This window comes from Rhodanobacter sp. FW510-R10 (assembly GCF_058781105.1).
The window spans coordinates 1891139-1948809 of the sequence record NZ_JBYSWL010000001.1 but is presented as its reverse complement, the minus strand read 5'-3'; the positions used below and the strand labels follow the sequence as shown (position 1 = coordinate 1948809).

Annotated in this window: 42 protein-coding genes and 2 tRNA genes (2 of these 44 running past the window's edge); 28 read left to right on the top strand and 16 right to left on the bottom strand. The window is 64.2% G+C overall.

Annotated features, from left to right (window positions below; genetic code table 11):
• The 8 genes from AC3WJB_RS08480 to AC3WJB_RS08445 form a co-directional block, all read left to right on the top strand.
• A protein-coding gene (locus AC3WJB_RS08480; protein ID WP_492680564.1) for an aldehyde dehydrogenase family protein crosses the window boundary here: on the top strand, positions 1-1125 show its 3' portion. The gene continues 282 nt to the left of window position 1, outside the view; only the last 1125 of its 1407 coding nucleotides appear in the window; the start codon falls outside the window, past its left edge; its stop codon occupies positions 1123-1125.
• A 2-nt stretch (positions 1126-1127) separates the two neighbouring features.
• Positions 1128-2897: a thiamine pyrophosphate-binding protein gene (locus tag AC3WJB_RS08475; RefSeq protein WP_492680562.1), complete on the top strand. Its 1770-nt coding sequence runs from the start codon at positions 1128-1130 to the stop codon at positions 2895-2897.
• 67 nt (positions 2898-2964) lie between these two features.
• The gene (locus tag AC3WJB_RS08470) at positions 2965-3861 is read left to right on the top strand and encodes a shikimate dehydrogenase (protein WP_492680560.1); all 897 of its coding nucleotides are present in this window, start codon (positions 2965-2967) and stop codon (positions 3859-3861) included.
• Positions 3862-3863: 2 nt separating this feature from the next.
• The gene (locus tag AC3WJB_RS08465; protein WP_492680558.1) at positions 3864-5168 is read left to right on the top strand and encodes an MFS transporter; all 1305 of its coding nucleotides are present in this window, start codon (positions 3864-3866) and stop codon (positions 5166-5168) included.
• 48 nt (positions 5169-5216) lie between these two features.
• Positions 5217-8282 carry a TonB-dependent receptor domain-containing protein gene (locus AC3WJB_RS08460; RefSeq protein ID WP_492680556.1) on the top strand — a complete coding sequence of 1022 codons (3066 nt, stop codon included), beginning with the start codon at positions 5217-5219 and terminating at the stop codon, positions 8280-8282.
• 301 nt (positions 8283-8583) lie between these two features.
• Positions 8584-9699 (top strand): alpha/beta hydrolase fold domain-containing protein, encoded by a 1116-nt coding sequence (locus AC3WJB_RS08455; protein WP_492680554.1) that lies wholly within the window; start codon positions 8584-8586, stop codon positions 9697-9699.
• Between the two features lie 176 nt (positions 9700-9875).
• The gene (locus tag AC3WJB_RS08450; RefSeq protein WP_492680552.1) at positions 9876-12848 is read left to right on the top strand and encodes a TonB-dependent receptor domain-containing protein; all 2973 of its coding nucleotides are present in this window, start codon (positions 9876-9878) and stop codon (positions 12846-12848) included.
• 224 nt (positions 12849-13072) lie between these two features.
• Positions 13073-14044 carry a hypothetical protein gene (locus AC3WJB_RS08445; RefSeq protein ID WP_492680550.1) on the top strand — a complete coding sequence of 324 codons (972 nt, stop codon included), beginning with the start codon at positions 13073-13075 and terminating at the stop codon, positions 14042-14044.
• A 93-nt stretch (positions 14045-14137) separates the two neighbouring features.
• Here AC3WJB_RS08445 and AC3WJB_RS08440 read toward each other — a convergent pair whose 3' ends face one another.
• Both AC3WJB_RS08440 and AC3WJB_RS08435 read right to left on the bottom strand, forming a co-directional pair.
• Positions 14138-15253 (bottom strand): alpha/beta hydrolase fold domain-containing protein, encoded by a 1116-nt coding sequence (locus AC3WJB_RS08440; RefSeq protein WP_492680548.1) that lies wholly within the window; start codon positions 15251-15253, stop codon positions 14138-14140.
• Between the two features lie 114 nt (positions 15254-15367).
• A complete protein-coding gene (locus tag AC3WJB_RS08435) occupies positions 15368-17152 on the bottom strand; it encodes a carboxylesterase/lipase family protein (protein ID WP_492680546.1) in 1785 nt (594 codons plus the stop codon).
• A 498-nt stretch (positions 17153-17650) separates the two neighbouring features.
• Here AC3WJB_RS08435 and AC3WJB_RS08430 point away from each other — a divergent pair, with 498 nt between their 5' ends.
• Together AC3WJB_RS08430 and AC3WJB_RS08425 are read left to right on the top strand one after the other, a co-directional pair.
• On the top strand, positions 17651-18838 hold the full coding sequence (locus AC3WJB_RS08430) for an efflux RND transporter periplasmic adaptor subunit (RefSeq protein WP_492680544.1): 1188 nt from the start codon (positions 17651-17653) through the stop codon (positions 18836-18838).
• Between the two features lie 12 nt (positions 18839-18850).
• Entirely contained in the window at positions 18851-22030 is a 3180-nt protein-coding gene (locus tag AC3WJB_RS08425; RefSeq protein ID WP_492680542.1) for a multidrug efflux RND transporter permease subunit, read from the top strand.
• Between the two features lie 136 nt (positions 22031-22166).
• On the opposite strand, the gene AC3WJB_RS08420 is transcribed toward AC3WJB_RS08425, so the two are convergent.
• From AC3WJB_RS08420 to AC3WJB_RS08410, 3 genes are all read right to left on the bottom strand, one after another.
• Positions 22167-23327, bottom strand: a complete 1161-nt coding sequence (locus AC3WJB_RS08420) for an acyl-CoA dehydrogenase family protein (RefSeq protein ID WP_492680540.1) — start codon at positions 23325-23327, stop codon at positions 22167-22169.
• Between the two features lie 167 nt (positions 23328-23494).
• Entirely contained in the window at positions 23495-23746 is a 252-nt protein-coding gene (locus AC3WJB_RS08415) for an oxidoreductase-like domain-containing protein (RefSeq protein ID WP_492680538.1), read from the bottom strand.
• 95 nt (positions 23747-23841) lie between these two features.
• On the bottom strand, positions 23842-24624 hold the full coding sequence (locus AC3WJB_RS08410) for a class I SAM-dependent methyltransferase (protein ID WP_492680536.1): 783 nt from the start codon (positions 24622-24624) through the stop codon (positions 23842-23844).
• A 213-nt stretch (positions 24625-24837) separates the two neighbouring features.
• Here AC3WJB_RS08410 and AC3WJB_RS08405 point away from each other — a divergent pair, with 213 nt between their 5' ends.
• From AC3WJB_RS08405 to AC3WJB_RS08390, 4 genes are all read left to right on the top strand, one after another.
• Positions 24838-26340 carry a hypothetical protein gene (locus AC3WJB_RS08405; RefSeq protein WP_492680534.1) on the top strand — a complete coding sequence of 501 codons (1503 nt, stop codon included), beginning with the start codon at positions 24838-24840 and terminating at the stop codon, positions 26338-26340.
• A 272-nt stretch (positions 26341-26612) separates the two neighbouring features.
• On the top strand, positions 26613-26783 hold the full coding sequence (locus AC3WJB_RS08400) for a hypothetical protein (RefSeq protein ID WP_492680532.1): 171 nt from the start codon (positions 26613-26615) through the stop codon (positions 26781-26783).
• 114 nt (positions 26784-26897) lie between these two features.
• Positions 26898-29795, top strand: coding sequence for a TonB-dependent receptor plug domain-containing protein (locus AC3WJB_RS08395; RefSeq protein ID WP_492680530.1), 2898 nt, complete (start codon positions 26898-26900; stop codon positions 29793-29795).
• A 211-nt stretch (positions 29796-30006) separates the two neighbouring features.
• Positions 30007-32796 carry a M14 family zinc carboxypeptidase gene (locus tag AC3WJB_RS08390; protein WP_492680528.1) on the top strand — a complete coding sequence of 930 codons (2790 nt, stop codon included), beginning with the start codon at positions 30007-30009 and terminating at the stop codon, positions 32794-32796.
• Between the two features lie 145 nt (positions 32797-32941).
• Here AC3WJB_RS08390 and AC3WJB_RS08385 read toward each other — a convergent pair whose 3' ends face one another.
• From AC3WJB_RS08385 to AC3WJB_RS08375, 3 genes are all read right to left on the bottom strand, one after another.
• Positions 32942-33730, bottom strand: coding sequence for a slipin family protein (locus tag AC3WJB_RS08385; RefSeq protein ID WP_492680526.1), 789 nt, complete (start codon positions 33728-33730; stop codon positions 32942-32944).
• Between the two features lie 21 nt (positions 33731-33751).
• A complete protein-coding gene (locus AC3WJB_RS08380) occupies positions 33752-35176 on the bottom strand; it encodes an NfeD family protein (RefSeq protein ID WP_492680524.1) in 1425 nt (474 codons plus the stop codon).
• A gap of 73 nt (positions 35177-35249) precedes the next feature.
• Positions 35250-35591 carry a lipid-A-disaccharide synthase N-terminal domain-containing protein gene (locus AC3WJB_RS08375; protein ID WP_492680522.1) on the bottom strand — a complete coding sequence of 114 codons (342 nt, stop codon included), beginning with the start codon at positions 35589-35591 and terminating at the stop codon, positions 35250-35252.
• A 168-nt stretch (positions 35592-35759) separates the two neighbouring features.
• On the opposite strand from AC3WJB_RS08375, the gene AC3WJB_RS08370 reads away from it, so the two are divergent.
• The 6 genes from AC3WJB_RS08370 (at position 35760) to AC3WJB_RS08345 (ending at position 40325) form a co-directional block, all read left to right on the top strand.
• Positions 35760-35834 (top strand) — tRNA-Val (locus AC3WJB_RS08370).
• Between the two features lie 294 nt (positions 35835-36128).
• Positions 36129-36365, top strand: coding sequence for a hypothetical protein (locus tag AC3WJB_RS08365; RefSeq protein WP_492680520.1), 237 nt, complete (start codon positions 36129-36131; stop codon positions 36363-36365).
• Positions 36366-36638: 273 nt separating this feature from the next.
• Positions 36639-37619, top strand: a complete 981-nt coding sequence (hemH, locus tag AC3WJB_RS08360) for a ferrochelatase (RefSeq protein WP_492683138.1) — start codon at positions 36639-36641, stop codon at positions 37617-37619.
• Positions 37616-39043, top strand: a complete 1428-nt coding sequence (gene hemG, locus AC3WJB_RS08355) for a protoporphyrinogen oxidase (RefSeq protein ID WP_492680518.1) — start codon at positions 37616-37618, stop codon at positions 39041-39043. The genes hemH and hemG overlap by 4 nt, the downstream gene beginning before the upstream one ends.
• A gap of 97 nt (positions 39044-39140) precedes the next feature.
• A complete protein-coding gene (locus AC3WJB_RS08350) occupies positions 39141-39623 on the top strand; it encodes a DinB family protein (RefSeq protein ID WP_492680516.1) in 483 nt (160 codons plus the stop codon).
• Between the two features lie 33 nt (positions 39624-39656).
• Positions 39657-40325: a chlorite dismutase family protein gene (locus tag AC3WJB_RS08345; protein WP_492680514.1), complete on the top strand. Its 669-nt coding sequence runs from the start codon at positions 39657-39659 to the stop codon at positions 40323-40325.
• 28 nt (positions 40326-40353) lie between these two features.
• Here the strand turns inward: AC3WJB_RS08345 and AC3WJB_RS08340 are convergent.
• From AC3WJB_RS08340 to murJ, 6 genes are all read right to left on the bottom strand, one after another.
• Positions 40354-40429: transfer RNA gene (locus AC3WJB_RS08340), tRNA-Thr, on the bottom strand.
• A 102-nt stretch (positions 40430-40531) separates the two neighbouring features.
• Positions 40532-41473, bottom strand: coding sequence for a 4-hydroxy-3-methylbut-2-enyl diphosphate reductase (gene ispH / locus AC3WJB_RS08335; protein WP_492683136.1), 942 nt, complete (start codon positions 41471-41473; stop codon positions 40532-40534).
• A gap of 79 nt (positions 41474-41552) precedes the next feature.
• Positions 41553-42053, bottom strand: coding sequence for a signal peptidase II (lspA, locus tag AC3WJB_RS08330; RefSeq protein ID WP_492680512.1), 501 nt, complete (start codon positions 42051-42053; stop codon positions 41553-41555).
• Between the two features lie 21 nt (positions 42054-42074).
• On the bottom strand, positions 42075-45089 hold the full coding sequence (locus AC3WJB_RS08325) for an isoleucine--tRNA ligase (RefSeq protein ID WP_492680510.1): 3015 nt from the start codon (positions 45087-45089) through the stop codon (positions 42075-42077).
• Between the two features lie 85 nt (positions 45090-45174).
• Positions 45175-46128 (bottom strand): bifunctional riboflavin kinase/FAD synthetase, encoded by a 954-nt coding sequence (locus tag AC3WJB_RS08320; protein WP_492680508.1) that lies wholly within the window; start codon positions 46126-46128, stop codon positions 45175-45177.
• A 30-nt stretch (positions 46129-46158) separates the two neighbouring features.
• On the bottom strand, positions 46159-47796 hold the full coding sequence (gene murJ, locus AC3WJB_RS08315) for a murein biosynthesis integral membrane protein MurJ (protein ID WP_492680506.1): 1638 nt from the start codon (positions 47794-47796) through the stop codon (positions 46159-46161).
• 275 nt (positions 47797-48071) lie between these two features.
• Between murJ and rpsT the strand changes: the two genes are divergently transcribed.
• From rpsT to AC3WJB_RS08295, 4 genes are all read left to right on the top strand, one after another.
• Positions 48072-48335 (top strand): 30S ribosomal protein S20, encoded by a 264-nt coding sequence (rpsT, locus tag AC3WJB_RS08310; protein WP_492680504.1) that lies wholly within the window; start codon positions 48072-48074, stop codon positions 48333-48335.
• Between the two features lie 155 nt (positions 48336-48490).
• On the top strand, positions 48491-49285 hold the full coding sequence (locus tag AC3WJB_RS08305) for an enoyl-CoA hydratase-related protein (RefSeq protein ID WP_492680502.1): 795 nt from the start codon (positions 48491-48493) through the stop codon (positions 49283-49285).
• Between the two features lie 82 nt (positions 49286-49367).
• Positions 49368-51356, top strand: a complete 1989-nt coding sequence (locus tag AC3WJB_RS08300) for an acetyl/propionyl/methylcrotonyl-CoA carboxylase subunit alpha (protein WP_492680500.1) — start codon at positions 49368-49370, stop codon at positions 51354-51356.
• A gap of 235 nt (positions 51357-51591) precedes the next feature.
• Positions 51592-52515 carry a hydroxymethylglutaryl-CoA lyase gene (locus AC3WJB_RS08295; protein ID WP_492680498.1) on the top strand — a complete coding sequence of 308 codons (924 nt, stop codon included), beginning with the start codon at positions 51592-51594 and terminating at the stop codon, positions 52513-52515.
• A gap of 21 nt (positions 52516-52536) precedes the next feature.
• Here the strand turns inward: AC3WJB_RS08295 and AC3WJB_RS08290 are convergent, their stop codons facing one another.
• Complete coding sequence (locus AC3WJB_RS08290; protein WP_492680496.1) at positions 52537-53172, bottom strand: glutathione S-transferase family protein; 636 nt, start codon at positions 53170-53172, stop codon at positions 52537-52539.
• A gap of 64 nt (positions 53173-53236) precedes the next feature.
• Here AC3WJB_RS08290 and AC3WJB_RS08285 point away from each other — a divergent pair, with 64 nt between their 5' ends.
• Entirely contained in the window at positions 53237-53725 is a 489-nt protein-coding gene (locus tag AC3WJB_RS08285) for a GNAT family N-acetyltransferase (RefSeq protein ID WP_492680494.1), read from the top strand.
• A 63-nt stretch (positions 53726-53788) separates the two neighbouring features.
• On the opposite strand, the gene AC3WJB_RS08280 is transcribed toward AC3WJB_RS08285, so the two are convergent.
• Positions 53789-54235 carry an RcnB family protein gene (locus AC3WJB_RS08280; RefSeq protein WP_492680492.1) on the bottom strand — a complete coding sequence of 149 codons (447 nt, stop codon included), beginning with the start codon at positions 54233-54235 and terminating at the stop codon, positions 53789-53791.
• Positions 54236-54421: 186 nt separating this feature from the next.
• On the opposite strand from AC3WJB_RS08280, the gene AC3WJB_RS08275 reads away from it, so the two are divergent.
• The 3 genes from AC3WJB_RS08275 to ppk1 all read left to right on the top strand — a co-directional run.
• On the top strand, positions 54422-55189 hold the full coding sequence (locus AC3WJB_RS08275) for an SDR family NAD(P)-dependent oxidoreductase (protein ID WP_492680490.1): 768 nt from the start codon (positions 54422-54424) through the stop codon (positions 55187-55189).
• A gap of 62 nt (positions 55190-55251) precedes the next feature.
• Positions 55252-55815: an elongation factor P-like protein EfpL gene (efpL, locus tag AC3WJB_RS08270; RefSeq protein ID WP_492680488.1), complete on the top strand. Its 564-nt coding sequence runs from the start codon at positions 55252-55254 to the stop codon at positions 55813-55815.
• Positions 55816-55942: 127 nt separating this feature from the next.
• Positions 55943-57671 carry the 5' portion of a polyphosphate kinase 1 gene (ppk1, locus tag AC3WJB_RS08265; protein ID WP_492680486.1) on the top strand. Its footprint extends 365 nt past the window's final position, so the window shows 1729 of its 2094 coding nt (coding positions 1-1729); it begins with the start codon at positions 55943-55945; its stop codon lies off the right edge, out of view.

Sequence of the window (57671 nt, the reverse complement as noted above, 5' to 3'; positions counted from 1 at the left end):
GAGGAAATCCCTGAAAAGGGCATCGTCAAATATGCCAAGCCAGCCGGCGTGATTGCCTCGCTGGTACCAACCACCAATCCTGGCCTCACTCCGGCCTATACCGGGATCTATGCGCTGAAAGCACTGGATGCCGTGATCTTTTCACCGCATCCACGGGCCAAGGCCACCACGCTGGAAATGGTCCGCGTGATGCGCGAGGCACTCAAGCGGCAGGGCGCACCGGCGGACCTGTTCCAATGCATCGAGGCCCCGACCATACCGGCCACCCAGTACCTGATGGCCAACTGCGACCTGACCTTGGCCACCGGCGGCCAGCCCATGGTGCGTGCCGCCTACGGCTCCGGCAAACCCGCGTACGGCGTCGGTGCAGGCAACTCCACGATGGTCATCGATGAGACCGCGGACGTCGACGTCGCGGCACACAATACGCGTTTGTCAAAAACTTCCGACTTCGGTTCTGGTTGCTCGGCCGACGGCAACATCCTTGTCGACGACCGGCTGTACGACGCCATGCTGCAGGCGCTGATCGCCGAGGGCGGCTTCAAGGTCGACCCCGCCCAAGCCGCCGCCATCGAGAAAGTGATGTGGGACGCCGAGGGCCACCGCCTGCCGAACACGGTTGCCTGCCCGCCACAGGCAATTGCCCAGGCGGCTGGCTTTGCAATCCCAGCGGACCGCAAGTTCATCATCGTGGAAAACGACAAGATCGGCCCACAGCACAACTGGTCGCACGAAAAACTCACCACCGTGCTGGCGATCTACCGCTACCGCGGTTTCGACCAGGCCTTGCAGATGATCGAGCAGATCTACGAGGTCGGCGGCAAGGGCCATTCCTGTGGCATTTATTCGCACGACGACAGCCATATCGACCGCCTTGCGCGCATCGCGCCAGTCAGCCGCATGATGGTGCGCCAACCGCAATCCAAGGCGAACGCCGGCTCGTTCACCAACGGCATGCCGATGACCTCAAGTCTGGGCTGCGGTATCTGGGGCGGCAATATCACCAACGAGAACATCCATCTCAAGCACTTCCTGCAAACCACCTGGGTCAGCCGTCCCATTGCCGAAGACCGGCCGTCCGAACAGGAGCTGTTCGGGGAATTCTTCAACTCGGAGACGTTCTGACCATGGCCAACACCGCCGCTGAACTACTGGTCCAATACCTGGAGAAGCGCGGCGTTCGGCACGTGTTCGGACTCTGTGGACATACGAATATCGCTGTCCTGGCCGCGTTGTCGAAAAGCTCGATCCGCTTCATCGAGGTACGCCACGAGCAGATTGCCGCCCACGCCGCCGATGGCTATGCGCGCGTCACTGGCAAGGCATCGGTGCTGCTCACGCATTTGAGCCCAGGCCTGACCAACGCGTCCACCGGGGTGGCGAATGCGGCGCTCGATTGCATCCCCATGGTGGTGATCTCCGGCGATGTACCGTCCCACTATTTCGGCAAACATCCACATCAGGAAGTGAACCTGCACGCCGATGGCGCGCAGTTCGAGATCTACCGGCCGTTCGTCAAACGCGCGTGGCGCGTGGACCATGCTCCGCTGCTCCCGGAAATCCTGGAAAAGGCCTTCCAGCTTGCCGAAAGCGGTCAACCCGGCCCCGTACTCGTCGACGTGCCGATGGATGTGTTTTCCAAGGAATTGGATCCTGCATCGTTCGAAAAGCAACTGCTCAACACGAAGCAGCTGCGGCGTCCCTCCATGAATCGGGCCGACGCGATTGAAATCGTACGTGCGCTGGGCGAAGCCAAGCACCCGGTCATCTACGCCGGCGGCGGCGTGATTGGCGCGCGCGCCAGCGCCGAGCTCGGTGCGTTCGTCCAGCACATGTCCATTCCCGTGGCCCACAGCCTGATGGGCAAGGGCGTGTTGCCCGACGACAATCCTTTCGTGCTCGGCATGACCGGGTTCTGGGGTACGCACCTGGCGAACGGGAGCTGTCTCGAAGCCGACCAGTTGCTGGCCATCGGCACGCGCTTCAAGGAGGCCGACTCCAGTTCCTGGTACCGCGGCTACACATTCGATATTCCACCCACCAGGTTGATGCAGATCGACATCGAACCGAGCGAAATCGGGCGCAACTTCCCGGTCGCGCTCGGCGTGGTGGCCGACGCCAAGCAGGCCCTGAGCGTCCTTCTGGACGTGGCCAAGGAACTCTATCCTGCCGGCCGGCAGGACGAAGCCACGAAGCAGCACATCGCCACGCAACGTGCCGCATTCGCGGCCAGCAACGCGGCGATGCAAAAGAGCGACGCATTCCCGATGATGCCTGAGCGCATCCTGGCCGAAGTGCGCGAGGTGATGCCGCGTGACGTGATCATCACTACCGACGTGGGCTGGAACAAGAACGGCGTCGGCCAGCAGTTCCCCGCCTACACGCCAGGCAGCATCCTCACCCCCGGCGGCTACGCGACCATGGGCTTTGGCCCGCCGGCAGCCGTGGGAGCCAAGCTCGCGGCACCCGAGCGCACTGTGCTGTCCCTGGTCGGCGATGGTGGGTTTGGCCAAAACCCCTCGGTGCTGGCCACGGCGGCAGCCGAGCAACTGCCGATTATCTGGCTGGTAATGAACAACAACGCGTTCGGGACCATTGCCGGCCTGGAGCAGGCGCACTACGGCACCAGCTATGGCTGCGTCTTTCCGGAGGCGGAAAACGGCGTGCAGGACCTCAAGCCCGACTATGCCGCCATCGCACGCGCGTACGGTTGCGAAGGAATACGCATCGGCGCGGCAAGTGAGTTGAAGCCCGCCCTGGAGCGCGCCCTGCAGTCAAAACGGCCGTTCGTCATCGACGTCATGATGAAAAACAACCCTACCCCGACCACTGGCTTCTGGAACATCCTGGACATCTATTCGCCAGGCAAGCACATATCGCACGTGGCTACCGATTGAGCGGCTCGCGCATGCAGGCTGCAACAGCCCGGCACCACGCGTCTGGAAGCACAAGGATCCATGCATCATGATTGAAAAGAAGCCGTCCTGTCTGGTGGGCTTGATTGGCGCCGGAATCCAGGCGTCGCTGACGCCAGCCATGCATGAGGGTGAGGGCGACCGTCGTGGCTTGCGCTACATGTATCGCTTGATGGACCTTGACTTGCTCCGTCTTGGCGAAGACCCGTTGCCCCAACTTCTCAATGCCGCACAACTTGCGGGATTCCGCGGGCTCAATATCACCCATCCATGCAAGCAGTCGGTGATCCCACTGCTTGACGAACTTTCGGAAAACGCCGCTGCCATCGGCGCGGTGAACACGGTGGTGTTCCGCGATGGCCGCCGCATCGGCCACAATACCGATTGCTGGGGATTCGAGCAGAACATGCGGGAGAACCTGCCGTCGGCGCGCAAACACGATGTCGTGCTGCTCGGTGCCGGCGGGGCCGGCGCCGCCGTGGCGCACGCACTCATGCACCTCGGCACCGGCCACGTGCACATCCATGACCTGGACGCCATACGCGCGGACAATCTCGTGGCCGCGTTGTCGCACCGCTTCGGCGCCGGCCGTGCCTCGGTGGTGACCGATCTCGGATCGGCCATCGCGCAAGCCGACGGCATCGTCCATGCCACCCCTACCGGCATGGCCCACTACCCCGGCCTGCCGCTGCCGGCCGACATGTTGAAGCCCAGACACTGGCTGGCAGAGATCGTGTATTTCCCGCTGGAAACCGAATTGCTCGCCCTGGCGCGCCGGCTCGGCTGTCAGACTGTCGATGGCCGCGGCATGGCGGTACACCAGGCTGCCCGTGCGTTCCGGTTGTTCACGGGCATCGAGGCCAACGCAACCAATATGCTGCATGACTTCGATGCGCTCGTCGCGTTGCAAGGGGAGCATCCAGTTTCTGTCGCGGCCGCAGGCTGAACATGATGGGGGCAACGGCGCCGACCACGCACCCCGAACCTGCGCGCCGCAGTCGCGCACGGATGCTCATCCTGCTGCTGATCAGCATCGGCACCATGATCAACTACCTGGACCGCACGGTGATCAGCGTGGCGGCCCCGGCCATGTCCAAAGACCTGGGTCTCAACGACGTCTGGATGGGTGTGGTCTTTTCCATTTTCTCCTGGACCTACGTTGCCGCGCAGATTCCCGGCGGCGCGTTCATCGACCGCATCGGCGTGCGCCTGGCCTATTTCTGGTCGATGGCGGTGTGGTCGCTGTTCACCCTGCTGCAAGGCCTCTCCACCGGTTTGTACTCGTTGCTGGCCTACCGCTTGGGCCTCGGCATCGCCGAAGCGCCCTGCTTCCCCGCCAACAGCCGGATCCTGAGCACCTGGTTCCCGCAGCATGAGCGGGCGCGGGCGACCAGTGCGTTCACGGTGGGCGAGTACTTCGGGCTGGCATTTTTCAGTCCCCTGTTGTTCTGGATCGTGGTGACCCTGGGCTGGCGCAGCCTGTTCATCATCACCGGACTCATCGGCCTCTCGTTCGCCGTGGTGTGGATACGCAGCTATCGAGATCCACACCAGTCCCGACGCGTCAACCAGGCGGAGCTGGACTATATCGCAGCAGGCGGCGGCCTCGGTCACGAAAATGAAGCTGTACGCTTCGACTGGCGCAACGTCGGACGCCTGCTGCGCAAGCGCCAGATCCTTGGCGCGGCGATTGGTCAGTTCGGCGGCAATTCGACCTTGGTGTTCTTCCTTACCTGGTTCCCCACCTACCTCATCACCCAGCGACACATGGAGTGGCTGAACGCTGGATTTTTCGTGGTAATGCCCTTCATCGCTGCGTCCATTGGCCTGATTGCCGGTGGCTGGCTCTCTGACCGCATCATCGCGCGCACGGGCAACGCCAGCCTGGGACGAAAATTGCCGATCCTGACCGGCCTGGTACTCGCCGCCACCATCGTCTCGGCCAATTACGTCGTCAGCAACACCGTGGTTATCTTCATCATGTCCGTGGCATTTTTCGGCCAGGGCATGGTCGGGCTTGGCTGGACCTTGTTGACCGACGTCGCACCCAAGCGCCACCTCGGACTGAGCGGCGGCATCTTCAACCTCGTTGCCAACCTTGCCGGCATCATCACGCCCATCGTCATCGGCATCATCGTCGGCGCCACCGGCTCGTTCTTCGGCGCACTTTTCTACGTCGGTGCAGTGGCTGCCATCGGTGCGCTGGCGTACGTCTTCATCGTCGGCGACGTGCATCGCGTCGAGATCGATTGAGCACGGACGGGCGCGCCGGACGCGTGCACAGCCGGTACGGTTGCTGCGTTGCACATTGACATGTACGAACTAGTCCGTATCGTCGTCGCGGTGGGCACGGAGTCACGTGCAGTAGCAACTGCCTTCCAGAGGGTTCCGAATATGCGCAGCGATCGCAACATGGGTGTACAAGGCGGGGCGCCAGTGCCCACTCAGCTCGGCATGCGGCCGTGTGCAAAAGCGGTCATCGCCGCCCTGGCGTTGGCCACGCTGACCGCAATGCCCGCCTTCGCCGAGCAAGACGCGCCAGCGTCCGCCTCGACAGCGCCGACCGCGCTCAAGGCGGTCGTCGTCACCGGTTCGTTGATCAGCTCACCCAACCAGGTATCGGCGAGTCCCATCAGCACGGTCGACATGAGCGACCTCAAGTTGGGCACGAGCTCCGTATCGGTCGCCAACGTCCTGAACCAGTTGCCGCAGTTCAGTGCGACGTCGGGTACCTTGTTCACGCGGAGCGGCGTGCAGACGATCAACCTGCGTGGCCTTGGGTCCAACCGCAATCTGGTACTCCTCGATGGACGACGCCTGCCGCCTGCCGACAACAACGGCAACGTCGGGACCAACCTCATCCCCGAAGCAGCCATTGATCGCGCCGACATCATTACGGGCGGCGCCTCGGCCGTATACGGCTCCGATGCCGTCTCGGGCGTCGTCAACTTCCTGACCGTACCCTATTTCAGCGGCATCAAGGGCGACGTGCAGTACGGGAACACGACGAAAAATGACCTGTTCCAGCAAGCGGCTTCCGTGGCGCTTGGTTCATCGTTTGGCACCGACAACCAGGGGCACGTATTACTCGCCCTGGGTTACACCAACAGCCAGGGGATGCAGGGCGCAAAGCGCGACTTCTTCAAGAATGCGGTGCCCTCGTCGTACATCGGGCAAGGCACGTTCGTGCCCTCTGGCATCAACCTGCCGAACCAGGGCGTCGTCAATGCGCTGTTTGGAAGCTATGGCGTGGCGACCCCCGTCCCCAACACGTTGAACCTTGGTTTCAACGATGACGGCTCGCTGTTTACCCAGACCGGCGCGAAGAACTACAAGGGCCCAACAACCGGGGGCTATGCCATTCTTGGCGGCAACGTCAGGATGCCGGTCGGACCACAAACGGCGCTCGCCAATCCGGTCAAGACCAAGCAGACCTTCACCAAGTTCGACTATGAGTTCTCTCCCCACGTCGACCTGTACGGGCAGTTCATGTATGTGAACTCGGAATCGAAGTGGAACAGTGGCTTGAGCCTGGTCCAGATATTCGTGCCCTCGGTGCCGGCTACCAATCCATTCATTCCCTCCGACCTGCAGACGTTGTTGGCATCGCGGCCGAATCCGGCAGCATCCTTCACCTGGAACGCACGTTTTGTCGAGGTGCCCACGCGCATCATCGCCGATGATTACACGACGACGCAGTTCCTCATGGGCGCAAAAGGCGAGATCCTCGGCGACTGGACGTACGACGCGTACGTTTCACACAGCTCGATGGACCACACCTCGCAGATATTCAACGCCGTGTTGGGCAGCCGGCTCCAAACATTATTGAACGCCCCTGATGGCGGCGCGTCCATTTGCGCCGGCGGTTTCAATCCGTTTGGCCTGGCAAACAGCCTCAGCACGTCGCCAGCCTGCCTCAGCTATCTCACCACCACGGCCAACAGCCGCGAGAAGTTGAACCAGAACATCGCGCAGGCCACAGTCCAGGGCTCACTGTTCGACCTGCCGGCCGGACCGGTCAAACTCGCGGTATTGGGTGACGTTCGCCGTGACAACTATCGCTACGAGCCGGATACCTCGCTGGCCGCAGGGGATATCGAGGCAACCGGCGCGTCCCTGCCCTCGTCTGGCGCCACCCAGGTCAAGGAATTGGCAACGCAAGTCGAGATACCGATCCTCTCCGACTTGCCTTTTGCCAAGAGCTTGACTGCGGATGCGGCGTATCGGTATTCAAAGTATCGCCTGGCTGGCGGCGTGAACACCTATGAGGCCGACCTCAAGTGGCGGCCCGTTGATTCATTGCTGATACGCGCTGGCTATCAACGTGCGGTCCGCGCACCAAACATCAACGAGTATTTCGGTGCCGCAAACCGCGCGACAGTCAGTATCGGCACGCCGCCCATCGCCACGGGCGACCCATGCGACATCCGCTCCTCCGCACGCAGCGGCCCCAATGCCGCCAACGTCCGGCAGCTGTGCATTCAACAAGGCATGCCCGCGGCGGTCACGGATACCTACATGTTTCCGACCACCGCGGTGGGCGGCCTGACCAGTGGCAATACGAGCCTCAAGCCTGAGCGCGCCAATACCTGGAACGCTGGATTCCAATGGACGTCCACTTCAAGTTCCGACCTGTTCAGTACGCTGATGGCGTCCGTTGATTACTGGAACATCGACATCCAGCAGGTCATCAGTGCCGTGCCCGGCACCACATCGTTGTCCAAGTGCTTCAACTTGGACGGCTCCAATCCAAGCTATTCTCCGGACAACCAGTTCTGCAAGCTGATCCAACGTGACCAGAATGGGCTGATGACGACTCTGGTCACGCCATTCCTGAATCTGGGCAGCCTCAAGACGGACGGCGTTGATCTGCAACTGAACTGGGCACCGAGCCTGCACAGCCTCGGCATGAACGCGGCCGGCGCACTCTTCCTCAACAGCCAAGTCAGTTACACCCGCTCGTACAAGATCCAGACTTTGCCCAATGGGCCGGAACAGGAGTTTGTCAACACCATTTCGCAAGCCGCCGTGGGCAGTACCGCACTTGCCAAGTGGAAATCCATAACGTCAGTGGGTTTCAACAACCAAGACTTCACCGTCGGCTTGCGGTGGAATTATCTCAGTGGGATGAATGACATATCCAGCGTGACGAACCCGGCACACCCCGCGCCCGGAACAAGTTCATACAGCACCTTTGATCTGTTCGGCACGTATTTCGTGAACGATGAGTTGCAACTGCGGGCCGGTTTGAACAATCTCACGAACAAGGGCCCACTGCCGGTTGCCACCTCGGAAATCGGCACGAATCCATACGTGTACAACCTGCTCGGGCGAACCTACTACGTTGGATTGCATTTCTCCCTCTAAGGAAGCTCTGAACAATTCGCTCTTGATCGTCATTCCCGCGAAAGCGGGAGGCGCTTTTCAACAGACGAATGTCTGGTCATCCAGTGTCTTTGATTTCAACAACGTAACCTCACTGGATCCCCGCTTGACCAGCCTTCGGCTGTTGAAGAGCGCCTCGCGGGGATGACGGCAATTATTCAGACCTTCCCTAACGGCACAGCCATTGCTTTCGAGGGGCAGCATTCCTGGCTGAAAACGCGCGTTCATGGAGCGCCACCATGCGTCGATCCAGCCTTGACCGGCTGCTGATACGGGAGACCTTATGAGAGTTTCAATCGCACTGGCCACAAGTCTTGCCTGCGCCGGGCTCGCCACCTCCATCAATTCTTCCGCGGCCGCCGCCCCAGGGGCGACGATCGGTGCACAGATCGCGGACCAGGCCCAGGTGGCCGGATCGGTTCGCGACGCGGGTGCCGACGCGCTGAGTGGAAAGCCGATCAAGTTCGCCAACGGCGCCACGGTCTATCCCGACCTGACTTACCAGACGCTGAGTGGCTACCGGCCAATGCTGCTCGACCTGTACCTGCCGCCGGCGTCCTACAAGGACGCCCGCCCCCGGCCGTGGATCGTATACATCCACGGCGGTGGCTGGGCATGGGGCAGCAAACGGCTCATGGGTGCATTCGTGGACTGGCCCACCGTGCTGGCGTCGATCGCGGCACACGGATTCGCGGTCGCCGCGGTCAGCTACCGCTTTTCGAGTGAGGCTCCCTCACCCGCGGCAATCCAGGACGTCAAGGCGGCGATCCGTTGGCTGCGCGTAAATGCGACGAAGTACCACCTCGATCCCAATCGCGCGATGACGTGGGGTCAATCCGCCGGAGGACAGCTCGCTGCGCTGGCCGCAGTCTCGTGCGGCGTGACGGCGTTGGATCCACCCGTGCGCTCCACACCCAATGCGCCGAACGTCGAAGTGAGTGCTTCGGCGCCGAAGGGTGCGGATGAGGTTTCGGACTGCGTCCAAGGCGCTGTCGGTTGGTATGGCGGATACAACTTTACGACGTCATACGCCGAGGCCAAGAAGGCGGGAAGCCCGTCCGAGCCCACCCCCGTGTCGACGTTCCTGGGCTGCCACGGACCGTGCACGCCAGAACAACTGCGGCGCCCCTCACCCATCACCTACGTCGACGCCTCTGATCCGCCGATCCTCCTGATGGCTGGCACCGATGACACCACGGTCAACCCCGAGCAGTCGAGGGAATTTGAGGCGGCACTGCGCAAGGCAGGCGTGCACACCAAGTTGGTCATGCTGCCTGGGGTCGGTCATAGCTGGATCGGCAAGACCACCGAAGCCACCCAGCGCGCAAGCAAGACCGCGCTCCAGCAGTCGATCGATTTCTTCGAGTCGGTCATCGGCGACTCCGCCATAAAGAAATAGCTCGCACCAAAGGCGTGGCCACCGTCGGCAGCCACGCCAAGCATTGTTGCGTCGCACATTGACATGTACGAACTGGTCCGTATAGTCCGATTACGCTTACTTGGCACGCACGCCAAGGCCATGTCGGCGAGTGTCCGCCGCCTCGACCAATCACTTGGGGATTTCCTGGAGATCTTATGAGTTCACAAGCCCAGAACTGCATCCGACATCGTGCCGAAATGCCTGCCACGCTGCAAATTCGACCCTTCGTGGCGGCGATCCTGGTTGGCCTGGCTGCAAGCGCCGGCATCGCCACGCCGGCGTTTGCGCAGGACCAAGCAACGCCTGCCCCTGCCTCGAGTGCAGCCACCGCGCTCAAGGCTGTCGTGGTCACCGGATCCTTGATCCCCATTCCCAATGCAGTCTCCTCCAGCCCGATCGTCACCATCGACATGTCGTCTCTCAAGGAATCGACTGGTGACACCTCAACGGTCGGAGTCATCAATCAACTGCCACAGTTCAACGCGACATCCAGCGTATTCCTGGGCGGTGGTGGCGGCATCGAAACGGTCAACCTGCGCGGGTTGGGCGCAAACCGCAACCTCGTGCTTCTCGATGGACGCCGGCTGCCGCTGGCGAGCAGTTCAGGCGCCGTGGCGATCAACCTTATACCGGAGGCAGCGGTCGGAGACGTGGACACGATCACGGGCGGGGCCTCCGCCATTTATGGATCGGATGCCATGTCGGGCGTCGTCAACTTCCACACGATTCCTTACTTCGACGGGATCAAGGGAGACGTACAGTACGGCAACTCCACGAAGAGCGACTTTGCACAGCGGGCGGCGTCGGTCGCATTGGGTTCCGCTTTCGACGGTGGCAAGGGCCATATGCTGCTGTCACTCGGTTACACCGACGGCCAAGCCCTCCAGGGCTCGCGCCGCAGCTTCTTCGATCTGGTCACGCCATCGTCGTACATCGGCCCAGGAACCTTCGTTCCGTCTGCGACGAACTTGCCCAGCGCCACTGCCGTCAACTCGCTGTTCGCCAGCTATGGACCGTTTGCCCCGGTTTCAAATACGCTGAATCTTGGCTTCAACGACAACGGCACCTTGTTCACCCAGACGGGCGCCAAGAATTATCTTGGCCCCAGGTCGGGTGCGTACGCTGTATTGGGCGGGAATGTCCGCATGCCGGTCGGGCCGCAATTCATCATCGGCAGCCCGGTCAGGCGCAAGCAGGCATTCAGCAAGTTTGATTATGACCTCACGCCAAGCTTTACCTTGTACGGTCAGTTCATGTACGTCAACTCGGATATCTTCAGCGAGAGTGGCGGCAGCTTGACCCAATTCGGGAAGCTCACAACGATCCCGACCACCAACCCGTTCATCCCGGCCGATCTAAGGACACTGTTGGCTTCACGGCCCAATCCGGACGCCGCCTTCACATGGAACGGGCGCTATGTCGGGGTGCCCTACAAGAACTCGGACGACTTGTACACGACGGCGCAATATTTGGTCGGGGGCAAGGGCACGCTACCCTTCAAGGATTGGACCTACGATGTCTATGTGTCGCACGACTCCACCAGTCACGACCAGTCCCTCGGCAACTCGGTACTGAAAAGTCGGGTCCAGAACCTGTTGAACGCACCCGATGGCGGCAATTCGATTTGCGCCGGCGGCTTCAACCCGTTCGGGATCGTCAACAGCACGAATATCTCTCCGGCGTGCCTCGCGTACATGACCACCACGGCGCATAGCCAGGAAAAACTGACGCAGAATATCGTACAGGGCTCTGTCACCGGCTCCCTGTTCGACCTGCCAGCCGGGCCGGTCAAGCTGGCCTTGCTGGCTGACGCCCGCCGCAACACCTACGTATATGCGCCCGACACCTCGCTCGCGGCACAGGACATCGAAGCGGTCATTGCCGCGGCGCCGGCTCACGGCAACGTCAATGTGAAGGAAGGCGCGGTCCAGGTGGACGTCCCATTGTTGGCTGACCTGCCGTTCGCCAAGAGCCTCAATCTCGGCGCGGCGTACCGCCGCTCCGATTACAACACCTCCGGTGGCGTGAACGCCTATGAGGCGGACTTGAAATGGCGCCCCGTGGACTCGCTCCTGATCCGGGGCGGCTACCAGCGCGCCGTCCGCGCCCCCAATATCGGCGAACTGTTCGCTGCAGCGCAGGGCGTGCAGGTTCCCTTCGGCACCCCGCCAGCGACCATCGGTGATCCCTGCGACATCCGTTCTCCGGCAAGGACGGGCGCCGGCGGAGCCAGCGTGCGTCAACTGTGCATGACCCAGGGCATCCCGGCGTCGGTTATCGACAGTTACATCTTCCCGACTACGGCTGTCGCTGGCGTGCAGAGCGGCAACCCCAACCTCAGCCCTGAAACAGCCAATACGTACAACGCAGGCTTCCAGTGGATGTCCAATTCCGATTCTGCGTTGTTCTCCACCATGACGGCTTCGGTTGACTACTACAACATCGACATCAGCAACGTCATTTCGGTGGTTCCAGGCCTGACCACGCTGAGCAAGTGCTACAACCTGGACGGCTCCAATCCGAGCTATGCACCAGGCAACGTGTTCTGCGATCTTCTCCATCGTGATGTGAACGGCCAGTTGCAACTGGTGGAAACGCCATATCTGAATCTGGGTAGCCTCAAGACGGATGGCGTGGATCTTCAGTTCAATTGGGCACCGAGCCTTTCCAGCCTGGGCATGAATGCCGCAGGCGCCCTGTTCCTGAGCAGCTACGTCAGTTACGCCCATTCGTTCAAGATCCAAACCCTGCCTGGTTCTGCTGACCAGGAGTTCATCAACACCATTTCGGTCGGCAACGCGCATCCACGCTGGAAGGCAATGACGACCCTGGGATATCGCAATCAGGACTTGACGGTTGGCGTCCGTTGGCATTACCTCGGTGCCATGCAGGATGTGACCAGCGTCACCACGCCCAAGACGCCCGCGCCAGGGACGCCGACGTACAACACTTACGACCTTTACGGCACGTACTGGTTGGGTGACAACTTCCAGATTCGCGCAGGCATCAACGATCTGACAAACAAGGGTGCAGTGACCGTATCGAGCTCGCAATGGAGCACCGACCCGTCGCTCTACAACCCGGTAGGTCGCACTTACTACATCGGCTTGAAGTTCTCCACGATGTGATCTCTCCGGTCGGGTGGTGGCCTGACGTCCGCCACCCGGCTTTGCCAAAAGAGAAGCCGATGAGGGTCTTGCCCGCCGCCGTAGCCGCATGTCTGCTCCTTGCCCCGCTCTCGCGCGCTGCACCGCTTCCTGTCCCGGTCGATCGTCCGCAGCCGAGCGAGGGGAGCGGCTGTCCAAGCCCCTCTGGCTTCAAACTGGTCTGTGGGCAGGCTCACCCAGAGGACATGGCGCAGATCGGCGATACCCGCTGGGTCATCACCAGCGGCTTCAGCCCTGGCGCCGGCATCGCCCTGCTCGACACCAAGGCGCACAACTTTACCCGTGCCTATACACGGACTGCGGATCAGGTTCATCCGGACCGACAGCGCTTCCCCGGCTGTCCATCGGCGCCCGATCCGAGACTGTTCAACGCACAAGGGATCAGCCTGCGCAGCCGGGGCCTGGGGCAGTACACGCTCTATGTCGTCAATCACGGTGGACGCAACAGCATCGAGGTGTTCGATGTCGATGGCCGGCCCGACGTGCCCACCCTGACCTGGCGCGGTTGCTTGGACCTGCCGGCGAAGCTGGCGGCCATCAACGCGGTGGCCACTTACTCGGACGGCACGATCCTGTTTACCGTACTGGTACACCCAGGCGACACATACGCCGATTTTGTCGAAGGCAAGAACACCGGCGGCGTCTATGAGTGGAGGCCCGGCGAGAGCGGCTACAAGTTGCTACCGGGTACCGGGCTGCCCGGCAACAACGGACTCGAAACCGCGGCTGACGACAGCGGTTTCTTTGTCGTGGCCTTTGGCCGCCACGCGATCCTGCGCTACTCCAGGACAAATCCGTCGGCTCCGCCGGTGCAGGCCGTCGCCCCCGGCTTCATGCCGGACAACATCCATTGGGATCACGGACGCCTGCTTACTGCCGGCATGAAATACGACGAGCCGGCATGTGGCGGTACCCGCAAGGTCGTCGATGGCAAGGCGGATGCCATGCTGTGCCACCGTGGCACGGTGGTTGCCGAGCTCGATCCCGAAACGATGAAATTCGACATCGTTGCCTACGCGTCGCCCGATCCAGTGTTCAACGGGGCGTCCACGGCCATCCTGATCGGTGACCAGCTTTGGGTCGGTTCGTATCAATCCGATTGCGTTGCGTACCGCAGCTTGCCCTGGCTGCACGCGAGCCTCCCCATACGGCCTTAGCAGTTGCAGACTTGTGTTGCGCGGCAGCACTGGTATGCATGTTTCCAGTGCCGGCCGGCAAGCGGTGACGCGCGGACCAGTCGCGCTCGAGCCTTACTTCCTCGTCGCGCTGTCACCAATGACCGATTCAAAGAACTCGATCGATTGCTGCAGCGCGACCTTGCTGGCGTGATGGGTCGCGTCGGGCGTTTTGCCGATCCAGCTGTGGCCCACGCCATGCAACATCACCAGCTTTGTCCGCACGCCAGCTTTTTGCAACGCAGCCTCAAACGCTTTCGACTGGGCCGGATCGACGGTGGTGTCGTCGGTGCCGTGCATCAGCAGGATCGGTGGATCCTTGGAATCAACGTAGGTGATTGGCGAGGGACGACGCAGTTGCTCGGCTGTGCACGCGCCGTGGCAACCCAGGAACAGCGACATCATGTCAGGCTGACCAGCGTTCGCAGGCGCCTTGCGCTCCTTGTAGGACACGGCGAAATCGTATTCGCCAAACCATGCCACTGCGCCCTGGACGCAATCGGAAACCTCATCTGCACCCTTCGGCGCCGAGGCACTGACCTCGACATTGGGCGCGTTGGGATCGACACGTTCGGGTGGATCGAGCGCCTTCACTCCGCAAGTCACAGCCGCCAGTGCAGCCAGCTGCCCACCCGCGGATTGCCCCCAGGTCATCCCGCGGTCCGGATCGAGATGGTACTTCGCGGCGTTGACACGCAACCAGCGAATCGCCGCCTTGACGTCCTGGATCGCAGCGGGCGACGGCGCCTCCTTGGAGAACCGGTAGCTCACCGAGGTGACCACGAAGCCCTCCGCGGCAATCGACGCCAGCACCTTGGGCCAATCGAGATACGCCGCACTGCGGCGCTTGCCACCGAACGCCCAACCACCACCATGGATATACATGATCCAGGGTCTCGGGCCCTTCTTGGCGAATGATGGCGGTGGCAGGAACAAGTCCAGCGTCATCGGCCGGTAACCCAGCAAAGTCTGGTACACGACGTCCGGATAGCCGGTAACCCCGCCCGGATACTTGACCGAAAGATCCGACAGGGAGTCGAGGCCAACGGCACGCACTGAATCGCCGATCCGGGCCTGATCAGCCACCCGCTCGCCAGGGCTGGTGGGCGTCGCGGCGCTCACCGACGAACCGACGAGAAGTGACAGCCCAACCATTGCAAAACCGGTCGTCAATACCAACGGTATCTTCATCAACAGTCTCCTGCGTCGTGGACCGCCTGATATCAGGCTGGTGTATCCATGGGTATGACCCGCACGTCAGCGTCAGACGCTGATCAGTCAAGTCTTGGGGGGCCGGCAGGTTCTTCAATCACGAACCCGCGGCTTCTTTGACGACTGTGTCGATGGCGCGCTCACAGCCTGGAAATCCAGTCGCGCACGATCCATCGGCTCGACCTTGAAGGAGTCGCCATCGCTGCCGATATCCAACAATCGCGGCGTCGAAGGTTCCCAGGCCGGCCATTTGATAGCCCCGCTCGACGGGTCACCTGTCTGCGCGAAGGCGATCAACATCGATGTCATGTTGCGCGCAAGTTCACGATCGGAGTTTGTCCACAGCCGGGTCGGGCGGAACATGTTCAATGAGTCGAGCGTCTGGAACCAATAGGGCACGTCCGAACTGTGGTATGCGCCAATACGCTCCGGATGATCGGCGATCTCCACGGCCGGGTTGAACGGCTGCACGCGGGAAAACTCGTAGACGTAGACTGGTGCGCCCCCGATCTTGCTCTGCTCCTTGGCCCACTGCCATGCCGCTTGCGCAGGCCAGCCGGCGTCACGCACCGCGGCAGCCGCCATCGCGTTGGCCTGGGCGTCCGTCGTTGCCGGATAGAGCCGCAAGACCTCGGCCGCCTTGGCGCCATACAACTTGTTTACCGCAGCCTTGAACTCACTCAAGGTCTGCACCTTGTTCAGATCATTGTGATTGAAGCCCCTGGCTTCGTCGTGGGTAAAGCCGGTTACGACCGGTACGTTGCTTTGCCTGTGCTGCGCAAACAACTCGGCAGGTGTCGCCGGCAGCACATAGCCATCAATGTTGGCCCCGCCCACCCTGATCGTGCCCGCACTGCAGCCCATCTGGCAGTCTTCCTGCAACGCCAGCAATCGATCTGCAGGCACCGCGCGCAGCGCCGCGATACCACTCACATTCAGCGCCCTTGCCACTTCGGTGCCGGTCTTCTCCGCCTCAGCCAAGGTCGGGATGCCGCCATCAGGCCTCATCCATAGGCTGCCACTCATGCCAACGACCCCGCGGAACAAACCTTTCGCAAGTGGGCTTGCCTGCAGCAATGACACCGACATCGATCCGGCCGACTGGCCGCTGATGATCACCTTCGCGGGGTCACCACCAAAGGCGGCAATATTCCGGTGAATCCATTCCAGGGCCGCAATCTGGTCCAGGAACCCATAGTTTCCGGATGAGTGTTGCGGTGATTCGGCAGTGAGAGCCGGGTCAGCCATGAAGCCCAACAAGCCAAGCCGATAATTGAAGTTCACGAAGATCGCACCCGAGCGCGCGACATTTTCACCGCCGTAGGAAGCCATCCCGCTCGAGCCCACCGTAAACGCACCGCCGTAGATGAATACCACCACCGGCAGCTTGTCGCCGGCCTTGGCGTTTGCGGGCACCCAGATATTCATGAAGAGGCAGTCTTCGCTGGTCGCCTCTTCACCAAAATAATGGTTGATGTTGTGCGGGCGCAGAACCTGGATGCATTCGGGCATCTTGCGATCGGCGTGATAGACCCCCTTCCACGCTGCAAGCGGCTGCGGTGCCTTCCAGCGGCGCTCGTCGGTAGGTGGCTGTGCGAAGCGGAGTCCGAGATAGGCCTTTACCCCGGAAGGGAGCAAGGTGCCGCTCACCAGTCCGGTATCGATCCGTACCGGATCCCCAGGGATCGGTTCAGCGACTTGCGCATGGGCTGGTGCCGCCACCAGGCAGGCGACACCAATCGCCGCCATATATCCAAACACGTGTGACTGCCACTTCATCCGGTTAAAGCAGACGCGCAGCGCGGCTATCCGACCCATCGTTGCCTCCAGCCAATCGGGATTGGTTCGAACACTCACAAGTGAAAGGCCCCAGGGCACCAAGACACTCCCTAGCTTCGAGTATACGAACTAGTTCGTGCGTTGACAACGAAGCGACCAGCGGCGACGCGGCTCTCTTGAAACGAAGACCGGAGCCGCCCGTGGATCCAATACACGGTGGTTGGTCGCCCGCGTCGGCCTCTCCTTTCGCCGGGTCAAACCTCGAAACGCAAACACCGTAAAACCGCGGCGCCAAAGCCGCGGACATGCATGCCTGGGCGGGGCCTCCAGATGCGCGTCATCGCCGTATACCTGGGTCAACTCTGGATTCCAAACGTCAACAAATTGTAAACTAGGCGGTACTGCAAGACGGTGTCAGCTGTTTACCTTGTCGCGCGTTTATCGCAATTGCCCCTGCTCTGGTGTACCTGGCCTGCCAAGCTTGCGTAGCCTGTCCTGCCCGGGCCCCCGGAGCTGACAGCGCGGCTGGGTGGGTTGCGCCGCTGTCGACGGCGAGTCCGGCACTGCAGCGCCGTTGCGATTGCACATGGAGCTTCGATGAAACTTTTGCTATTGCGGGCCACACTGCTGGGATTTGGCTTGCTGGTCTTGGCCGCATGCGGCAACAAGGTGCAGAACGCCACCGAGCAGCAACCGACGCCGCAAGTCGAGGTGCTGCAGGTGCGCTCGCAGGACTCGCCCTTGACCCAGGCCGTGGTGGGACGCCTGTCGCCCTACCGCAGCGCGGACGTCCGCGCGCGGGTGGCGGGCGTCCTGCTGCAGCGCGTATACGACGAGGGCAGCATGGTGAAAAAAAGCCAGTTGCTGTTCCGCATCGACCCCGCGCCGCTGCAGGCGGCGCTGGCCGCCAGTGCAGCGGCGCTGGCCCAGGCCGAGGCGAGCTACACCAACGCCAAGGTCACTGCTGATCGCTCGCGCAACCTCGCGCCGCAAGGCTACGTTTCCAAGGCGGCCCTCGACAATGCACTGGCCGCCGAGCGTACCGCCGCGGCAGCCGTGCAGGCCGCCAAGGCCAACATGCAATCGGCCCGCATCAACCTGGGCTACGCCAACGTCACCTCGCCCATTGCCGGACGCGCAGGCCAGCAGCAGGTCACCGAAGGCGCGCTGGTGGGTAGTGGCAGCGCCACGCTGCTGACCACGGTCGACCAGATCGACCAGTTGTACGTCAATTTCACCATGAGCGTCATCGACCTGGAACGCATGCGGCGCGCCCAAGGTGAGGGCAACGTCACGCTGGCGCCGACCGCCAAAGCCAGCGTCGCCATCGCCTTGCCGGACGGCAGCCCGTATCCCGTGCCCGGGGTACTGGATTTTTCCGACACCTCGGTCAATCCGGCCACTGGTGCGGTGAACCTTCGTGCCTTGGTGCCCAACCCGCAACTGCGTCTGTTGCCGGGCATGTACGTCACCATGGAAGTGCATCTGGGCCAGCAACATGATGTCTTCGTACTGCCGCAGCAGGCGGTGCAGCGCGATACCGTCGGCGCTTTCGTGTTTGTCGTCGGCCAGGCCGGCAAGGTGGTGCGCAAGGATGTGACCACCGGCACGATGCAGGGCAATGACTGGATCATTACCCAAGGGCTTGTCACTGGCGACCGCGTGATCGTTTCCGGATTGCAGAACGTTCGCGTAGGCCAGGAGGTCAAGGCTATGCCGTGGCAGCCACCTGCCGCCAAGCCGGCCGCTGCCGGCAGTGCGTCCGGCGCCGCCGGCGCCAGGTGACGGAGCGCCCGCATGCCCAATTTTTTCATCGATCGACCGATCTTCGCGTGGGTCGTCGCCATTCTCATCTCGCTGGGTGGCGTACTCGCCATCCTGAATCTTGGGGTGCAATCCTATCCGTCGATCGCGCCACCCGAGGTCGTGATCAACGCCAGGTATCCGGGTGCCAACGCTGAGACCACGGAGAAGACGGTCACCCAAGTGATCGAGCAGCAGCTGACGGGCATCGACAATCTGCTGTATTTCAATTCGTCATCCAGCGCGACCGGGCGCGTGAACATTTCGCTCACCTTCGCCGCCGGCACCAACCCGGACATTGCCCAGGTGCAGGTGCAGAACCAGGTCCAGCGCGCGACCCCACAGCTGCCTGAGGAAGTGGTGCGGCAGGGCGTCACCGTCAACAAGGCCAACAACAGCACCCTGATGGCCGTCGCTTTGCGTTCGGACAACCCCGCGATCGACCGTGACCGCCTGAACGACATCGTCGGGTCAAGCGTACTCGACCAGATCGCGCGCGTGCCCGGCGTCGGCAGCACCCGGCAGTTCGGCGCCGAATACGCCATGCGCATCTGGCTCGATCCGGACAAGCTGCACGGCTACGGGTTGTCGGCCACGCAAGTCCTCAATGCAGTCCAGGCGCAAAACGTGCAGTTCGCCGCCGGCGCATTGGGCGCCGATCCGGCAGTGCCCGGTCAGGGCTTCACCGCCCTCGTGTCAACCGAGGGGCGCTTCACCACCCCCGGGCAATTCGCCGACATCATCCTGCGCGCCAATCCCGACGGCACCACCGTAAAGCTGGGCGACGTCGCGCGCATCGCGTTCGGCCCAAACAACTACGGCTTCAACACCGAGTACGACGGCAAGCCGATCGGCGCGTTCTCGATCAACCTGTTGCCCGGCGCGAACGCGTTGAACGTGGTCACCGCCGTCCGCGCAAAGATGGACGAGCTGGCGCCGAGCTTCCCCGAAGGCGTGACCTGGTTCAGCCCCTACGACACCACCACGTTCGTCAAGACCTCGATCACCGAGGTCACGCACACCTTGATCGAAGCCATCTTCCTGGTGTTCCTGGTGATGCTGCTGTTCCTGCAGAACATCCGCGCCACCATCATTCCAACGCTGGTGATACCGGTGGCCTTGCTCGGCACCTTCCTCGGCATGCTGGTGCTCGGCTTCACCATCAACCAGCTGACCTTGTTTGGCATGGTGCTCGCCATCGGCATCGTGGTCGACGACGCCATCGTGGTCATCGAGAACGTCGAGCGCATCATGCGCGAGGAAGGCCTGCCGCCAAAGGAGGCCACGCGCAAAGGCATGGGTCAAATCACCAGCGCGGTGGTGGCAATCAGCGTCGTGCTGGCGGCGGTATTCATTCCCTCGGCGTTGCAGCCAGGGTCGAGCGGAGTGATCTACAAGCAGTTCGCGCTCACCATCGCCATGTCGATGGGCTTCTCGGCCTTTCTCGCCCTGTCGTTCACGCCGGCGCTGTGCGCGAGCTTCCTGCAGCCCATGCATACAGAGCGCAAGAACGTGGCGTTCCGCTGGTTCAATTCGGCGTTCGCCCGGATCACCCACACGTATGTGGGTCACGTCGGCAACGCGGTTCGCCATGCGCCGCGGTGGATGGTGATGTTCGTGGTGATTTCGGCGCTCGGCGGCCTGCTGTTCACGCGCCTGCCGGGGAGCTTCCTGCCGGAGGAGGACCAAGGCTACGCCATGGCCAGCATCCAGCTGCCACCCGGGGCAACCAAGCAACGCTCGATCGAGGTGATGGCGCAGATGCGCAATATCCTGCACGCCGACAACGCCGTTGCCGGCCTGTTCCAGATCGTCGGCTTCAGCTTCATGGGCTCGGGCGAAAACACCGGCATGACCTGGATCCACCTCAAGGATTATGCCGACCGCGACGTGTCGGCCGAGCAGTTCATCCAACGCGCCAATCGCGAGCTCGCCCAGATCCGCGGTGCGAAGGTCGTGGTGATGAACGTGCCGACCGTACAGGGCCTGGGCCAGTTCGGCGGCTTCGACATGTACCTGCAGGACCGCGGCGGCGCGGGCCGCGAGGCCTTGTCTGCGGCACGTGACACCTTGCTCGGCAAAGCCCGTGCCGACAAGGTACTGACCCAGGTGCGCCAAAACGGTTTGGACGACGCCCCGCAACTCAACCTGGACGTGGACCGTACCCAGGCACAGACGATGGGCTTGTCGGTAAGCGACGTATACAACGCACTGGGCCTGATGCTGGCACCGGCCTACGTCAACGACTTCAATTATGCCGGCCGCGTCAAGCGCGTCATGATGCAGGCCGACGCCAAGTACCGCATGGGACAGGAATCGCTGCAGCACTTTTATACGCCCAGCGCAACGGCAACCAATGCGGATGGGACCCCGGCCATGATCCCATTGGCCAACGTGGTGCACGCCAGCTGGCACATGTCCACCCCATCGCTCAACCGTTACAACGGTTTCGCCGCGGTGGAGATCGTGGGCACGCCGGCGCCAGGCTACGCCTCGGGCGAAGCCATGGACCAGATGGAAAAACTGGTCGAGGCCAACCTGCCCCACGGCTTCGCCTTCGACTGGACCGGGCAGTCCTACGAACAGGTACTGTCCGGCAACTCGGCCACGCTGCTGATGGTGCTGTCCCTGTTCATCGTGTTCCTGGCGCTGGCGGCGTTGTACGAGAGCTGGTCAATCCCGGTCTCGGTGATGCTGATCGTGCCCCTGGCCTTTCTCGGTGCAGTGACCTTTGCCCTGCTGCGCGGCCTGCCGAACGATGTGTACTTCAAGATCGGCCTGATCACCGTGATCGGCCTGGCGGCCAAGAACGCGATCCTGATCGTGGAGTTCGCGGTCGACGAGCAGAAGGCCGGGCGATCCCTGCGCGAGGCCACGGTCGACGCCGCACGGTTGCGCCTGCGGCCCATCCTGATGACCTCGCTGGCGTTCATCCTGGGTGTGTTTCCGCTCTTCATCTCCACCGGCGCGGGCGCCAACGCACGCCATGCGATTGGCACCGGAGTGATCGGCGGCATGTTGTTTGCGACCTTCCTCGGCGTGCTGCTGATCCCGGTGTTCTACATCGTGGTGCGCCGCCTGCTCGGCGACAAGCTGGACCACGAACCGCCCGGCAGCGAAGACTCGGCCGCAGGCACGCTTGCCTTCGATTCCGACCCGCGCCGCGGCCGTTGACCTCGCTCGCGGGCGTCGCCCTAGTGTTTACGCTGCCGCGTCGGCAGATCAAGAGCATCGCCCGCCCACAAGGAACTCCCTGCGGTCGCAGGCGGGCTCCCACAACCACGACCGCAGCCATGACCATGGCGCGCGGTTAGCGCAGGCCGGTCTCGGCGCGGGCAATGACCAGGCGCTGGATTTCGCTGGTGCCTTCGTAGATCTCGGTGATCTTGGCGTCGCGGAAGTAGCGCTCGATGGGCATCTCGCTCGAATAGCCCATGCCGCCATGGATCTGCACCGCCTGATGGGTGATCCACATGGCCGCCTCGGAGGCAACCAGCTTGGCCATCGCCGCTTCGGTGCCGAAGCGGCCACCGTTATGCTCGACCCTGGCCTTGGTCCAGGCGGCGCGCATGGTGAGCAGCCAGGCGGCATCGAGCTTGCACTTCATGTCCGCAATCTTGGCCTGGGTCATCTGGAATGTACCGATGGGACGGCCAAAGGCCTTGCGCTCGCGCACCCAGGCGAGTGACGCCTCGTAGGCCGCGCGGCCGATGCCCAGCGCCTGCGAGGCAATGCCGATGCGCCCGGCATCGAGGACACCCATGGCGATGGAAAACCCCTTGCCCACGGGACCAAGCAGGTTTGCCTGCGGGCAGATGTAATCGTTGAATTCGATTTCGCAGGTGCTCGAGGCACGAATGCCGAGCTTGTGCTCGATTTTTCCGGCATGGAAGCCCGGCAGGCTGGTATCGATGACGAAGGCGGAAATTCCCTTGGCGCCGATGCCTGGCGTGGTCAGCGCAAACAACACCAGGTAGCGCGCCACCGGCCCGGAGGTGATCCACATCTTCTTGCCGCTGATCACCCAGTCGCCCTGCCCGTTGCGCACGGCCCGCGTGTGCATGGCCGAAGCGTCGGAGCCCGATTGCGCTTCAGTGAGCGCATAGGCACCAATGGCCTCCCCCGTCGCCACGGCACGCACGAAGGTCTGCTTCTGTTCTTCACTCCCGTGTCTCAGGATGGCGTTGCAAAACAGCGAATTGTTCACCGACATGACCGTCGCCGTAGCCGCGTCGGCTGCCGCAATTTCGATCATCGCGAGCACGTAGGCGATCGGATCGAGGCCGGGGCCACCATAGCTTTCCGGTACCTCGATACCCATCAAGCCGAGCTTGCCCATCTCGCGGACGTTCTCCAGCGGGAATTCGGCATTGGCGTCCATTGCCGCCGCCGCCGGCGCGATACGCTTCTGCGCGAAATCACGGGCAATCGATTGCAGCGACAGCTGCTCCTCGGTGAAATCAAAATCCATGCATCTCTCCTGGAAAAACCCTACTGCGCGCCAGCGGCCCCGCGCGTCGCGGCATTTGCGCGACAAGCGCACTCATGTGCGGCCACCAAGCGCCTGATGTAGATACAAGTCACGAAGGTATCGGCTACTGGCGCCGGCTTCCCAAGGTCGCTGACGCCAGTCCGCCGTCAGCCCTGACGCTCGCGCCAGGCTGCCAGTGCCCGCTGATACCGCTCCAACGCCTCGTCGTAGCGATCATACACGCAGTGTATGCAGCCCTCCCCGCAACAATCAGCGGCGTCCGGCTCGGTCGGCCGCACCGGTTCCGGATCGGACAACGGCACCGGTTTGGCTACGGATGGACTGGCCTGCTCGTGTCCGTTGCCCGGCGTCGGACCGTCTTCTGGCGTCAGCGGCACAGCGGGATCAGTTGGGTTCACGGCCTTGTACCCGAGTCGGCCCGGTGCCGTACCACCGGCACGGGTGCGCCTGCCGGCACAGGCAGGGGTGGTGTTGCCCCCTGCCCTCACCGCGTTCACTTCGCTGGTTTGCGGAAGCGATAGACGAATTGGTCGGTGTGGCCGCGGATTGACGGGTCGAACACCTTGAGCTCGTGCGTATCCTTCGGATTGCGCAGCACATTGCTTTCGCCATCGAACACGAAGCCGGCCGCTTCGACCTGCTTGCGCACGATCGCCGGGTCGATGCGGTGCAGCGTGGCGGTATCGGTCATGCCGCTACCCGCCGGCGCGGCGTGGTCGATCACCACGAACAAGCCACCGGGCTTGAGTGCCGCAAACGCCTGACGATCGAGCTCGGCCGGATCCACGTTGCCCAGGAAATCATCCGGATAGTCGTGATAGTTCTGCGAGGTGAACACCAGATCCACCGGCACCGGTGAAGTCAGCTTCGCAGCCGGCTGTTGCAGCAGGCTGATGTTCGAGTAATGCGGCTCGGCGGCCACCGCGGTCAGTGCGGTGAAACTCTTGCTTGCCTTGGCGGGCTTGTCGGCGCCTGGATAGGGCCAGACGGTATATACATGACCCGAGGGGCCGACGATGGCGCTGAAGACCCGGGTGAAATAGCCCGATCCTGGCAACAATTCCAATACTTTCTGTCCCGGCTTGACCTCGGCAAACATCATGATCTCGCCAACCTTGCGGCGAGCGTCGGTAGGCTGGTCGGCAGCACGTGCCGGATCGTTGACGGCCTTTTGCACCACGCTGCTGAGCGCAGGGGCCTGGGCCTGCTGTGCCTGCGCCAGTGCCAGCGAAGGCAGCGCAAGTGCCAGCAACGCGGCGAGAACGGTAGGGCGCATGGGAAACCTCCGCAATCGTTGAATGGACCAGCATTGTGCACCAATTCCTGCGGCGATGGCCCGGCGCGCCGCGCGTGACGTACCGACCTGGAAGGGCCCGGCACGGCCGGTGCCAGCGACAAGCGCCGCGCAAGCTGCTAAAACCAGGGGTGCTCCGATCCACTCCGCAGCGGCGGAGAGAAGGGCCGCCTGATGCATGTTGTGGGATGGCTAATGCGCGCCTGCCTGCTGGCAAGCAGCGGTGCGGCCATGGCACAAACGCTGCCGACCAAACCCGCGCCTGCCACCAGTATCGCGCTCGCGCAGGCCGAATGGCTGGCGCGCCAGATGCAGGCCGCACACAAGTCCGACGACATCATGCGCGAAGCCGACAAGCGCAAGGGCACGCTGGCCAAGTACGAGGTCATGCGTGACGCCTATCGCACGGCAACCGACCCGGCTTTCACGCTGATCTTCAGCCAGTATCTGAGCTGGTATCAGACCTTCGTCGGCGATTACCTTGCCGCTGCCCGGACGTTTTCCATCAAGGAGCTGTTGCAGCCGGGCGATCATCCTTCACCGCTGGCCAACCCTGACTACAGTCCGCGTCCGGCCCTGGACGCGATTGCCCGCCTGGCCAGCAATTACCAGATCGTCTACCTCAATGAGGCGCACAACGTGCCTCTCACGCGCACGTTGACCGTGCAGTTGCTGGGCAAATTGCGCGCCGAAGGCTTCACCCACCTCGGTATGGAGACGCTTTACCAGAGCGACACCAGTCTGCAGTCGCGCGGCTACCCGATGGCAGACAGCGGCTTTTACACCCGCGAACCGATCGATGGGGAAATAGTGCGTACAGCGCTGAAGCTGGGCTTCAAGGTGTTTGGCTATGAGGCCTTGTCGGACGCCACCGGCGATGCGCGCGAAGCCGAGCAGGCGCGCAACATCCACGAGACGGTCTTCAAACACGACCCGCAAGCGCGCCTGGTGGTGGTGGCCGGCTACGCCCATATCCAGAAAACCGGCGTGTACCTGGATGGCTCCTCCATGGCCAAACACCTGCACCAGCTGACCGGTATCGACGGCCTCGCGGTGGAGCAGACGATGATGATCCCGCATGCCAAACGCTCCGACGACCACCCCTATTACCGCGCGATCTGGCAGACCGTGAACCCGCGTATCCTGATCGAAGCCGAAGACAACGAGGAGACCGGGTACTCGGTGCGCTACCACGTGCTGCGTACCGCCGTGCCCATGGTCTACCTGAGCCGGACCGGGCAACCCTGGACCTTGCGCGACGGCTATGACGTCAGCGTCATCTTCCCGCCACAGGAAACCCGCGACGGTCGGCCAACCTGGTTGACCCTGGGCGGACTGCGGCGAACCTATTTCATCAGTGGTGCGCGCTGCCGGCAGCAGTTCCCATGCCTGGTCGAAGCGCGTTACGCCGACGAAGGCGCGGATGCGATCCCTGCTGACCTTATCGTGCTCGACCCCTTGTCGCCGAATTCAAACGTGCTTGGCCTGGTGCGCATGGGCGGCGACGTGCCCGATGCCGAGCTTTACCTGCGGCCCGGCACCTACGACCTGCGTTATACCGGCGACAATGGCCTGCTGTTGTACAGGCAAACCATCCACGTGGCAGCCGACGGCAGCGACGATTCTGCGGCGCCCACACCAGAGGCGCCGGCCACGGCCAACCCGGCGTCGGCATCGTCCAGCCGACCACGACGTTGACACCGGCAACCAATCGCTTCGTCCGTCTGGACGGATATATTGTTCAGTGCGGCTTGACTTGGCTTAGCAATATATTTACTTTCGGCAGCGGCCCGAACGAAACTTAATCCTGCACGCCGCACTCTCGGCCGACACGACAGGATTGGCAACGCCCGGTGAAATCGAGTCCGGCCTGCAACGCGGACCCTGCCAGCACGCAGGGACACGCTGAACCCCGACCCGTTTGAAAGTATTTGCTGCCAAATCATGGGGCGAAACGTATGGGCGGAACGATGTCGCAGCTGACGACCACGTTCGAGCGCAGATTGCGCCTCCCGGCCGGCATCGGGCTCAAGAACACGCCCTTCAAGCTCGCCACCGAACCCATCCGCCACGGGCCGCAGGCTCTTTCCGCCAGCTGGCGTCGTCGCTTACCACGCGGCAAACACCACCCGTCGACCTGACTACAGCCTCCAGATTCAAGCGGGTCCCGCACGCTTCCCAACGCGTCCACCGTGACCGTCGGGGCCCGCAAACAAAACCCGCCCTTCCCTTCGCCACATCAGCAGGAGCACACCATGTTGATCAACATTTCACGCCGCCGCCTCACCCTGGCCGTTTCGGCCGCCTTGATGGCCGGTATGTCGATCGGCGCAAGTCAGGCATTTGCGCAGGACACCAGCGCACCGCAAGCGAGTGCGCAAACCGCCGTCCAATTGCAGGCGGTCGAAGTCACCGGCTCACGCATCAAGGGCGCCGATATGGCCACCCAAGTGCCTACGGTGACGATCACCTCCAGCGAGCTGGAAAAAACCGGTATCACCAATATCGGCGACATCCTGCAGCAACTGTCGTCATCCGGCGCCGGCCTGAACACCAAGTTCAACTCCAGCGGCAACTTCGGTGCACCGCCGGGAGGCAATGGCATCGGCGCCGGATCCTCGACGCTGGACCTGCGCAACCTCGGTTCCAACCGCGTCCTGATCCTGGTCGACGGCGTGCGTTGGGTGAATGAGAGTTCCGGCTCCGGCGTGTCCGGCGCGGTGGACATGAACACGATCCCCGCCGGCATCATCGACCATATCGAAATCCTGCAGGACGGCGCTTCGGCCCTGTATGGTTCGGACGCCATCGCCGGCGTGGTGAACATCATCACCAAGAAGTCCCAGAACGGGGGCTCGGTCGACACCTATTACGGCAATTACAACAATCTCGGCGGCGCACCGACCACCACCACCAACTTCTCCTATGGCACCAAGACCGACCGCGCGGAATTCTTCTTCAACGTCAGCCACCTCAAACAGGACGGCATGTTCGCGAAGGAATGGCCCCAATCCAGCCTGTGCGTGCCAGGGATTCCAGCCTCCGACCTGTCCGAGTGCAGCTCGACATCTCCGGGCGGCAGCATCACCCTGATCGACCCGGAGACGGGTGCCCGCCACAAGGTGATCACCAATGACGGGGTGACCGGCACCGCCTCCTATCCCAACGACTTCCACAAGTTCACCAGCGATGACCGCTACAACTACGCCACGCACAACCTGCTGCTGACGCCTAGCAAGCGCAGCTCGGTGTTTGCCAGCTTCATCTACAACGTGACCGACAACATGAAGTGGTACGCGCGCGCCTTGTACAACAACCGCAAGTCGCAAAACATCGCCGCGCCGGTGCCCGTGGTATTTGGCGCGGACGCCGGCTCGGAAACCTTTACCGACCACATCAACATCGATGCCACCAACCCGTACAACCCGTTTGGCCGCACCATGGTGGCGGGCGTCGATTACGGCCTGATCCAGAAGCGCCTCGTCGAGAGCGGCAACCGCACGTTCCTGCAGGACGTCGACACCACGTATTTCACCACGGGCCTGCAAGGCCATTTCGATGTCGGGCAGAAGAGCCTGTTCTGGGACGTGAATTACGCCAACGGCATCAACAAGGCCAGCTCCTCGTTCGTCCAGGGCGCCATCGACATGCGCAAGCTGGCGCGGGCGCTGGGGCCAGTCGCCGACTGCACGGACACCTGCGTGCCACTGAACCTGTTCGGCGTGAACAGCGTCACCCCGGACATGCTCAAATACATCCAGTACGACGCCGTCGACCGCAGCCAGAACAAGATCCAACTGTTCACCGCGAACCTGTCTGGCGAGATATTCGACCTGCCAGCCGGCCCCTTCAGCTTTGCCGCCGGCGGCGAGCATCGCAAATACAGCGGCTATTTCATCCCCAATCCGCTGACGGTCGCGGGCGACGACGGCAGCATTCCGGTGCCGCCGACCACGGGCAGCTATTCGATCAGCGAGGGCTACCTCGAACTGCATGTGCCGGTATTGGCTGACGTCCCCTTCTTCAAGGCGCTGGATGTGTCGGCGGCAACGCGCTATTCGAATTACTCGAACTTTGGAGGCACGACCAACAGCAAGCTGGGCGTGCGTTGGCAGGTGGTCAACGACCTGACCTTGCGCAGCACCGTCGCCCTGGGTTTCCGCGCCCCTGCCCTGGGCGAGTTGTATGCCCCGCCCTCGGGCTTCGCCGCCACCTTGCTGGATCCCTGCACCGAGCCGGTGGCCAGTGCACAGATCGCGGCAAACTGCCGGGCGCTCGGCGTGCCTGCCGGCTTCCAGCAAAACAACACCCAGATCGGCGTGAATACCGGTGGCAACGCGAACCTCAAGCCGGAAACCTCGCACAGCGTGACGGCGGGCGCGGTGTACAGCCCGAGCTGGATCACCGGCATGGGCTGGGCCGACCGCTTCGACATCAGCTTGAACTACTACAAGATCAAGATCACCAATGCGATTGCGGCGCTCGATTCACAGACCGTGCTCAACAACTGCGTGGCCAGCGGCGTCGCCACGTCCGAGTTCTGCAAGGACATCCACCGCACGCCCAGCGGCGACATCGGCCTGTGGAACAACTTCCTGCGCAACATCGGCTTCGTCAACACCAGCGGCTGGGACTTCGGCATCAACTGGCGTAGCCCCGCCACCAGCGTCGGCGTGTTCACGGCGGACTGGGTAAGCACCTACACCGCCAAGTACGAGGAAGGCCAGGCCGATACCATCCAGCCGCGGTCGGTCGGCCTGGAGTTGAAGGACAGCGCCATCCCACGGATCAAATCGACGCTGCGCCTGGGCTGGAGCCGCGAAGCCTGGACCGTGAACACGACGTTCCGCTATATCAGCAGCCTGAACGAGGATTGCGCCAATGCAGTCGGCTACCCGATCTGCACCGAGCCAAACCTGATTACCCCGACCCGTCCGACCGGCACGCACCCCATGTCGGCCGTGGTGTACCAGGACCTGCGTGCAAGCTGGAAACTGCCGGTCAGTCTGGACCTGACGCTGAGCGCCGGTATCAACAACTTGTGGAACAAGGCGCCGCCAATCTGCATTTCGTGCACCTTGAACGGCTACGACGCGTCCACGTATGACCTGCCCAGCCGCTTCACCTACGTGCAGGCCCGCTTGAACTTCTAAGCTGGACCCGGCAAGCGGACATCAACCACCCCGGCCCGCGTTGGCAGCCTCATCGCCGCCAACGTGCGCCGGGCATTGGTTGCAGCGCGACAGGCAGGACAAGGCCGGACGCGGAGCTGGCCATCCCAACCTGTTGCAATGGCGGACGACGTGCCATCATCGCGTCTTCACGTTTCGCCTGACTCTATCCGCAGCAAACAAGGGGCCCCTCATGCGTACGCGCTTACGATTCCTGTTGGCAGCCGTTCTGGTATCCGTCGTCGGCATCGCGACTGCCACGCCAACGACCGGCCAGGACGAATACACCACGACCTACGCACGGGCATCGGGGCAAGCCATCGACCAGGCCTATACCGACCTGATCAACAAATACACCACCGAGCCGCAGTTCAACTCGCCGCTGACCAATTACTTGCCGGCATCCTCGACGGTGCCGACACCATTGAAAGTGTTGGGCCACATTGCCGGCGCACCGAACTACCTGCCTTATTCGGCGGACGTCTACAAGTATTTCCGCGCGTTGGCGGCCGCCAGCCCGCGGGTGAAGGTCTTTTCCATTGGCAAGACCGAGGAAGGCCGCGAGATGATCGCGGTGGCCGTGGCCGACGAGAAATTGATCGCCGACCTCGACGCCAACAAGGCGCGCCTGGCCAAGCTGGCCGACCCTCGCAGCATCGGCATGAACGATGCCACCGCCGATGAGCTCATCGCCCAATCCACGCCGGTCTATTACATTACCGGCACGATCCACTCGCCGGAGACCGGTGCGCCAACCGCGCTGATGGAACTGGCCTACCGCCTGGCCGTGGACGATGCGCCCTACATCCAGCACATCCGCTCACACGTCATCACCCTGATCACGCCAGTCGTGGAAGTGGACGGCCGCGACCGCCAGGTCGACCGCTACAACTGGCACCTCGCCAATCCCGGCAAGAACTATCCGCCACTGCTGTATTGGGGCCATTACGTCGCGCATGACAACAATCGCGATGCCATGGGCATGACGCTCGCCCTCACGCGCAACGTGGCCGACACCTTCATCGGCTGGCACGCGCAGGTACTGCACGACCTGCATGAATCCGTACCATTCCTCTACGACAACAGCGTCGGCGACGGTCCGTACAACGCCTGGGTCGACCCGATCCTCAATGGCGAATGGCAGCAGATAGGCTGGAACAACGTGCAGCAGCTGACCAAGTTCGGCATGCCCGGCGTGTTCACCCACGGCGACTTCGACACCTGGAGCCCGGGCTACCTGATGTTCATCGCCGCGATGCACAACGGCATCAGCCGTCTGTACGAGACGTTCGGCAATGACGGTGCCGACACGGTCAAGCGCATCCTCGACCCGGAGGATTATGCGCGCACTTGGTACAAGCCGAACCCGCCCTTGCCCGAAGTGATGTGGTCACAGCGCAACAACAACAACTACGAGCAGAGTGGCCTGCTCACCACGCTCAACTATTTCTCCAACAACACCACGCTGTTCCTGAAGAATTTCTACCTGAAGAGCAAGCGCTCGATCGAGAAGCCGCAGCTGGCCGGCCCCGCCGCCTACATCTTCCCGGCCGACGGCAAGCGCCCAGGCTCACGCGCGCTGTTGCTGCAGGTCCTGCAGCGCCAGCACGTGGAAATCAGCCGCACCACTGCGCCGGTGACGGTGGCGGTGACCGTGCCGAACGGGCCCAGCGAGAACCAAAAGCCGAACGCGACGGTCTCGCGCACGTTTGCCGCCGGCAGCTACGTGGTGCGCATGGACCAGCCGTTCTCGCGCATCGCCGACGCGCTGCTCGACCGTCAGTACTGGTCGCCCGAAGACCCGCAAAAGCACCCGTATGACGACACCAGCTGGTCCATGGGTGATCTCTTCGACGTCGACGTGGCCCGGGTTGCCGACCAGGCAATCCTGAAGGCGCCGATGCAGCCGCTGGCTGGACCGGTCGATGTGCCGCAGGGCCTGGCCGCGATCGACATGCAGCCAACGGCGAAGCTGCCGCGCATCGCCATCCTGCACACCTGGATCAGCACACAGACCGAAGGCTGGTGGCGCATGGCGCTCGACCAGCTGAAAGTGCCGTTCACCTACATCAGCACCCAGGATCTGGCGCGCGAGCCGAACCTGCGCGGCAAGTACGACGTCATCCTGTTCGGGCCGGTGGGTCGTGCGAGCACGCAGCAAATCATCGACGGCATGCCGATGTGGGGCAACCCGATGCCGTGGCAGACCACCAAGCTCACGCCAAACATCGGGCGCATCGACAGCACCGACGACATCCGGCCCGGGATGGGCGAAACCGGCCTGGCCAACCTCAAGCGCTTCGTGCACGACGGCGGCCTGCTGATCACCTCCGAGGACACCGCCAAGTTCGCGATTGACACCGGTATGGCGCCTGGCGTCTTCGTCACCCCGACCAGCAAGCTGAAAGTAGTCGGCAGCGTGCTGCAAGCGAAATTCGCCGACCGCAACAGCCCGATCGCCGCCGGCTACACCAGCGATGACCTCGCGCTGTACAGCGCCAGGGGCCAGTCCTTCATGATCTCCAACCTGGTCACCGGCAATCGTGGGCTGGCCACCTTGAAGGATTACGATCGCCCAACCGGGCGCGGCGGCCCGTATGACCAGGACACGCCCGAAGGCCGCGTTCCCGCGCCGGCACCTGTATTGCCCGACGTAAAGCCTTGGCAGGCCGTCCCGTTGAACGAGGAGCAGCAGCGAGGCAACGGCTTTGGCATGCCGAACCGCGTGATTCCGGACGGCCAGAAGCCGCGCGTCATCCTGCACTATGCCGACGCCAAGCACCTGCTGGTCTCCGGCCTGCTCGACCACGGCGAAGAGATGGCCGAGCGTGCCGCGGTGGTGGACGCCCGCTACGGCAAGGGCCACGTCCTGCTGTTCTCCAGCAACCCGATCTGGCGCGGCGAAACGATCGGCAGCTATCCGCTGGTGTTCAACGCCATCGTCAACTTCGACAAGCTGGACAGCGCGGGCAAGGGCCGCTGAGCCGCACCTGACAAGAGCGCGCCACCAGCATTCCGGTGGCGCGAGCCAAGACTGCGCAGCGATGGGCGCGGCCCTGTGCAAGCATGGCAATTGGCGGGCGAAAGCGCGCCGGAACCCACCACCCTCCTTCAGCCCGGCCCGTCCATCACGCCGCGGGAATCGATGGTGGCGTGCCCTTGGGCTTGCTCCCGAGGACCTGCACCAGCGGGCTGATCAAATCCAGCGGCAACGGGAACACGATAGTGGAAGCCTTGCCGCTGTTGCCCAGGTCCGCCATGGTCTGCAGGTAGCGCAGCTGCAGCGCCTGCGGCTCCTGGGACAACAGGCCAGCGGCATCACGCAGCTTCTCGGCCGCCTGGTATTCACCCTCGGCGTGGATCACCTTCGCCCGCCGCTCGCGCTCGGCCTCGGCCTGGCGCGCAATGGCCCGCACCATGGTCTCGTTGAGGTCCACATCCTTGATCTCCACGTTCATGATCTTGATGCCCCAGGGATCGGTCGCCTCGTCGAGCGTGGTCTGCAAGGTATGGTTGATTGAATCGCGCTGGGCCAGGATCTCGTCCAGCTCGTGCTGACCGAGCACGGAACGCAGCCTGGTCTGCGCCAACTGGCTGGTCGCCTGGTAGAACTCGGCCACTTCCAGCACCGACTTCTCCGGCTCGATCACGCGGAAATACACCACTGCATTGACGCGCACGGACACGTTGTCCAGGGAAATGATGTCCTGCGGCGGCACGTCCATCACCGTCACCCGCAAGTCGACGCGCAACATGCGTTGCACTCCCGGGAACAGCGGCACCAGGCCGGGTCCCTTGGTGGAGGTGTAACGGCCAAGCGTAAGGATCACCCCGCGTTCGTATTCGGGCAGGATCTTGATCGCCGAAAACAACAGCAAGATGAGAACGATGATGATGACGCCGAAGAATCCAAACATGTCACTCTCCTGTCAGAAGTTTCACGGCGACGGTGACCGCGACCACGGCGCCACATGCAGCAGCAGCCCCTCACGGCGCGTCACCCGCACCTTGGCATGCTGCGGCAGCGCGGTGTCGCTGTACACGCGCCAGCGCTCGCCGCGTACCATCATCCAGGACTCGCCGCCGGCGTCCACCGCCTCGAGCAGTTCCCCTGTTTCCGTCAGCATGCCCTCGTCGCCAGTGACCACCCGCGAGCGTCGCGAGCGCAACACCAGCCACACGATAAGTCCGAGCAGCACCGCCGCGCTCAAGGCAATGGCAGCGATCACGCCCACGTTCACGGCATATCCCGGCACTCCGGTATTCATCAACATCACCGATCCCACCACGAAAGAAACGACCCCGCCCAGGCCAAGCAGGCCAATGCTTGGATTGATTGCTTCTGCCACCAGCAAACCGATGCCCAGTGCCATCAGCGCCAGCCCCGCATAGTTGACCGGCAGCAACTGCAACGCATACAGCCCGACCAACAGGCAGATGCCACCCGCCACGCCGGGGAAGATTGCGCCTGGATGCAGCGCCTCCAAGCCTATGCCAAAGATCCCGGCCAGCAGCAACAGGTAGGCAATCGTCGGCGTGGTGATGACACCGAGGAAGCGCGTACGCGCGCCCGGCGCGTAGTCACGCACACTGGCCCCCGCCAGCTCCAGGGTGACCTTGCGCCCGGCAACCTCGATCACACGGCCATCCGCCTGGGCCAACAGGTCGGCCACGTCGCGGGCCACGAAATCAACCACGTGCTTGTTCAGCGCCTCGCTCGCCGTCAGCGTCGCGGCGCCACGCACCGCCTGCTCCGCCCAGGCCGCATTGCGCCCGCGCAATTGGGCCAGCGAGCGGATGTAGGCAATTGCATCGTTGAGCACCTTGTGTTCTTCCGCGTCACCACCCGCGCCGGCGGGCGCCGGTGGCGCCGCCGAGCCCGTATTTGCCGGCTTGCCGAGCGCGGGCACAGGCGCTGGTGGAACCGGCAGCGGCAGCGGCGTGCTGCCACCAAGCGATACTGGCGTCGCGGCGCCGAGATGCGTACCCGGTGCCATGGCCGCCACTTGCGCGGCATACAAGATATAGGTGCCGGCCGAAGCGGCACGCGCGCCACCAGGCGCCACATAACCAAGGATCGGCACGTCGCTGGCCAACATGCGCGAAATGATCTGGCGCATCGATTCAGACAGGCCGCCTGGCGTATCCAGGCGCAAGACCACGGCGGTGGCGCCATCGCGCTTGGCCCGCGTCATTGCATCGTCGAAATACTCGGCGGCGGCGGGCCCGATGGGACCGTCCAGGCTGATCTCGGCCACCAGCGGCGCCGGCGCCGGGGTGTCCGGCCATGCTGCGCCGAAAACCAGGGCGGCGGCTGACACCAGGCAAAGCCCGCCGAGCGCCTTTGCAAGCCAACGTGCCATTCCCGCCTCCTGACGACGCGCCGTGGGCTCCACTGTAGCGCGAACCACACTCCTGGACCGGCTGGCCACGTCATCAGGCCGCCTGCCCGTGTCCTGCCGTGCGCTTGCGGTGACGCAGATGAACGACCAGGTTGTAGCCCGAAACGAACACCGGGAAGAAGTTGGAGATGATGCCGATCGAATCGTTCTTGCCAACCACGAAATACGCCAGCAGCATCACGCTGCCGGCAACCGACAACCACCAGAACGCCAGCGGCATCACGACCTGTCCGAGCTTGCGCGTGTAATACAACTGCACGAACCAGCGGCTGGTGAAGAGCAGCGAACCGAGCAGGCCGACCACCTTCCACGGGGTAAGCTCGAAATTCTGCAAGGCATGCAGGATGAGGAAGAACTGGTTGCTGAGGTAGTCCATGGTCGGTCACGCGGGCGTTGGCAGAGGTGCGAGTTTACCAAGCAGCGTATCGGCGCCCCGGCCCATGACATGGCGCATGCGTCCATCCCACGACGCGTCAATCCGCCGCGTGGGCGGCCGCGAATTGACCCCACTGGCACACTCCACCTAAAATTGCCCGCTTGCACTGGGCGGTTAGCTCAGCGGTAGAGCACTGCCTTCACACGGCAGTTGTCGCAGGTTCGATCCCTGCACCGCCCACCAATGTCTCCATGACTGAAGGCCATCCATTCGGGTGGCCTTCGCTCTTTGCGTGGGCACGCGGATCGATCCGCCCGCAATGGAGCGCTTTTTTTGGCGGAATATTGACGCAATCCGTCAGTCAATGGTCCCAGCGACGTCATTCGCGTCACCCCACCCCGCCCAAATCCGTCCATGGAGCTGGCTCATTGCAGGACAGGAGTGCGTTTTCGCCGGCAAACGCCGGAATACATGCGTCATGGCGTAAATCTTGCTTGACTGACCGACGCACATCACGGGCAGCCGGACAAGACAAGCATGGACATGAATATCGATGCCGAGCAAGTCGAGCGCGTATTAAGTTGCCTTGCGCAGTTGCGGCACGACCGCGACCGCAACCCGAATGAAGTGAATGTGCTGGACCGCGTCAAGCCGGCCTGGGTGCGGATGGACACTTGGGACGCTGTCCTCGATGACCTCGAAGCGCAGCGTTACCGGGAACTGGAACGTGCGCATCCGCGGGCGCGCCCGCGACTGCAACTGGTGCGTGGCTGACACGCGTCCCGCTTCTCCCGCCGGAAACCACTCGCCCCGGCGTTGACTGCCAGTTCCTCCTGCCTGCATCCCACTCAACTGCGGGACGTGGGGAACGCTGGATTGCGGCCACCTCCGCCCTCGAGTCGGGGAGCGCGTGCGCGCTGATGTAGGTCATGGTGGCCAATGGCGGCCATGTTAGCCTGCAGCCATCGATCGGCACGGGCCGCTTTTCGCGTGGATTCCGCCACCGGCTCGTTGCCCGCATCGGCAGTACGACACGACGCTCAGGTCGTGAAGCCTGCATTTATCCAGAGGAGTGGCAACGTGTCGCGCACAACCGGATTGCTGGTCATGGCCTACGGCACGGCACGTCGGGCAGAAGACATCGAAGCCTTCTATACGGATATACGTCATGGCAGCCGACCCACGCCCGAACTGCTGGCCGAGCTCAACGCGCGTTACCAGGCAATCGGTGGCCTCTCGCCACTCGCGGCCATCACCGCAGCCCAAGGCGAGCATCTCGAGCGCTGCTTGAATGCACGCTTCCCCTACAAGAACTTCAAAACCTACCTTGGCTACAAGCACGCCGCGCCCTTCATCGAGGATGCAGTCGCGGCGATGCACGCCGATGGCATTGTCGAGGCCATCAACCTCGTCCTGGCGCCGCATTATTCGGGGTTCAGCGTGCAGGGCTACAACGACCGCGCGCTGCAAAGCGCCAGGAAACTTGGCGGGCCCGTTCTCAGCGTGACCCCAAGCTGGTACCGGCAACCAAAATTCATTCGCTATTGGGCGACCCGCATAGAAGAGACGCTGGCAGCGGTCCCGGCAACGGAATTGGCAAAAACCGTGGTCGTGTTCTCGGCCCACAGCTTGCCGCAGAAGATCCTGCAAGACGGCGACCCTTATGTGCAGCAGATCGAAGACAGTGCGCGGCTCATTGCCGCAGCCGCCAAGCTCCGGCATTTCGTTGTGGGCTGGCAAAGCGCCGGGAGGACACCGGACCCCTGGATTGGTCCCGACGTCCGCGATCTGACCCGCCGGTTATGGAAGGCTCCCGGCTACCGCCGCTTCGTGTACTGCCCGATCGGCTTCGTCGCCGATCATCTGGAAGTCCTTTACGACAACGATATCGAGTGCCGCGACGTGGTCGCGGAGCTTGGTGGCACCTATGTGCGCCCGGCAATGCCCAACACCGATCCGTTGTTTATCGAATGCCTGGCCGACGTCGTCGCCGAACATCTGCCCCAGCCTTTGAGCCGGGCCTCATGAGTCCGGCGCCGCTGCACACGGCCATCATTGGCGCGGGAATCACCGGGCTGTCCGCGGCCTTTTACCTGCAGCGGGATTTGCAGGCCCGCGGGCTCGCGCAATCCATTGCGGTCATCGAGGCGGAGAGCCACATCGGCGGAAAAATCCGGACCATCCACCGCGACGGCTTCACCTTGGAACAAGGCCCGGATTCCTTCCTTGCGAGCAAGACCAGCGCGATCGAGCTGGTACGGGCCATCGGCCTGGAAGGCCGGCTGGTGCACAGCCAGGCCGGCCGCAGCTACGTGTTGCAGGGTCGCCATCTGCGGCCGATTCCTTCCGGCGCCTACATGGGCATCCCGCGGAAGCTCTGGCCCTTGCTCGGCACGCGGCTGATCTCCCCGCGGGACAAGGTGCGCGTGGTCCGGGACTGGTTTCGACACCAGCCACCACTGCAAGCGGACCAATCGCTGGGCCAGTATTTCCGGCAGCGGCTTGGTGACAGCGTGGTCGCGAACCTGATCGAGCCGCTGCTCTCCGGCATCTATGGCGGTGACATTGACCAATACAGCCTGGAAGCGACCTTGCCGCAGTATTACCGGGCCGCGCACGGCAGCTCCGGCGCCAACAGTCCCACCCGCGTGGCGCGTACGACCAACTCTCCCCAGCGGACTTCCGCCGCTGCCAACGCCGGCCCGTTCATGACCTTGCAGGGCGGGCTGGAATCGCTGACTGCCGGCATTGCCGCCCACGTCGCACCGCACACCATCCGCACCGGCGTCGCGCTCGAGACCATCCAGCGCATCGGGCCCTATTACCGCCTGGTCCTGCACGACGGGCGTACGCTCGATGCGCGCAACGTGATCCTCACCGCACCCGCGCACGCGGCTGCCAGCCTGCTGCCAGCGGCCAGGAAGGCATTCCTGCCGCTGTTGCAGACTCCTGCCACCTCCGTCGCCGTGGTGACCTTGGCGTTTCCGGGCGAGGCCGCGCGCTTCGATCGGCGGGGTACCGGTTTCCTGGTGCCGCACGCGGCCGGTTACAGCATCACCGCGTGTACCTGGACCCACCTCAAGTGGCCGCACACCACGCCGGATAACGCCGTGTTGTTGCGCTGCTATGTCGGTTCCGTCGGCGTCGGGCAGATGGCCGTGGCCAGCGACGAGATGATCGTTGCCGCGGCCTTGCGCGACTTGCAGCAGATCCTCGCGTTGCGCGGCGCGCCGATCTTTTCCCAGGTACAGCGCTGGGTCCAGGCCATGCCGCAGTACACGGTCGGCCACGTGGCGCGCGTCGCGACCATTCGCCGCCAAGTCGCCGCGGATTATCCCGGCATCATCCTCGCCGGCGCCCCGTACGGCGGTGTGGGTCTGCCCGACTGTATCCAGCAAGGCAAGTCCGCTGCGCATCAAGCCGCCGACGACTTGGAACAGTGCGCCGCGTAATGCCCGCCAGGAAAGCGTTTGTGCCGCCAGACCAACAGGCCAGCCGGCCACCGGCACCTGTGCAAACCAGCAGAAACCTTGTCACGGAGAACCAGCCTTGTTGATTACCAATCTTGGGAAGACGCGCCTGGCGCTGATCAGCAGCTTCGATACGCTCAGCGACGGGCAGTTGAACCGGTCGGGCGGCGAAGGCGCGTGCAGCATCGCGCAGATCATCGTTCACCTGCACGCCAGTGAGATCGAGACCGCCAGGAGTGTCCTGGTGGCCTTGCCGCACAGCTCCGGCAAAGTTGCCGAACGAGACTTGGCTGTCCTGGCCGAGCTGGTGCGAGCGCACGACACCGCCATCGCCCCGCTTGCCCACGCGCTCACCAAGGCCGAGCTGATTGGCCTGCTTGAAGAGTCGCGGTTCAAGTATCTGCAAGACGTGTTCAATGAAACCCACGCGCAAACCTTGGCCGAAAAATCAATGCAGCATGCCGTCTACGGCGAAATCAGCCTGAAAAACCTGATCGACACGATTTGGCTGCACGAACAAGAGCACACCCGGCAGATTACACAGATCAAGGCAGCGCTGTAACGCCACCCAGACAGCCCCACGGAGACGAGCATCATGCAAGAGCAGTACACCGCCCAGTTGGCGATCAAATTCACCACCGAATGGAGTGCGCTTGAGAAGGGTGCCAAGACCGCCGCGATCCGCGAAGTCGTGGACTTGTTCGGCCAACACGCGGACAAGGTCGGCTTGCGCGGCACTTACGTCGTCCAGGGCTTCCAGGCGCATACGGACATCCTGTTCTGGATGTATGCGGACCATTTCCCGGATATCCAGGACCTGCAGTTGGCCATCCGGCGCTCCGCGCTGGGCCGCTACATCGAGATCCCGCATGCTTTTACCGGCATCAGCAAGCCCTTCGAATTTTCCGAGCATCCGACCTCGTTCGCGGTGGGCATGACGCCGCGCCAGTACCTGTGCTTCTACCCCTTCATCCGCAAGCCCGAGTACTACCTGCTGCCCAAGTGGGAACGCAAGGCGCTCATCGGCGACCACGGCGACATCGGGCACGCGTTCGTGCCGGACATCCTCACCAACGGGGTATACGGCTTCGGCCTGGGGGATTACGAGTGGTTGCTGACCTTCGAGGCCAACGACCTGAGCCGACTGGTGGATTGCGTGCGCAAGCTGCGCGAATCAAAGTCGCGGCTCTACATGGAAGACGAGCATCCGTTCATCGTCGGCCGCTACTTCCCGCTGGAAGCGGGCTTGTCGCAATACGCGTAAGCCGGCGCCGCTGGCGCGGCGACTGGAATGGTGCCGGGAAGAGGAGTCGAACCTCCGACCTACGCATTACGAATGCGCCGCTCTACCAACTGAGCTATCCCGGCAAAGAGCCGCAGATTTTACGGGGCGCGGCCGGTTGCCGCAAGCGTCGCCACCGCACGCCCAGGGCATGTGCGTCACCTGGCGAGCGCGGCTGATTGGCGACGTCAGGGCATCTGGCGCAGCATCTTGGGCAGCGCGAAGCTCACGTCTTCGCGTACGCCGTCCAGCTCGCTGACTTCGCCTGCGCCCCACTCCTGCAACCTGGCCACGACGCCGCGCACCAGCCGCTCTGGCGCCGAAGCGCCGGCCGTCACGCCGATGTGCTGCACGTCCTGCAGCCATTCGTGGCGCAGTCCGTTGGCGTCATCGATCAGGTAGGCCGGCGTCCCTTGGCGCCCGGCCAGCTCGCACAGGCGGCTCGAGTTGGAGCTGTTGACCGAGCCCACGATCAGCATCAAGTCCACCTCGGCGGCGAGACGGCGCACCGCGTCCTGGCGGTTCTGCGTCGCATAGCAGATGTCGTCCTTGCGCGGCCCCTCGATGTCCGGAAAGCGTTCGCGCAGCGCCGCGATGATGATCTTGGTGTCGTCGACCGACAAGGTTGTTTGCGTGACATAGGCCAGGCGCTCCGGCTGCTTCGGCGCCAGATGTGCGACATCGCCCAACGACTCGACGAGGAGAATCTCCCCGGCATGATCCGGCTTCCACTGGCCCAGCGTGCCTTCGACCTCCGGGTGCCGGGCGTGGCCGATCAGCACCACGCTGTAGCCGTTGCGCCCCAGCCTGGCCACTTCCATGTGCACCTTGGTCACCAGCGGGCAGGTCGCATCCAGCACGCGCAGGCCGCGTCGATCGGCTTCCTCGCGCACCTGCTGCGACACGCCGTGCGCGCTGAAGACCACCAGTGCGCCGTCCGGCACGTCGCTCAGTTCGTCGACGAATACCGCGCCGTCGGCGCGCAACCGCGAAACCACATGCCGGTTGTGCACCACCTCGTGGCGGACGTAGACGGGCGAACCGTACGCTTCCAGCGCGCGATCGACGATGGCGACGGCGCGGTCCACTCCGGCGCAAAATCCACGTGGGTTGGCAAGCAAAATGTCCAGACCGCTACCTCACGGGTCGACTCGATCACGCGATGCCGCGCAGTATCGGGCGCGGACACGATCCCAGCGATGTGGCAGATTATCGCACGTGGCCGTCGTGCCTGCCGGCAAACAGCCCAAACGCAATAAGCAGCGCCGCGCCCACGCTGATCGCGCTGTCCGCCAGGTTGAACACCGGGTAGTTCCACTGGCGGAAATACACGTGGATGAAATCGGTGACTTGCGCCGCGTGCAGGCGATCGACCACGTTGCCCAGTGCGCCGCCGATGATCAGCGCCAGGGGCAGCGCCGTGCGCCAGTCGCGCCGCGGCGTGCGGGCGAGCCAAACCACCATCGCGGCACAGATCGCCACCGCCAGCACCACGAACAGCCAACGCTGCCAGCCATCGCCACTGGCCAGGAAGCTGAAGGCCGCGCCGCGGTTGAAGGCGAGCGTCCAGTTGAGCAGCCCGGGAATCACCGGATGCGGCACGCCAGCGGGTTGCAGGCTGCCCAGCGCCCACCACTTGCTGAGCTGGTCGAGCGCGATGACCAGGGCGGAAAGCAGCAACCAGGACAACGCGTTGGATTTGGCGGTCATGCAGGAACTCCCAAGATGGCGTCAAAACCAGCGGCGGTCCTCGCCTGGGCCTTCGACATTGCTGATGCAGCGCCCGCACAGCCCGGGATGCTCGGGGTGGGTACCGACGTCTTCCCTGCGGTGCCAGCAGCGGATGCATTTCACGGCGCTGCTGACGCTGGCCGCCAGCCACGCCTCGGCGCCTTCGAGCTCCACGCGCACCGCGTCGTCGGTCCGCGCAGACAGCGGCGCGAGCTCGAAGCCGGAGACGATGAAGAAGAAGCGCAGCTCCTGCGCCATGTCGGCATAACGGGCCAGTACGGCAGCATCGGCATAGACGACCAGGTTTGCTTCCAGCGCGGCACCGAGCATGCCGGCATTGCGCATGCCCTCGAGCACGCGGGCGGCCACCTCGCGCATGCGCAGCAAATCGGCCCAATAGCGCCGCTCGTCCGGCCCGGACTGGGTTGCCTGCAGGCCGGTGTACCAGGTCTCGAACAACACGCTGTCGCCGCGCTTCTCCGGCGCGCTGGTATCCGGCATGGCGTGCCAGATCTCTTCGGCGGTGAAGGCCAGGATGGGGGCCAGCCAGCGCACCAGGGCCTCGGTGATGCGGAACATCGCGCTCTGCGCGCTGCGCCGACCGCGGCTGTCGGTCGGCATCGTGTAGAGCCGGTCCTTGGTGATGTCCAGATAGAGCGCGCCCAGCTCGTTGGCACAGAAGTTCTGGATGCGGGCGACGATCTCGGCGAAGTCGTAGCGCTCGTAGGCGGCCAACACCGCCGCCTGCACGTCATGCGCCTGCTGCACCGCCCATTGGTCCAGCAGCAAGGTGTCGGTCACCGGCAGGAGGTGCCTGGCCGGGTCGAATCCGTCCAGGTTGCCGAGCAGGAATTTGGCCGTGTTGCGCAAGCGCCGATAGACGTCCGAAATCCGCTTGAGGATCTCGTCGGACACCGTCATCTCATTGTGGTAGTCGGCGGCAGCGACCCACAGCCGCAGCACGTCGGCGCCCAACACATCCATCACTTTTTGCGGAGCCACCACGTTGCCCAGCGACTTGGACATCTTGCGGCCATGGGCATCGACCGCAAAGCCATGGGTGAGCACGTGCTGGTAGGGCGCGCGGCCAAACATGGCCGACGAGGTCAACAGCGAGGACTGGAACCAGCCGCGATGCTGGTCAGACCCTTCGAGGTACATCACCTCGTAATGCGCGGCCGCGCCTTGCTGCAGCTCGGGACGCCGCCCCAGGACGGCGAAGTGCGTGACTCCGGAGTCGAACCAGACGTCCAGCACGTCGGTGACCTTTTCATAGGCCTCGGCCTCCTCGCCCAAGAGCTCGGCGGGGTCCAGGGTAAACCAGGCATCGATGCCGTACTGCTCGACCTTCTGCGCCACCTGCTCCAGCAGGGCCACGGAGTCGGGATGCGGCTCCTGCGTCTGCTTGTGCACGAACAGCGCAATCGGCACGCCCCAGGTGCGTTGGCGCGAGATGCACCAGTCCGGACGGCCAGCCACCATGCCCGCCATGCGCTCCTCGCCCCAGGTCGGCACCCAGTGCACTGCCTTGATCGCGGTCAGCGCAGTCGCGCGCAGGTCCTGCTGCTCCATGGAAATGAACCACTGCGGCGTCGTGCGGTAGATCACCGGGGTCTTGTGGCGCCAGCAGCAGGGGTAGCTGTGCTCGATCCGGGCGTGCGCCAGCAGCACGCCGCGGCGGCGCAACAGCTCGACGATGGCGTCGTTGGCTTTCCAGATGTGTTGGCCGGCCAGTTGCAGGCCATCGGCATCCGGCACATCGGCGTGATAGGTGCCGTGCGCGCCAATGTAGTTCAGCAATCCGATGCCGTAATTGCGGCCCGCCACGAAGTCCTCGACGCCATGGTCAGGCGAGGTATGCACCGCGCCCGTGCCATCCTCGGCGCTGACATGGTCGCCGAGGATCACCGGCACTTGGCGCGCGTAGAACGGGTGCTGGAGCAGCACGCCTTCCAGCGCCTTGCCCGTGGCGTGGCCAAGCACTCGGCTCCCCTCCCCCCTCGGGGAAGGGGTCGGGGGCGAGGGTTCGGCGGAGTCAAGCGATCGCGCTTCGGCCGCACCCTCTCCTGCCCTGCGGGCACCCTCTCCCAGAGGGAGAGGGGAAGCGGGCTCTGCCGACGGAGCGGATAGACCCTGGGCGTAACGCGCCAGCACCTGATCCACCAGCGCGCTGGCCACCACCAGCAGCAGGCGCCGGCCATCGCGCGAGGGGCCTTCGAGCAGGGCATATTCCAGCTCCGGCCCCAAGGCGACGGCCTGGCTTTCCGGCAGGGTCCACGGCGTCGTGGTCCAGATTGGAATGGCCACCGCGGCGCCGCCAGCGTCGACGCCGAAGCGCGCCGCGAGATCCTTGGCATCGATGGCGTCATAGGCGACGTCCACGGCCGGCGAGGCCTTGTCCGCGTATTCGATTTCCGCCTCGGCGAGTGCCGAGGCGCAGTCGAAGCACCAGTACACCGGCTTGGCCCCGCGCAGGACGTGGCCGTTGGCGACGATCCGCGCCAGGGCGCGCAACATGTCCGCCTCGTAGTGGGCATCCATGGTGCGATACGGATGCCCCCAATCGCCAAGCACGCCCAGGCGCTTGAAGCCGTCGCGCTGGGTGTCGATCTGGTCGGCGGCGTACTCGCGGCACTTTTGCCGGAACGCCGCCGCATCGAGCTTCTCGCCCGCCTTGCCGTACTTCTTCTCCACCGCGATCTCGATCGGCAGGCCGTGGCAGTCCCAGCCGGGGACGTACGGCGAGCGGTAACCGGACAGCAGCTTGGACTTGACCACGATGTCCTTGAGCACCTTGTTGACCGCGTGGCCAATATGGATAGGCCCGTTCGCGTACGGCGGCCCATCGTGCAGGACGAAGACCTTGTCGCGCCCCGCGGCGTGGCGCTGGATTTGGCCGTACAAGTCCTCGCGCTCCCATTGCGCGCGCCACAAGGGCTCGCGCCGCGGCAGATCGGCACGCATGGGGAATGCGGTCTGCGGCAGATTGATGGTGTCTTTGTAATCCTTGCTCATTGCCTGGTTGCCATCGCTGTGATTCGTTGCTTCGCCGTGGCGCGCACGCCGGGGTGAGATCGGGCCGCCCTCGCGGCCGTCCGTCTCATGCGCCCGCCAGGCTTGGATTCATGCCCAGCACTTCGCGCGCCATCCGGGCATCCACCGCCATCTGTTCGCGCATGGACTCGACGCCGTCGAACCTGAGCTCATCGCGCAGCTTGGCGACAAACTCGACGCGCATGCGTCGGCCGTAGAGATCGCCGTCGAAATCGAACAAGTGCACCTCCAGCAAGGGCTCGCTCAGCGCGTTGACGGTGGGACGCAAGCCCAGGCTGGCGACGCCAGGCCAAAGACCGCTATTTTCGTCCAAGCCCACGCGTACGGCAAAGATGCCATGTACCGGACTGACCCTTCCGCGCAGCGGGATGTTTGCCGTGGGATAGCCGAGCTCCCGCCCCAGGCTGCGCCCGCGGGCCACGCGGCCCTCGATGCTGAAGGGCCGGCCAAGCAAGGGCTCCACGCCGGCAAACTCGCCAACGGCAAGCAGGGCTCGCACCCGGCTGGCCGAAACCCGCGCGCCGCCAACCAGTACCGTCGGCATCACGTGGGTCGCAAACGCGAGGGACGCGCCCAGGTGTTCGAGCAGTGCGACGTCGCCCTGGCGCTTGTGGCCGTAGCGAAAATCGCTGCCCACCCAGATCTCGCGCGCGCCCACCCGCTCGTGCAGCACGCGTCGCACGAAGCCCTCCGCCGGCATATGCGAGAGCGCGGCGTTGAAGCGCAGCAACAACACCTGCGCCATGCCCGCCGTCGCAAAACCCTGCAGCTTCTCGCGCACGCTGGAGAGGCGCGGTATGGGCGTCGAGGAAAAATACGCGCGCGGCAAGGGCTCGAAGCTGACCACCAGCGGGGTGCATCCCAGCGTCTCGGCACGCAGCCGGACCTGGGTCAGCAACGCCTGGTGACCGCGATGCAGGCCGTCGAACGCCCCCACTGCCACCACGCTGCCGGGCGGGGCCAGACAAGGTCCCGCGACATCCCTGGAGAGCTTCATCATCGCGGCAGTATAGCGAGCATGCAGGCGGCCTTATGGCGTCTTCGCCGGGCTCGGCGGTGGCAACGGACGCAGGTCGCGCGGGCGCATGCCGAGCATCAGCAGCACACCGACGTACACCCCGCCGCCCGCCGCCACCATGGCGGCCAGATGCCACAGGCGCGCGAGCACCGGTACGCCGTGGGTCCACAGTGGCCACCACCAGCGCCCGAGCAGCAACACTGCCGCCATGGCCAGGCAGGCCAGGCCCAGGCGAGCCAGGTGCCGCGCCCACCCGGCCTGGAGCTGGTACACGCCGGCGCGCTGCAACCAGCGCCAGAGCAGCCATAGGTTGACGTAGGCCGCCACCGCGCTGGCCATGCCCAAGGCCATGTGTAGGCCCGGCAGGCGGCTGACCGCGTCAAACCACCCCAGGCTGCGTAGCGCCGGCGGCGCCCAGAGCTCGAACAGCAGCACCACGAAGGCGACGTTCAAGACCATGTTGGTGAGCAGCGAGGCCACCGCCGCGCGCACCGGCGTGCGCGTGTCCTGCCGCGCATAGAACGCCGGCAACAGCACCTTGACCAGGGCAAAGGCAGGCATGCCGAAGCTCAAGGCGGTGATGGACAGCGTGGCCATGTCGGTGTCATGCGCCAGCCAGCGTCCGTGCTGGAAGATCGTCGCCACCAGCGGCTTGGCCAGCAGCATCAAGCCGAACATCGCCGGCAGCGCAATCAAGGTGGCCAGGCGCAGACCCCAGTCCAACGCGCGGGAAAATCCGTCGTGGTCCGTGGCCACGAAGTGCCGCGACAGCGACGGCAGGATGACTGTACCCAGGGCTACGCCGAACACCCCCAACGGCAACTCCAGGAAACGGTCGGCCTGCGACAGCCAGGTCTGCGAGCCCAGCACCAGGTATGAGGCGATGACGGTATCGAACAGCAGGTTGATCTGCGCCACCGAGGAGCCAAACAGGGTCGGCACCATCAAGTGCATGATCCGTCGCACGTATGGATGGTTCCAGCCCCAACGCGGCAAGGTGAGCAGGTTCAGCCCGCGCAACGCCGGCAGCAGGAACAGCAGCTGCAGGATGCCGGCCAGCAGGATCGCCCAACCCATGGCCATGATGGGCGGCTGCATGTGCCGCGAGAGCACCAGCGCGCCGCCAATCATGCACAGGTTGAGGATCACCGGCGTCAGCGCGGGCAGGCCGAAGCGGTGGAAGCTGTTGAGCGCGCCGCCGGACAGCGCCGTCAGCGACACGAACAGCAGGAACGGGAAGGTCAGGCGCAGCAGGTCGACGGTGAGGTCGAATTTCACCGGATCGGCCAGCGCGCCCGGCGAGAACAGCATGGTCACCTGCGGCGCGAAGAAGATGCCAAGCGCGGTGACCACCAACAGCACGCCGCCCAGCGTGCCCGACACCTGGGCCATCAGCTGCTTGAGCTCGGTGTGACTGCGCGTCTCCTTGACCTGGGTAAACACCGGCACGAAGGCGGTGGAGAACGAGCCCTCGGCAAACAGGCGGCGCATGAAGTTGGGTATGCGGAACGCCACCCAGAACGCGTCCGTCGCTCCGCTCGCGCCAAACGCGGCGTTGATCGACATGTCGCGCGCCAAGCCGAGCACACGCGACACCAGTGTCATCGCGCTGAACGACAACAACCCGCGAAACATGCTCGGAGACTTCATGCGCGTGTATATGACCTTGCGGCGAGGGGTGCGGGTGGCGGCGAAGCGCCGGCGGCCGGCTGCGCACCGCCGCGGCCGCGGGCCCGGCACGGCGGCGCGCTCCGGCGTCGTAGTGTGCCAGCGAATGCGGCCCGGGGCCCAGCCATGCCCGTGATCCACCAGAGGCCAGCATGGGCCATTCGTCCCGGGGCGCGGCGCAGCGTTGACGCCCCGACCGATTAGGCCGCATAATTGCGCTCTTTCCCCGGCCCAACAACGCATTCCGGAGTTCTACCTTGGCCAATATCAAGTCCGCAAAGAAGCGCGTGCGGCAGTCCGAGCGCAATCGCCTGCGCAACGTCAGCGCGCGCTCCATGGTCCGCAGCGCCCTGCGCAAGGTCGTCAAAGCCATCGAAGCGAAGGACAAGGCCGCAGCCGTCGCCGCCTTCGCCACCGCCCAGCCGCTGATGGACCGCTATGCCTCGCGCGGCCTGATCCACAAGAACAAGGCAGCACGGCACAAGAGCCGATTGAACGCGAAGATCCGCGAGCTGGCCTGAACCGCCAGCCGCAACTCCACGCAACATCGAAAGCCGGCGCCAGCCGGCTTTTTCGTGCCCGCGGTCCGACCGACACTGCTGCCGGTCGGCAGCCTCCGCCCGGTATCCGTCCACGCCAGCGCTTATCATGGATGTCCTTTGCGGAGCATCCATCCATGGCCGATTCGATCCTCACCGAACGCCGCAGCACGGTACTGTGGCTCACCCTCAACCGGCCGCAGGTGCACAACGCGTTTGACGACGGCTTGATTGCGGCCTTGACCGCGGCGCTACAGGCCGCGGACGCCGACCCGCAGGTGCGCGCGGTCGTGCTTGCGGCGAAAGGCAGCTGCTTTTCGGCTGGCGCGGACCTCAACTGGATGCGCGGGATGGTCGGCGCCAGCGAAGAACAGAACCGCGACGACTCGCTGCGCCTGGCCAGGTTGATGCGCACGCTGCAGTTCCTGTCCAAGCCAACGATCGCCAGGGTCAACGGCTCGGCTTACGGCGGCGGCGTGGGCCTGGTCGCGTGCTGCGACATCGCCATCGGGGTGACCACGGCCAAGTTCGCGTTGTCCGAGGTCAAGCTTGGCCTGGTACCCGCCGTCATCTCGCCTTACGTGGTCGCCGCCATTGGCGTGCGCCACGCGCGCCGCCTCTTCCTCACCGGTGAGGTCTTCAGCGGCGAGCATGCTGCGCACATTGGCCTGCTGCACGCCGCCGTCGCGCCGGAAGCGCTGGACGAGGAAATGGACCGGGTCCTGCACCTGGTAACCAAGGTCGCGCCGCAGGCACAGCGCGAAGCCAAGCAGCTGGCCTTGCGCGTCGGTGGCATCGACCAGGTGCAGGCAGAAGCCGTGGACACCGCCAATGCCGCGCTGATCGCACGCCTGCGCGTCGCCGAGGAAGGCCAACACGGGCTGGCCGCGTTCCTGGAAAAACGCGCGCCGCGCTGGGTGGCGGGTAATTGAACGCAGCTGGCACTCCGGCGGCGCCGGCCAATCTGCTAAGTTTGAGAAATCCACTGGATGGTCCAGCCAACGAAGGCACCCCATGTTTGAGCGCGTACTGATTGCCAACCGCGGGGAAATCGCCTGCCGCGTCATCCGCACCTGCCGGCGCATGGGCATCCACACCATCGCGGTGTATTCCACGGCGGATGCCGATGCGCAACACGTGCGCCTGGCCGACGAAGCCTGGCCTATCGGCGGCGCGCCGCCGGCGGAATCCTACCTGCGCGGCGACGCGATCCTCGATGTCGCGCGCAAGACCGGCGCGCAGGCCGTGCATCCCGGCTACGGCTTCCTGTCCGAAAACACGGGATTCGCGCGTGCCTGCGTCGACGCCGGCATCATCTTCATCGGCCCGGATCCCGAAAGCATCGAAGCGATGGGCTCCAAGGCGGCGGCCAAGCACCTCATGGCCAAGCATGACGTGCCCCTCGTACCGGGCTATGACGGTGACAACCAGGACAACGCGTTTCTGGCGCGGCAGGCCCACCAGGTCGGCTACCCGCTCATCATCAAGCCCTCCGCCGGCGGCGGCGGCAAGGGCATGCAGATCGTGCGCTCGGACGCCGAGTTTCCCGAAGCGCTGGAGACCGCGCAGCGCATCGCCAAGGCCGCATTCGGCGACGCCGCGATGTTGCTGGAACGCTATGTCGAACACCCGCGCCATATCGAGTTCCAGATTTTCGGCGACCGCCACGGCCACGTGATCCACTTGGGCGAGCGCGAGTGCTCCTCGCAGCGCCGCTACCAGAAAGTACTGGAGGAAACGCCCTCACCCTTCCTCAACGCCGAACGCCGCGCGGCCATGGGGGCGGCCGCGGTCGCCGCCGCGCGCGCGGTCAATTATGTCGGTGCCGGCACGGTCGAGTTCATCGTGGGCCAGGCAGGCGATTTCCATTTCATGGAGATGAACACGCGGCTGCAAGTCGAACACCCGGTCACCGAACTCACGCACGACATCGACCTGGTCGAATGGCAACTGCGCATTGCCGACGGCGAGCCGCTGCCAATGACGCAGGAGCAGGTGGTTTCCCGCGGCCATGCCATCGAAGTGCGCATCTATGCGGAGGATCCCGAGCGGAACTTCCTGCCCGGCTCGGGCAAGCTGCAGGCCCTGCGCCTGCCGCCGACATCCGCGCACCTGCGTCTCGATGGTGGCGTGGTCGAAGGCGACACGGTGACGATCTTCTACGATCCCATGATCGCGAAAATGATCGTGTGGGACGCGAACCGCGTGCAGGCGCTGCAACGCATGCGCAATGCGCTCGCGCAATGCGAGATCGACGGGCCAAAATCCAACGTCGCGTTCCTGGAGCGCCTGGTGCGCCATCCCGCCGTCGTCGAGGCCCGCATCGACAGTGGCTACCTCGACCGCCACCTGGATGAGTTCGTCACCGGCGCAGACGAACCCGACGAGCGCAGCTTGTTTGTGGCGGCCACGGCGGTCCTGCTCCACGACGAGACGCAGCCGCGCGTGGCTGCCTCCGATCCGCATTCGCCCTGGGCGGCAAGCGATGCCTGGCGCATCGGGCGCAACGGCAAGCGCGTGCTTGCACTCGCACGTGGCGAGGCGAGATTCGAGATCGAGGCCTGGGGCCACGCCGGGCGCTACGCCCTGAACCTGGGCGAGGCGCACTGCGAAGTCCAAGGCGCACTGCTTGGCGAAGGCGTACTCAACGCGCGTTTTGATGGCGAAGCCGAACGCCGCCCTCTGCTCGTGGACGACCAGCGGGTATCGCTGCACGATACCGGCGGCCAGCGTTGGCGCCTTGAGCGTGTCCCGGCTTACGCGTGGCACGCTGAGGACACGGCCGGCGGCAACCAGGTGCTGGCGCCGATGCCTGGCCGCATCGTGGTGGTGAAGGCCAAGCCCGGCGACACGGTGGAACAAGGCCAGGACCTGCTGGTGATGGAGGCGATGAAGATGGAGCTGGCGCTGAAGGCGCCGCGCACCGGCAAGCTTGCCGACATCACCGCCGCACAAGGAGACTTCGTCGAGGCCGATACGATCCTGGTGCGCTTCGTCGAGTAACGCCCCGGGCCAGTTGCCGCCCATGCTTGCATTCAAGATCCTCGGCATCATCTTGTTCGTGTAGATCGGCTGGGCGACGTAGCGCGGTACGGTGTTCGCCAAACGCGGCATCGGCTGGACCTTGGTCGAGTTCCCCACGCGGCCGCGCATGTTCTGGGATCTTCGCCTGCCATGTCTTGCCGGGCGTGCCCTGCTCGCAGTGTTTTGAAACGCCGTCACCCTGACTGGAGTTGCCATGACCTCTTCCGCCTCGTTCGTCCGCATCGTCGAAGTCGGCGCGCGCGACGGACTGCAGAACGAAAAGACCTTGCTGCCGACGGCAACCAAGATCGAGCTGATTGACCGCTTGTCGGCCACCGGCCTGAAGACGATCGAGGCCACGAGCTTCGTCAGTCCCAAGTGGATTCCGCAGCTCGCCGATGCGGCCGAGGTGTTTGCCGGCATCCGTCGGGCGCCCGGCGTCAGTTATCCAGTGCTGGTACCGAACCTTGAAGGCTACGCGCGGGCACGCGCCGCCGGCGCAAGCGAGGTCGCCGTGTTCACGGCGGCGAGCGAGGCATTCAACCGCAGGAACATCAACGCCTCGATCGACGAGTCGATCGAGCGTTTCGCGCCAGTGGTGGCGCAGGCGCAAGCCGATGGCGTCGCCGTGCGCAGTTACGTGTCGACCGTCCTCGGCTGCCCCTACCAGGGCGAAGTGCCGGTGCGCGACGTGGTGCGCGTGGCACGGCGGCTGCACGAGCTCGGCTGCTACGAGGTATCCCTCGGTGACACGATCGGCGTCGGCACGCCGGCGAAGGCACGCGCCATGCTGCACGCGGTCGCACAGGAAGTGCCGATGACGGCGCTCGCGGTGCACTTCCACAACACCTACGGCCAGGCGCTGGCGAACATCCTGGCCTGCCTGGAGGAAGGGGTACGCGTGGTCGACAGCTCGGTCTCCGGCACCGGCGGCTGCCCTTATGCCAAGGGTGCGACCGGCAATGTCGCGAGCGAGGACGTCGTGTACATGCTGGATGGCATGGGCATGCACACCGGCGTCGACCTCAACGCGCTGATCGCGACCGGTGCCTGGCTCTCCGCCCAGTTGCACAAGCCCACGGCCAGCCGCGTCAATCGCGCGCGCAGCGGCCCGCAGGAGGCTGGCGATCCCGCCTGAAACGCCGGCACGGCGCGAAAGTCATGTTTCCGCCAGCAACTTGCGACTGGCGGCGGCTGCAGGACGCGCGGCAACGCGCTCGAACCACGGACCAATCTTCGGCAGCGCATGGTCGAACGGTTGATTTACCTCGAGGCCGAAATCCAGCCATACGTAGAGCCAGATGTCGGCAGCGCTGAAGCGCTCGCCACACAGGTAGGGCCCCGCGCCGAACATGCCGTCCAGCCAGGCCACGCGATCCTGCGCAATGCGCTTCAAGTCGGCCGCCGCATCCGGGGCCACCGGGATACGCGGACGGAAGCGCGGCAGCCCCTCGGCATAGTGGAACGCATTGTGGATGAACTCGGTGACGTTGAGTTCGACCCGGCGCCACCACTGCCGCGTTTGCGCGCGCTCTGCCGGCGTACGCCCGATCAGCGCCGGCTCGGGATGCAGCTCCTCCAGATACTCGGCAATCGCCACTGCCTCGGCGAGCATTGTGCCATCGTCCAGTTGCAACGCCGGCGTCTGCCCCGCAGGATTGCGTGCGAGATACCCGGCCGCACGGTTTTCGCCCGTCATCACGTCGACCGTGACCGCCGGCAGGTACAGCTGCTTTTCCAGCACGAACATGCGCAAGCAGCGCGGGGCGGGACTGACGGCATCATAGATGAGCATGACATGACACCCGAAGGAACAACGCGCACACTATAGCGACGCCATTGCAGTTCATCCCTGATCCATGTCTGCCCCGTTCCTGATTCGTCCCATTGCGCGCGAAGACGATGCAGCCGTCGCCGCGATCATCCGCACCGTCATGCCCGAGTTCGGTGCCGGTGGTCCCGGATTCGCCATCCACGACCCCGAGGTCGACCACATGTACGCGACCTACGCGCAGCCGCATAGCGCCTATTTCGTGGTCGAGCGCGATGGCGTAGTCAGCGGCGGGGGCGGCATGGCGCCATTGGCAAACGGGCCGCAGGACGTCTGCGAGCTGCGCAAGATGTACTTCCTGCCCAGCGCGCGTGGCATTGGCGCCGGCAGCGCCATGATGCGCCGCTGTCTGGACGCCGCGCGCGACGCCGGCTTTCGCCGCTGCTACCTGGAAACGGTGGAGCGCATGGAAGCGGCCCAACGCCTGTACCGGCGTACCGGCTTCGCGCCCATCAACGCACACATGGGCGGCACTGGGCATTTCGGCTGCGACCGCTACTACATCCTCGACCTCTAGGAGTTTGGGCAACCCGGTACGCACGCACGCTGCCGGTCCCGGGACCGGCAGCGGCGGATCGCATCAATTGGACAGGATGATGTCCGTGATGATGCCGGTGGCGATGGCGACGAGGAGGAAATCACTGTTGTCGCTGCGCACCCAACGATAACCTCGCGGCGGCGGGCGCAGGCGATACACGCTCCAGTCGGTCACGTAGTAGCGATCGGCCCGGTAGTACGCCGGCAGGCGACCACCGCGCTTGTACCAGCCGGCGTGCCGACCACGGTCATGCGCGACGTAATAGCGGCCACGATCGTCGTGGATGCCGCGTCCATCGCGCACATACCGCCCTTGAGCTGCGCGCTGGTCACGCCAATCCGGTCCCCGCTGTCCGCGATGATCCTGCGGCCCACTGTAATCCTGCTGCCCGCGATGATCCTGCCGATCGTGGTGCTGCGGTGGGCTCGCTGCCGACGCCGTAGCGGCGAACAGCAAACTGCTTGCCAGGGTGACCAGGTATTTTTTCATGGCGGAATACCTCGAAGGGAACGAGCGCGACGGTGAGGCGACAATCCGCACCGGCGCCAGCCCAAGCCTAACGAACGTCCCTGAACATAAGCGCTACGTCGACGCGCCAAGCCGAATCCGCAACCACCCGGCCACGCCCAGGCCAGCTCGGTTAATATGACGGCTTCGCAGCACAGGGACGGCTTCATGCAACTCGATCAAGTCAAGGCCATCATCACCGGCGGCGCCTCCGGGCTGGGACATGCCGTGGCGCAGCACCTGGTTGCCAAGGGCGGCCAGGTCGCGTTGTTCGACGTCAACGGGGAAAAGGGTGCGGCGGCCGCCAGCGCGCTGGGCAACGCCGCCCGCTTCTACCGCACCGACGTCACCTCCGAGGACAGCGTCGCCACCAACGCCGCCGCCGCGCACGCCGCCATGGGCGGCTTGAACGTGGTGATGAACTGCGCCGGCATCCTGGGCGCCGGGCGGGTGATCGGCAAGCAGGGCCCCATGCCGCTGGCGAGCTTTGCCGGCACCATCGGGGTCAACCTGATCGGCAGCTTCAACGTCGCCAAGGCCGGCGCGGCCCTGATGCAGGCCAACGCGCCGGGCGAGGACGGCGAGCGCGGCGTCATCGTCAACACAGCCAGCGTCGCCGCCTACGAAGGCCAGATCGGCCAGGCCGCCTATTCGGCCTCCAAGGGCGGCGTGGTCGGCATGACCTTGCCCATGGCGCGGGAGCTGGCACGCTTCGGCATCCGCGTGCTGACCATCGCGCCGGGGATCTTCTGGACCCCCATGGTCGATGGCATGACGCCGGAGTTGCAGGCCTCGCTTGGCGCCTCCATTCCCTTCCCCTCACGCCTGGGCAAGCCGGAGGAATTCGCCGCCACGGTGGGCTTCATCCTCGGCAACCGCTATCTCAACGGCGAAACCATCCGCCTCGACGGCGCGGTACGCCTGCAACCGAAGTAAGCCAGCCGCCGGACGCGGCCGACCGCGGTGGAACCCAGCCTCCCCTTCCCAAGATCCGACCCATGAAAGCCGCCGAAACCAAGAAAGGCCACGTCATCGAGTACGAAGGCATCGTGTACCAGGTGTCCAACGTGGAACGCAGTGCGCCCACCGCACGCGGCGGCAACGTCACCTTCCGCTTCACCCTGTATTCGATTCCCGGCGGACGCAAATTCGACCTCAGCCTGCGCGCGGACGATGAGCTCAAGGAAATGGAGCTGCTGCGTCGCGCCGCCAACTTCTCCTACAAGGATGGCGACGCCTTCGTCTTCATGGACACCGAGGACTACACCCAATACGTGCTCGGCCCAGAGCTCGTGGGTGACAACGCGGGCTACATCGTCGAGGGTGTCGAGGGTTACTACGTGCAACTGATCGACGATGCGCCGGTGGCCTTGCAGGTGCCGAGCAGCGTCCTGCTGCGCGTGGTCGAGACTGCCCCGGCCCTCAAGGGCTCCAGCGCCACCAAGCGCAACAAGCCGGCGCGGCTCGAGACCGGCATCGAAGTCGCGGTGCCCGAGTACATCGGCGTCGATGAGCAGGTGTGGGTGAGCACGCTCACTGGCGAGTTTGCCGGGCGCGCCTGAGCCTGCTGGCGGCACGCCAGCGTGCGTACACCTGGCCATGCGCGTGGCAAGCGCTCGGGCCATGGTCCAGAATGGGCCATGCCCCGAAAAACGCGCAAGCTCCCGCACGCACACCTGTCCATGAGTCATGCCTGAAGTCACAGCCGACGGCGCGAGCCAAGCCGGACCGGCCGCCACCGGCCTGTTCCTCAACCGCGAGCTGGCCGCGCTGGAGTTCAACTTCCGCGTGCTGGCCATGGCCCATGACCGCAGCGTGCCGCTGCTGGAACGGGTGCGCTACCTCAGCATCGTGGCCAGCAACCTGGACGAATTCTTCGAGGTCCGGGTGGCCATGCTGAAGTACTACCAGGCCAGCGGGCAGGCCGTGCCCGGCCCCGATGGCATTCCGCCAGCCGAGCTGGCGCGGCGCATCCGTGCCCGCGTCCTGGAGCTGATTGCCGACGCCTATGCGGTATGGCGCGACGAGCTGCAGCCAGAGCTTGCGGCCAGCCAGGTGTATTTCTCCACCCGCCGGCACTGGAGTCCGGCACAGCGCCGCTGGCTCCAGGACTACGTGGAAGACAGCGCGCTGCCGATGCTCTCGCCGCTGGAAATGGACGAGACGCACCGCTTCCCGCGCATCCTCAGCAAGACCTTGAACATCGCCATGGTCATGCGCGCGCCTGACGCGTCGACGCCAGCCACCCGCACGGTCCTCCTCGGCGTGCCGCGCAGCCTGCCGCGATTGCTGCGCCTGCCCGACGGGATTGGCGGTCCGGGCGACCATTTCGTGCTGCTGGCCGAGGTGCTGTGCGCCTATGCCGGACTGCTTCACCCGGATGCCGTGGTGCTGGGGGCCTGGCCCTTCCGGGTCACGCGCAACAGCGAGCTGCTGGTCGATGAAAACGAGGTGGAGAACCTGGCGCAGGCGCTCCAGCAGGAGTTGCCGGCGCGCGGCTACGGCCACGCCGCGCGGCTGGAGATCGGCGCCGACTGTCCCGACGACCTGGCCGCGATGCTCGCCGCCAACCTCCAGCTCGACGCCAGCGGCGTCTACCGCTGCGACGGCCCAGTCAACCTGGTGCGCGTCGGCCAGCTCCATGCCTGGCTGGATCGACCGGAGCTGAAGTTTGCGCCATTCACGCCGCGCCTACCGGCGGGTGTGCATCGCAGGAAGAGCCTGTTCGAGCAGATCGCGCAGCACGACATCCTGCTGCACCATCCCTACGAAAGCTTCGATCCGGTCATCGACCTGCTGCGCCAGGCCGCGCTCGACCCCGAGGTCCTCGCCATCAAGCAGACGCTGTACCGCGCCGGCGAGGAAACCCCGCTGCTAGAGCCGCTGGTGGATGCCGCGCGGCGCGGCAAGGACGTCACCGTGGTGATCGAGCTGCGCGCGCGCTTCGATGAGGCCGCCAACCTCCACCTGGCGGCGCGCCTGCACGAAAACGGCGTACAGGTGGTCTACGGCGTGGTGGGCTTCAAGACCCACGCCAAGATGCTGCTCATCATCCGCCGCGAACGCAGCGGGCTGCGGCGTTACGCGCATCTCTCCACAGGCAACTACCACCAGGTCAACAGCCGCATGTACACCGACATCGGCTTGATGACGGCCGATCCGGAAATCACCGAGGACCTGCACAAGGTGTTCCAGCAGCTCTCCGGGTTGGGGCCGATCATCCAGCTGAAGCGGCTGCTGCATTCGCCGTTCACGCTGTACGCAGGGGTGCTCGCACGCATCGAGCGCGAAACCGCCAATGCACTTGCCGGTCATCCGGCGCGGATCATGGCGCGGCTGAATGCCTTGAACGAGCCACATGTGATTGCCGCGCTGTATCGCGCCTCGCAGGCCGGAGTGGAGATTGACCTGGTGGTGC

Excerpts from the sequence above, each read along its gene's own strand:
- AC3WJB_RS08475 (WP_492680562.1), top strand. The coding sequence starts at position 1,128 with ATGGCCAACACCGCCGCTGAACTACTGGTCCAATACCTGGAGAAGCGC.
- AC3WJB_RS08470 (WP_492680560.1), top strand. The coding sequence starts at position 2,965 with ATGATTGAAAAGAAGCCGTCCTGTCTGGTGGGCTTGATTGGCGCCGGA.
- AC3WJB_RS08465 (WP_492680558.1), top strand. The coding sequence starts at position 3,864 with ATGATGGGGGCAACGGCGCCGACCACGCACCCCGAACCTGCGCGCCGC.
- AC3WJB_RS08455 (WP_492680554.1), top strand. The coding sequence starts at position 8,584 with ATGAGAGTTTCAATCGCACTGGCCACAAGTCTTGCCTGCGCCGGGCTC.
- AC3WJB_RS08450 (WP_492680552.1), top strand. The coding sequence starts at position 9,876 with ATGAGTTCACAAGCCCAGAACTGCATCCGACATCGTGCCGAAATGCCT.
- AC3WJB_RS08445 (WP_492680550.1), top strand. The coding sequence starts at position 13,073 with ATGGCGCAGATCGGCGATACCCGCTGGGTCATCACCAGCGGCTTCAGC.
- AC3WJB_RS08440 (WP_492680548.1), bottom strand. The coding sequence starts at position 15,253 with ATGAAGATACCGTTGGTATTGACGACCGGTTTTGCAATGGTTGGGCTG.
- AC3WJB_RS08430 (WP_492680544.1), top strand. The coding sequence starts at position 17,651 with ATGAAACTTTTGCTATTGCGGGCCACACTGCTGGGATTTGGCTTGCTG.
- AC3WJB_RS08425 (WP_492680542.1), top strand. The coding sequence starts at position 18,851 with ATGCCCAATTTTTTCATCGATCGACCGATCTTCGCGTGGGTCGTCGCC.
- AC3WJB_RS08420 (WP_492680540.1), bottom strand. The coding sequence starts at position 23,327 with ATGGATTTTGATTTCACCGAGGAGCAGCTGTCGCTGCAATCGATTGCC.
- AC3WJB_RS08410 (WP_492680536.1), bottom strand. The coding sequence starts at position 24,624 with ATGCGCCCTACCGTTCTCGCCGCGTTGCTGGCACTTGCGCTGCCTTCG.
- AC3WJB_RS08405 (WP_492680534.1), top strand. The coding sequence starts at position 24,838 with ATGCGCGCCTGCCTGCTGGCAAGCAGCGGTGCGGCCATGGCACAAACG.
- AC3WJB_RS08400 (WP_492680532.1), top strand. The coding sequence starts at position 26,613 with ATGTCGCAGCTGACGACCACGTTCGAGCGCAGATTGCGCCTCCCGGCC.
- AC3WJB_RS08395 (WP_492680530.1), top strand. The coding sequence starts at position 26,898 with ATGTTGATCAACATTTCACGCCGCCGCCTCACCCTGGCCGTTTCGGCC.
- AC3WJB_RS08390 (WP_492680528.1), top strand. The coding sequence starts at position 30,007 with ATGCGTACGCGCTTACGATTCCTGTTGGCAGCCGTTCTGGTATCCGTC.
- AC3WJB_RS08385 (WP_492680526.1), bottom strand. The coding sequence starts at position 33,730 with ATGTTTGGATTCTTCGGCGTCATCATCATCGTTCTCATCTTGCTGTTG.
- AC3WJB_RS08380 (WP_492680524.1), bottom strand. The coding sequence starts at position 35,176 with ATGGCACGTTGGCTTGCAAAGGCGCTCGGCGGGCTTTGCCTGGTGTCA.
- AC3WJB_RS08375 (WP_492680522.1), bottom strand. The coding sequence starts at position 35,591 with ATGGACTACCTCAGCAACCAGTTCTTCCTCATCCTGCATGCCTTGCAG.
- AC3WJB_RS08365 (WP_492680520.1), top strand. The coding sequence starts at position 36,129 with ATGGACATGAATATCGATGCCGAGCAAGTCGAGCGCGTATTAAGTTGC.
- hemG (WP_492680518.1), top strand. The coding sequence starts at position 37,616 with ATGAGTCCGGCGCCGCTGCACACGGCCATCATTGGCGCGGGAATCACC.
- AC3WJB_RS08345 (WP_492680514.1), top strand. The coding sequence starts at position 39,657 with ATGCAAGAGCAGTACACCGCCCAGTTGGCGATCAAATTCACCACCGAA.
- lspA (WP_492680512.1), bottom strand. The coding sequence starts at position 42,053 with ATGACCGCCAAATCCAACGCGTTGTCCTGGTTGCTGCTTTCCGCCCTG.
- AC3WJB_RS08325 (WP_492680510.1), bottom strand. The coding sequence starts at position 45,089 with ATGAGCAAGGATTACAAAGACACCATCAATCTGCCGCAGACCGCATTC.
- AC3WJB_RS08320 (WP_492680508.1), bottom strand. The coding sequence starts at position 46,128 with ATGATGAAGCTCTCCAGGGATGTCGCGGGACCTTGTCTGGCCCCGCCC.
- murJ (WP_492680506.1), bottom strand. The coding sequence starts at position 47,796 with ATGAAGTCTCCGAGCATGTTTCGCGGGTTGTTGTCGTTCAGCGCGATG.
- AC3WJB_RS08305 (WP_492680502.1), top strand. The coding sequence starts at position 48,491 with ATGGCCGATTCGATCCTCACCGAACGCCGCAGCACGGTACTGTGGCTC.
- AC3WJB_RS08300 (WP_492680500.1), top strand. The coding sequence starts at position 49,368 with ATGTTTGAGCGCGTACTGATTGCCAACCGCGGGGAAATCGCCTGCCGC.
- AC3WJB_RS08295 (WP_492680498.1), top strand. The coding sequence starts at position 51,592 with ATGACCTCTTCCGCCTCGTTCGTCCGCATCGTCGAAGTCGGCGCGCGC.
- AC3WJB_RS08290 (WP_492680496.1), bottom strand. The coding sequence starts at position 53,172 with ATGCTCATCTATGATGCCGTCAGTCCCGCCCCGCGCTGCTTGCGCATG.
- AC3WJB_RS08285 (WP_492680494.1), top strand. The coding sequence starts at position 53,237 with ATGTCTGCCCCGTTCCTGATTCGTCCCATTGCGCGCGAAGACGATGCA.
- AC3WJB_RS08280 (WP_492680492.1), bottom strand. The coding sequence starts at position 54,235 with ATGAAAAAATACCTGGTCACCCTGGCAAGCAGTTTGCTGTTCGCCGCT.
- AC3WJB_RS08275 (WP_492680490.1), top strand. The coding sequence starts at position 54,422 with ATGCAACTCGATCAAGTCAAGGCCATCATCACCGGCGGCGCCTCCGGG.
- efpL (WP_492680488.1), top strand. The coding sequence starts at position 55,252 with ATGAAAGCCGCCGAAACCAAGAAAGGCCACGTCATCGAGTACGAAGGC.